The sequence below is a fragment of the Pseudoflavonifractor sp. MCC625 genome (assembly GCF_018784545.1).
Taxonomy (GTDB): Bacteria; Bacillota; Clostridia; order Oscillospirales; family Oscillospiraceae; genus Pseudoflavonifractor_A; species Pseudoflavonifractor_A gallinarum.
In genome coordinates, this window is the sequence record NZ_WQOJ01000032.1 from 1 (window position 1) to 57,671 (window position 57,671).

General features: G+C 64.1%; 48 protein-coding genes, 2 pseudogenes and 1 other annotated feature (1 of these 51 running past the window's edge). Of the genes and pseudogenes, 10 read left to right on the forward strand and 40 right to left on the reverse strand.

All coding sequences use genetic code 11. The features are described from left to right. Positions 1-46: 46 nt before the first annotated feature. The 5 genes and pseudogenes from GPK94_RS16280 to GPK94_RS10645 form a co-directional block, all read left to right on the forward strand. A pseudogene (locus GPK94_RS16280) lies at positions 47-871 on the forward strand (recombinase family protein); the annotation flags it as partial. Continuing rightward, the gene (locus GPK94_RS16285) at positions 872-1,576 is read left to right on the forward strand and encodes a zinc ribbon domain-containing protein (protein ID WP_256447366.1); all 705 of its coding nucleotides are present in this window, start codon (positions 872-874) and stop codon (positions 1,574-1,576) included. It begins immediately after the preceding pseudogene. Positions 1,577-1,581: 5 nt separating this feature from the next. Further along, positions 1,582-2,325 (forward strand): metallophosphoesterase family protein, encoded by a 744-nt coding sequence (locus tag GPK94_RS10630; RefSeq protein ID WP_215655761.1) that lies wholly within the window; start codon positions 1,582-1,584, stop codon positions 2,323-2,325. 570 nt (positions 2,326-2,895) lie between these two features. Then, complete coding sequence (locus GPK94_RS10640) at positions 2,896-3,351, forward strand: low molecular weight protein-tyrosine-phosphatase (protein WP_215655762.1); 456 nt, start codon at positions 2,896-2,898, stop codon at positions 3,349-3,351. 10 nt (positions 3,352-3,361) lie between these two features. Next, positions 3,362-4,252: a Bro-N domain-containing protein gene (locus tag GPK94_RS10645; RefSeq protein WP_215655763.1), complete on the forward strand. Its 891-nt coding sequence runs from the start codon at positions 3,362-3,364 to the stop codon at positions 4,250-4,252. A 546-nt stretch (positions 4,253-4,798) separates the two neighbouring features. Here GPK94_RS10645 and GPK94_RS16100 read toward each other — a convergent pair. The 19 genes and pseudogenes from GPK94_RS16100 to GPK94_RS10735 all read right to left on the reverse strand — a co-directional run bounded on the left by GPK94_RS16100 (position 4,799) and on the right by GPK94_RS10735 (position 29,812). Beyond that, positions 4,799-5,314 carry an N-acetylmuramoyl-L-alanine amidase gene (locus tag GPK94_RS16100; protein WP_346728029.1) on the reverse strand — a complete coding sequence of 172 codons (516 nt, stop codon included), beginning with the start codon at positions 5,312-5,314 and terminating at the stop codon, positions 4,799-4,801. Positions 5,315-5,363: 49 nt separating this feature from the next. Continuing rightward, positions 5,364-6,608, reverse strand: a pseudogene (locus GPK94_RS16105) (DnaB-like helicase C-terminal domain-containing protein); the annotation flags it as partial. After that, positions 6,598-7,131: a helix-turn-helix domain-containing protein gene (locus GPK94_RS10655; protein WP_215655765.1), complete on the reverse strand. Its 534-nt coding sequence runs from the start codon at positions 7,129-7,131 to the stop codon at positions 6,598-6,600. The pseudogene GPK94_RS16105 and the gene GPK94_RS10655, both read right to left, overlap by 11 nt. 178 nt (positions 7,132-7,309) lie before the next feature. Further along, the gene (locus tag GPK94_RS10660; protein ID WP_346728019.1) at positions 7,310-8,383 is read right to left on the reverse strand and encodes an S-layer homology domain-containing protein; all 1,074 of its coding nucleotides are present in this window, start codon (positions 8,381-8,383) and stop codon (positions 7,310-7,312) included. 102 nt (positions 8,384-8,485) lie between these two features. Continuing rightward, on the reverse strand, positions 8,486-11,734 hold the full coding sequence (locus GPK94_RS10665) for an MBG domain-containing protein (RefSeq protein WP_215655766.1): 3,249 nt from the start codon (positions 11,732-11,734) through the stop codon (positions 8,486-8,488). A gap of 259 nt (positions 11,735-11,993) precedes the next feature. Continuing rightward, positions 11,994-13,331, reverse strand: a complete 1,338-nt coding sequence (locus GPK94_RS10670; RefSeq protein ID WP_215655767.1) for an ABC transporter permease — start codon at positions 13,329-13,331, stop codon at positions 11,994-11,996. Further along, positions 13,328-15,790 carry a hypothetical protein gene (locus GPK94_RS10675; RefSeq protein ID WP_215655768.1) on the reverse strand — a complete coding sequence of 821 codons (2,463 nt, stop codon included), beginning with the start codon at positions 15,788-15,790 and terminating at the stop codon, positions 13,328-13,330. The genes GPK94_RS10670 and GPK94_RS10675 overlap by 4 nt, the downstream gene beginning before the upstream one ends. Next, positions 15,780-16,514 carry an ABC transporter ATP-binding protein gene (locus GPK94_RS10680; protein WP_328821014.1) on the reverse strand — a complete coding sequence of 245 codons (735 nt, stop codon included), beginning with the start codon at positions 16,512-16,514 and terminating at the stop codon, positions 15,780-15,782. The genes GPK94_RS10675 and GPK94_RS10680 overlap by 11 nt, the downstream gene beginning before the upstream one ends. Before the next feature lie 277 nt (positions 16,515-16,791). Continuing rightward, positions 16,792-17,334, reverse strand: coding sequence for a ribosome-associated translation inhibitor RaiA (raiA, locus tag GPK94_RS10685; protein WP_101693647.1), 543 nt, complete (start codon positions 17,332-17,334; stop codon positions 16,792-16,794). A gap of 146 nt (positions 17,335-17,480) precedes the next feature. Further along, positions 17,481-18,323 carry a fumarate hydratase gene (locus GPK94_RS10690; protein WP_101693648.1) on the reverse strand — a complete coding sequence of 281 codons (843 nt, stop codon included), beginning with the start codon at positions 18,321-18,323 and terminating at the stop codon, positions 17,481-17,483. 29 nt (positions 18,324-18,352) lie between these two features. Continuing rightward, complete coding sequence (locus GPK94_RS10695; RefSeq protein ID WP_193536316.1) at positions 18,353-19,507, reverse strand: amidohydrolase; 1,155 nt, start codon at positions 19,505-19,507, stop codon at positions 18,353-18,355. A 187-nt stretch (positions 19,508-19,694) separates the two neighbouring features. Continuing rightward, on the reverse strand, positions 19,695-21,002 hold the full coding sequence (locus tag GPK94_RS10700) for a S1C family serine protease (protein ID WP_186962877.1): 1,308 nt from the start codon (positions 21,000-21,002) through the stop codon (positions 19,695-19,697). A gap of 31 nt (positions 21,003-21,033) precedes the next feature. Further along, positions 21,034-22,467, reverse strand: a complete 1,434-nt coding sequence (locus tag GPK94_RS10705) for a HAMP domain-containing sensor histidine kinase (protein ID WP_215655769.1) — start codon at positions 22,465-22,467, stop codon at positions 21,034-21,036. Next, entirely contained in the window at positions 22,464-23,156 is a 693-nt protein-coding gene (locus tag GPK94_RS10710) for a response regulator transcription factor (protein ID WP_101693652.1), read from the reverse strand. Before GPK94_RS10710 ends, GPK94_RS10705 begins: the two co-directional genes overlap by 4 nt. Positions 23,157-23,507: 351 nt before the next feature. Next, positions 23,508-24,677, reverse strand: a complete 1,170-nt coding sequence (locus GPK94_RS10715) for a cation diffusion facilitator family transporter (RefSeq protein WP_186962878.1) — start codon at positions 24,675-24,677, stop codon at positions 23,508-23,510. Between the two features lie 393 nt (positions 24,678-25,070). After that, a complete protein-coding gene (locus GPK94_RS10720) occupies positions 25,071-26,978 on the reverse strand; it encodes an LTA synthase family protein (protein ID WP_346728020.1) in 1,908 nt (635 codons plus the stop codon). Between the two features lie 98 nt (positions 26,979-27,076). Further along, positions 27,077-27,658, reverse strand: coding sequence for an ATP-binding cassette domain-containing protein (locus GPK94_RS10725; RefSeq protein ID WP_215655770.1), 582 nt, complete (start codon positions 27,656-27,658; stop codon positions 27,077-27,079). Then, the gene (locus GPK94_RS10730; protein ID WP_101693655.1) at positions 27,642-28,427 is read right to left on the reverse strand and encodes an ABC transporter permease subunit; all 786 of its coding nucleotides are present in this window, start codon (positions 28,425-28,427) and stop codon (positions 27,642-27,644) included. The genes GPK94_RS10725 and GPK94_RS10730 overlap by 17 nt, the downstream gene beginning before the upstream one ends. Before the next feature lie 353 nt (positions 28,428-28,780). Further along, the gene (locus tag GPK94_RS10735; protein ID WP_215655771.1) at positions 28,781-29,812 is read right to left on the reverse strand and encodes an MqnA/MqnD/SBP family protein; all 1,032 of its coding nucleotides are present in this window, start codon (positions 29,810-29,812) and stop codon (positions 28,781-28,783) included. A 422-nt stretch (positions 29,813-30,234) separates the two neighbouring features. Here GPK94_RS10735 and GPK94_RS10740 point away from each other — a divergent pair, with 422 nt between their 5' ends. Next, positions 30,235-30,417: a hypothetical protein gene (locus GPK94_RS10740; RefSeq protein WP_186962880.1), complete on the forward strand. Its 183-nt coding sequence runs from the start codon at positions 30,235-30,237 to the stop codon at positions 30,415-30,417. Positions 30,418-30,548: 131 nt separating this feature from the next. Next, a complete protein-coding gene (locus GPK94_RS10745; protein ID WP_193536306.1) occupies positions 30,549-31,574 on the forward strand; it encodes an LCP family protein in 1,026 nt (341 codons plus the stop codon). A 346-nt stretch (positions 31,575-31,920) separates the two neighbouring features. Here the strand turns inward: GPK94_RS10745 and GPK94_RS10750 are convergent, their stop codons facing one another. The 8 genes from GPK94_RS10750 to GPK94_RS10785 all read right to left on the reverse strand — a co-directional run bounded on the left by GPK94_RS10750 (position 31,921) and on the right by GPK94_RS10785 (position 39,504). After that, positions 31,921-32,793 (reverse strand): prephenate dehydrogenase, encoded by an 873-nt coding sequence (locus tag GPK94_RS10750; RefSeq protein ID WP_101693658.1) that lies wholly within the window; start codon positions 32,791-32,793, stop codon positions 31,921-31,923. Between the two features lie 3 nt (positions 32,794-32,796). Further along, positions 32,797-33,816, reverse strand: coding sequence for a 3-deoxy-7-phosphoheptulonate synthase (gene aroF, locus GPK94_RS10755; protein WP_101693659.1), 1,020 nt, complete (start codon positions 33,814-33,816; stop codon positions 32,797-32,799). A 272-nt stretch (positions 33,817-34,088) separates the two neighbouring features. After that, the gene (cysK, locus tag GPK94_RS10760) at positions 34,089-35,015 is read right to left on the reverse strand and encodes a cysteine synthase A (RefSeq protein WP_215655772.1); all 927 of its coding nucleotides are present in this window, start codon (positions 35,013-35,015) and stop codon (positions 34,089-34,091) included. Positions 35,016-35,174: 159 nt separating this feature from the next. Next, positions 35,175-36,044, reverse strand: a complete 870-nt coding sequence (locus GPK94_RS10765; RefSeq protein WP_101693661.1) for a MetQ/NlpA family ABC transporter substrate-binding protein — start codon at positions 36,042-36,044, stop codon at positions 35,175-35,177. A gap of 77 nt (positions 36,045-36,121) precedes the next feature. Continuing rightward, positions 36,122-36,370 (reverse strand) — a binding site (T-box leader). Positions 36,371-36,501: 131 nt separating this feature from the next. Beyond that, complete coding sequence (locus GPK94_RS10770; protein WP_252192613.1) at positions 36,502-37,173, reverse strand: methionine ABC transporter permease; 672 nt, start codon at positions 37,171-37,173, stop codon at positions 36,502-36,504. Between the two features lie 76 nt (positions 37,174-37,249). Beyond that, positions 37,250-38,254, reverse strand: a complete 1,005-nt coding sequence (locus tag GPK94_RS10775) for an ATP-binding cassette domain-containing protein (protein ID WP_101693663.1) — start codon at positions 38,252-38,254, stop codon at positions 37,250-37,252. 111 nt (positions 38,255-38,365) lie between these two features. Continuing rightward, positions 38,366-38,890, reverse strand: coding sequence for a nucleoside recognition domain-containing protein (locus GPK94_RS10780; RefSeq protein WP_101693664.1), 525 nt, complete (start codon positions 38,888-38,890; stop codon positions 38,366-38,368). Then, a complete protein-coding gene (locus tag GPK94_RS10785; protein WP_215655773.1) occupies positions 38,875-39,504 on the reverse strand; it encodes a spore maturation protein A in 630 nt (209 codons plus the stop codon). The genes GPK94_RS10780 and GPK94_RS10785 overlap by 16 nt, the downstream gene beginning before the upstream one ends. Positions 39,505-39,779: 275 nt before the next feature. On the opposite strand from GPK94_RS10785, the gene GPK94_RS10790 reads away from it, so the two are divergent. Continuing rightward, positions 39,780-40,022 (forward strand): AbrB/MazE/SpoVT family DNA-binding domain-containing protein, encoded by a 243-nt coding sequence (locus tag GPK94_RS10790; RefSeq protein WP_101693666.1) that lies wholly within the window; start codon positions 39,780-39,782, stop codon positions 40,020-40,022. A gap of 174 nt (positions 40,023-40,196) precedes the next feature. Here the strand turns inward: GPK94_RS10790 and rsmI are convergent, their stop codons facing one another. From rsmI to murI, 10 genes are all read right to left on the reverse strand, one after another. Beyond that, positions 40,197-41,048, reverse strand: a complete 852-nt coding sequence (gene rsmI / locus GPK94_RS10795) for a 16S rRNA (cytidine(1402)-2'-O)-methyltransferase (RefSeq protein ID WP_215655774.1) — start codon at positions 41,046-41,048, stop codon at positions 40,197-40,199. Positions 41,049-41,071: 23 nt separating this feature from the next. Next, positions 41,072-41,728, reverse strand: coding sequence for a methyltransferase (locus GPK94_RS10800; protein ID WP_346728021.1), 657 nt, complete (start codon positions 41,726-41,728; stop codon positions 41,072-41,074). Next, positions 41,715-42,335, reverse strand: a complete 621-nt coding sequence (locus GPK94_RS10805) for a CoA pyrophosphatase (RefSeq protein ID WP_215655775.1) — start codon at positions 42,333-42,335, stop codon at positions 41,715-41,717. Before GPK94_RS10805 ends, GPK94_RS10800 begins: the two co-directional genes overlap by 14 nt. After that, the gene (locus tag GPK94_RS10810; RefSeq protein ID WP_101693669.1) at positions 42,332-42,973 is read right to left on the reverse strand and encodes a CatA-like O-acetyltransferase; all 642 of its coding nucleotides are present in this window, start codon (positions 42,971-42,973) and stop codon (positions 42,332-42,334) included. Before GPK94_RS10810 ends, GPK94_RS10805 begins: the two co-directional genes overlap by 4 nt. Next, on the reverse strand, positions 42,970-43,803 hold the full coding sequence (locus GPK94_RS10815; protein ID WP_215655776.1) for a formyltransferase family protein: 834 nt from the start codon (positions 43,801-43,803) through the stop codon (positions 42,970-42,972). Before GPK94_RS10815 ends, GPK94_RS10810 begins: the two co-directional genes overlap by 4 nt. 322 nt (positions 43,804-44,125) lie before the next feature. Continuing rightward, on the reverse strand, positions 44,126-45,370 hold the full coding sequence (locus GPK94_RS10820; RefSeq protein WP_101693671.1) for a homocysteine S-methyltransferase family protein: 1,245 nt from the start codon (positions 45,368-45,370) through the stop codon (positions 44,126-44,128). 397 nt (positions 45,371-45,767) lie between these two features. Next, positions 45,768-47,042, reverse strand: coding sequence for a glycosyltransferase family 2 protein (locus tag GPK94_RS10825; RefSeq protein WP_346728022.1), 1,275 nt, complete (start codon positions 47,040-47,042; stop codon positions 45,768-45,770). Positions 47,043-47,321: 279 nt separating this feature from the next. Next, positions 47,322-49,070, reverse strand: a complete 1,749-nt coding sequence (gene argS, locus GPK94_RS10830) for an arginine--tRNA ligase (protein WP_215655778.1) — start codon at positions 49,068-49,070, stop codon at positions 47,322-47,324. 62 nt (positions 49,071-49,132) lie between these two features. Further along, positions 49,133-49,567, reverse strand: a complete 435-nt coding sequence (locus GPK94_RS10835; protein WP_101693674.1) for a DUF1934 domain-containing protein — start codon at positions 49,565-49,567, stop codon at positions 49,133-49,135. A gap of 100 nt (positions 49,568-49,667) precedes the next feature. After that, on the reverse strand, positions 49,668-50,480 hold the full coding sequence (murI, locus tag GPK94_RS10840; protein WP_215655779.1) for a glutamate racemase: 813 nt from the start codon (positions 50,478-50,480) through the stop codon (positions 49,668-49,670). 243 nt (positions 50,481-50,723) lie between these two features. On the opposite strand from murI, the gene GPK94_RS10845 reads away from it, so the two are divergent. Continuing rightward, positions 50,724-51,143, forward strand: a complete 420-nt coding sequence (locus GPK94_RS10845) for a hypothetical protein (RefSeq protein ID WP_101693676.1) — start codon at positions 50,724-50,726, stop codon at positions 51,141-51,143. A 290-nt stretch (positions 51,144-51,433) separates the two neighbouring features. On the opposite strand, the gene GPK94_RS10850 is transcribed toward GPK94_RS10845, so the two are convergent. The 3 genes from GPK94_RS10850 to GPK94_RS10860 all read right to left on the reverse strand — a co-directional run bounded on the left by GPK94_RS10850 (position 51,434) and on the right by GPK94_RS10860 (position 56,075). After that, on the reverse strand, positions 51,434-53,134 hold the full coding sequence (locus GPK94_RS10850) for a C69 family dipeptidase (protein WP_101693677.1): 1,701 nt from the start codon (positions 53,132-53,134) through the stop codon (positions 51,434-51,436). A gap of 201 nt (positions 53,135-53,335) precedes the next feature. Further along, positions 53,336-55,084 carry a copper amine oxidase N-terminal domain-containing protein gene (locus GPK94_RS10855; RefSeq protein ID WP_215655780.1) on the reverse strand — a complete coding sequence of 583 codons (1,749 nt, stop codon included), beginning with the start codon at positions 55,082-55,084 and terminating at the stop codon, positions 53,336-53,338. A gap of 19 nt (positions 55,085-55,103) precedes the next feature. Next, positions 55,104-56,075 carry a hypothetical protein gene (locus GPK94_RS10860; RefSeq protein ID WP_215655781.1) on the reverse strand — a complete coding sequence of 324 codons (972 nt, stop codon included), beginning with the start codon at positions 56,073-56,075 and terminating at the stop codon, positions 55,104-55,106. Between the two features lie 149 nt (positions 56,076-56,224). Between GPK94_RS10860 and GPK94_RS10865 the strand changes: the two genes are divergently transcribed. Beyond that, positions 56,225-57,671: the 5' portion of a Tex family protein gene (locus GPK94_RS10865; protein ID WP_215655782.1), read on the forward strand. 713 nt of this gene lie beyond the right edge of the window; only the first 1,447 of its 2,160 coding nucleotides appear in the window; it begins with the start codon at positions 56,225-56,227; its stop codon lies off the right edge, out of view.

Sequence of the window (57,671 nt, forward strand, 5' to 3'; positions counted from 1 at the left end):
TGTTTGATCTCATTCTTGACTCAGTCGAAGATTTTCATACTGTCGAGGAACGTCGATTACACAGAATTTTCTGCGGTCTCATCAGGCCAACAGCTATGAGGTGCAGAGAGAATACTACACCGACAAGATCATGGCCAACCCTGATTGGACGATGGGCGGCATCTTCGCGGATAAAGGCATCACCGGCACCTCCGCAAAAAAGCGTGAAGATTTTATGCGGATGATCAAGCATTGCCGTCAGCACAAGATAGACATGATACTGACCAAGTCCGTCTCCCGCTTCGCACGAAACACGGTGGACTGCCTCTACTACACCCGCACTCTCAAAGCCTTGGGCATCGCCGTAGTCTTCGAAAAAGAGAACATCAACTCTCTGGAGGAGGATAGCGAGCTTCGCATCACCCTCTCCGGTGCCTTCGCACAATCTGAGAGCGAGTCAATCTCTGCCAATGTCACATGGGGCAAACGACGTGCCATGGAAGCTGGCAAAGCAAGTATCCAGTATAAAAAGCTCTATGGCTACCGCAAGGGTGAAGATGGCAAGCCGGAGATCATCCCGGAACAGGCCGCGATCATCCGAAGAATCTACGACCACTATCTGGGCGGCGCCAGTCTGCGAATGCTGAAAGAAGAACTGGAAGCAGAGCAGATCCCCTGCTTCGAGGACTCGCCGGAGTGGTCCATCACCCGTATCCGAAGCATCCTGCAAAACGAAAAATACTGCGGCGATGTTCTGATGCAAAAGACCTTCCGCCAGGACTTCATCAGCCGAAAGACCATCAAGAACACGGGACAGCTCCCCATGTACCTCATTGAAAACCACCACGAAGGCATCATCGACCGCGATAAGTTTAACAAGGTGCAAACTGAGATGGCGCGGCGAAGTGCGGCCAGAAGCCCCTCGCAGAAAGCTCCCACAGGTCTTACATCCTACGCCAGTAAATACGCCCTCTCTGAACGGCTCGTCTGTGGCGAGTGCGGAACGCTCTACCGCAGATGCACGTGGACACAGAAAGGTGAAAAACGCATCGTGTGGCGCTGTGTGAGCCGCCTGGACTACGGAAAGAAATACTGCCACAGTTCGCCTACGCTGGACGAAGCACCGCTCCAGCAGGCAATCCTCGCTGCAATCGCCACCATGATGGCATCAAAGGAAACTCTGATTCGGCAGATCACAGGGTCTCTGAAAGCCGAAGTCATCCCATTCCCCGGCGGGGGATTAAGTCTGGGCGATATCGACCGTAGACTGGCCGAGTTGGAAGTGCAGTTCCAAAAGCTTCTGGAGAAAGCCACCAACGATCCTGCCGCCTACAGTGGGCAGTTCAAGGAGATACTGGACGAGCAGACCTTCCTAAAAGAAAAGCGCACCGCGATCCTTACGGAGAACAAAAGTAACGCCGAGATCCACCAGAGGATCGCAGATGCCGTAGAGCTGTTGGATCGTGACACGCTCAACATTACCGAATGGGACGAAAGCATCATTCGACAGATGGTGGAAACGGTCAAGGTGGTGTCTAAAAACGAGATCATCGTGACCTTAAAAGGCGGTGCGGAAATCAATCAAAGAATGGAGTGAGAAACATGGTCTTTGCAACCGGCGATACCCACGGAAACTTCCTTCGCTTCCATGCGGAGAACTTTCCTGAACAGGAGAACATGACAAAGAGCGACTATGTCATCATCTGTGGTGACTTTGGCGGTGTGTGGGATGGCAGCAAGAAGGAACAGCAAACACTGGATTGGCTGGAGAGCCTGCCGTTTACTGTACTGTTTGTGTCCGGCAACCACGAAAACTTCGACCTCCTGAAAAGACTTCCTGTTGAGGAGTGGCACGGCGGCAAGGTACAGTTTATCCGGCCCCATGTAATTCATCTCCTCCGAGGTCAGGTGTTTGAAATCGAGGGGTACACCTTCTTCACCATGGGCGGTGCCTCTTCCCACGACATTGAGGATGGTATCTTAAATCCGCACGCCGAGGACTTCGAGGAACAATACTGGTTCATGCGGCGAATGCGCTGCCGATTCCGTGTTGACCACCGTACATGGTGGAAAGAGGAACTGCCTTCGGATGAGGAGTATGCGGAAGCACAGAATAATCTGGAGAGGATCGGTTGGGCGGTGGACTATATCATTACCCACTGTGCTCCCAACAGAGTGGTAAAAAAGCTGAATCCAGACTATACCTTCGACCGACTCACGACCTTCCTGGAAACAGTCAGGCGGAAAGCAAAGTTTCACTACTGGCTGTTCGCCCACTATCACGACAACAAAAACATCGAGGAACGGTATGTCCTCCTTTGGGAACAGATCGTTCAAATCATATAAGATTCAAAGCAGAGAAAAGCATGGCAGCTTGCCGTGTTTTTCTCTGCTTTGAACGATAACAAGGTGCCTCGCACCGGAAAGGAGAAGCCATGAATATTCGGAAAGAAATCGACTACAGCACCATGTTCGCCGCGTTGGATCTGGCGATCAGCATGAATATGCCGCAGATGGAGCTGTACTGTGAGATCGGCAAGGCCATTTGTACCCGTACCGAAAAGGGTGCGGCAGTGGCAGCGGCAAGTTATCTGAATGAGCAGTATCCCGATATGGCTGGCTTCTCCCCGCGCAACGTGCGCCGTATGCGGGACTTCTATCGTCTGTATGGTGATGCTCCTGAACTACTTACCAAGGCACTCCGTCTGAACTGGACGCAGAATATAATTATCATGGAAGCGGAGTTGAGCGCAGAGGTTAGAGCATGGTATGTTGATGAGGCACTCCGCTGCGATCCCACCAAAGCCGAACTGCTGGAATTTCTGGCTTCTGCGGCACATCTGCAAATTCCTCTCGACCAAACAGAGGAATGCTGTTATAATAAAAATAATAATGAAGCTTTGGAGTGCAATCAGCGTGAAAAAGTTGCTTTTTGTGTGTCACGGCAATATCTGCCGCAGCCCGATGGCCGAGTTCGTAATGAAGGACTTGGTGAAAAAGGCTGGCCTGGAATCCCAATTCCACATCGAATCCGCGGCTACCAGTCGGGAGGAGATCGGCAGCCCTGTTTACCCTCCCGCACGGCGCAAGCTGGCGGGGCATGGGATCTCCTGCGAGGGTCATGCGGCCCGGCAGCTCACCAATCAGGACTACGAAGAATACGACCTGCTCATCGGCATGGATCAGGCCAACCTGCGGAATATGTACCGCATCTGCGGCGGCGATTTCTCCGACAAGATGTCCCTCCTGATGGAGCATACAGACCGCCCCGGCGATGTGGCCGACCCGTGGTACACCGGAGACTTCGAGACCACCTGGCAGGATGTGCTGGCCGGGTGTCAGGGATTGTTGAAAGAACTTACAGAGAAATGAGGTGTGCATAATGGCGCATGATGATAAGATTCAACTGTTCGAGGACAAGCGTATTCGTACCGCATGGGACGAAGAAAAGGAAGAATGGTATTTTTCTATCGTTGATGTGGTGGCTGTGCTGACCGACCAGCCAGACCAGCGCCGCGCGGCAAAATATTGGAGCGTTATGAAAACGCGGCTGAAAAAAGAAGGAAGTGAGTTGCCTACAAATTGTAGTCAACTGAAAATGCTCTCCGCGGACGGCAAGCGTTACAAGACTGATGTTGCTGATACCGAACAGCTTCTTCGCATCATCCAGTCCATCCCGTCACCCAAGGCTGAACCTTTTAAGCTTTGGCTGGCACAGATAGGCCGTGAGCGTATTGAAGAAACCATCGATCCGGAATTGACCATTGAGCGGGCGTTGGAAACATACCTCAAGAAAGGCTATACCCGCGAATGGATCAATCAGCGGCTCCAGGCGATTCAGGTACGCAAAGAGTTGACGGACGAATGGGATGCCCGTGGAGTACAAAAGGGCGTTGAGTACGCCATCCTTACCGATGAGATTTCCCGCGCATGGTCTGGAATGTCCACGCGGCAGTATAAGAATCTCAAAGGCTTGAAAAAAGAGAATCTTCGTGATAATATGACTACACTGGAACTGGTGTTGAATATGCTGGCGGAGGCGACTACCACGGAAATCTCCAAGCAGAAAGCGCCTACCACTTTTTCTGAAAACATGGCAATAGCCCGCGAGGGTGGCGAAGTCGCCGGAATTGCCCGAAAAGCCGCCGAAGAACGCACCGGTGTGCCGGTGATTATATCCAAGAATGCTGCTCAACTCAATCAGGTTGTAACGAATTTACTGGAGGGCGTTGTCGCAGATAACGATGACGATTCCAGTGAAAGCCAGCAGTAAAACGTGATATATCAAAAACCTGAAATTTTAACTCGGGGGTTCGAAATATCTAAAGTGTTGGGTTATCACAGAAAAAAACATCTCCGTGTGGAGATGTTTTTTTCTGCTCTGAACGTCTGGATTCGAACAGGGCGGCGGCCCGCAGGCCGCAAAAAAGCTGCCGGCGGCAGGTTTTTTAGCCCGCGGGTAGAATCCCCGACGGGTCACCAAAAAGAAGGACACGCTTCGGCGTGTCCTTCTTTTTGGGTTTCGGCGGCTGAAAGCCGCCTCCACCCTTTTACTTAAAATGCTCGGGGCAAATGAATTGCCCCTGCGCCAAGGTTTTGGACCAAAGGCCCAAAACGCTTGTACGGCGCAAAAGCGCCGCCCCGCTGTGCGGGGCCCCGTGGTTGCGTGTCCTCAAAGCCGCTCATACTTTCTATTAAAAAGTCCTGGAGCTGCAACAGTCCAGGGAAAATATCGACTCAAAACAGCTGTCTCAATTGCTTTCAAAAGATACAAAAACAGTTACACGAAATCTTACCCCTGTTTCCTCTCCCCGCCGGGTCACTTCCCCCTCACATACGCCGCCATGGCGTGAATAAGGCACACCACGTTGGCGTCTGCGTAGCCGCCGCCGCTCTTCCAGTAGTCCGGGCTCTTCACGATCCCGGCCTGGGCCAGCGCCTCCACATCGGCGTCCAGATCGGCGGCCGGGGCCCCGCCCCCCTCGCACAGCCCCAGGAATTCCTCCCAGCCGCCGGAGGTGTGCCGGATGGTATGGGGGCAGTCCTTGCCGTTCCAGTGGTGGTGCTGCACCACCCGCTCCAGGGGGATGCCGTGCTCCGCCCTCAGGAGGCGCACCAGGGCAGCCGCGTTCTGTTTGGCCTTTTCCCAGTCCCCGCCCGCGTCCACACAGAGCTCCATGCCGATGCTCTGGGCATTGCCGGGGCCCTTGGCCCCGTCCCCGGCGTGGTAGGCCGTTTCCCCGTCCGGAAGATGCTGGACGATGGCGTGGTCGTCTATGCTCCTTCCTCCCCCCTCCCTCCGCCGCGCAGGCCCTCTGCCAGGCCCGCCGGGGATCGTTGCTCACCGGGTGGAGCTTGCTCAGGGCCAGGCAGGCCGCCATCTCGCACGTCCCCGTCCCGCCGTGGCGGTTCTTGGCCACGATGATCTCCAGCGGGGAGGGGGCAAAGCCGCCGGGCCTGTGCCGGTCGTAGTAGTCCGCCCGGTAGAGGAAGAGCACCCCGTCGGCGTCCTGCTCGATGGCCCCGGTGTCCCGCAGGTGGGAGAGCTGGGGCACCCGGTCCCGCTGGCCCTCGGTCTGGCGGTTGAGCTGGCAGAGCACCAGGGCCGGGATGCGCAGGGTCCGGGCCAGGGTCTTGAGGGCCCCCGAGATCTCGGTCATGTACTCGATGCGGTCCTTCCGCCGCCCCTCCCGGCCGGGGGAGATCTTTCCGATGTAGTCCACCACCAGGAGCCGGAGGTCCTTCACCTGCCGGGCCAGGAGGGCGATGTCGTCCACCGTGACCGAGGGGCTGCGGTTGATGTGCAGGGGCAGGCGGCTGAGCTTGGCGCTGGCCTGGGCCAGCTTCTGATACTCCTCCTCGGTGAGCTGGTCCATGAGCAGGCGGCTGCCCGGAATGCCGGCCAGGCGGCTCAGGCGCTTGGCCGTGAGCTGCTCCTCGTCCATCTCCAGGGACACGAAGAGGACCGGCCCGCTCCGCTCGGCCACCCGGTCGGCGATGTTGAGGGCCACCGTGGTCTTGCCCATGCCCGGCCGGGCCGCCAGGATGTACATGCCCCCCGCCAGCATCCCGCCCCCCAGCAGCAGGTCGATGTCCCGGAAGCCGGTGGGCACGAAGCGGCAGGCCGTCCCGGCGTCCACCTTCCCCCGGTGGTCGAAGAAGGCCAGGAGGGACTCCTCCGGGGCCAGCAGGTCCCCGCCCACGCCCTCGGTCTGGAGCTCCTCCACCCGCCGCCCGGCCTGGGCCAGGATGGCGGCGGTCTCATCGTGCCCGTCCACCCGCCGCTGGAGCTCCTCCCCCAGGCTCCGGATGGCCCGGCGGACCGACTGCTCCCGCACCTGCCTGGCGTAGAGCTCCACATTGGCGGCGGTGGGGGTGATCTCCATGAGCTGCATCAGGTATTCCCGGCTCACGTCGGCGTGCCGGGTCCGGGCCTCCTCCAGGATGGTCAGGGGGTCCACCGGCCGGTTGGCCCGGGCCAGGGCCACCGCCGTGCGGTAGATGGCCCGGTCGGCCTCCAGCACGAAGTCCTCCGGCCGGAGCAGCCCCTCCACCACCGGCAGGCACTGCCCGTCCAGCAGGATGGAGCCCACCACCGCCTGTTCGGCCTCCAGGCCGTCAGTCATCATAGACCACTACCTCCTCCCCGTCGATCAGCTCCAGGTGATACCTGCGCGCCCCCCGCGTCCTCCGCCTCCCGCTCCTGTGGAACACACCGTCCCCCTCCTGGGGGACTTTAGGGGGTATATTCTCTTTTCTTGACTTACTCTCTCCGCCATTTTTGTCGGGAGGGGTCCCGTCAATTTTGTCAGGAGGGGTCCCGTCATTTCTGTCGGGAGGGGGTACCCGCTCTTCCCCCGCCCGGCCGGGGAAGATCCGCCGCTCCAACACCTGCCGGTCCGGCCCCCGGCGCACCTCCAGGCGCAGGTATCCCTCCCGGGTCAGCTCGGCCAGCAGCCGGGTGACGGTCCGGTCGCTCATCCCCAGGCGGGCGCAGAAATAGCCGTTGTGGGCGTGGCAGTACCCCGTCCGGCAGGCGAGGGCCTCGATCTCCCCGTACAGCAGCTTGGCCTTGGCGGACAGCCGCCGGTCATACCGGAGGGCGGCCGGGATCCGGACCCAGTCCGATGCACTCTGTCTCCTCTGTTCCATGGCATATCCTCGTACTAATGTTCTATAATCTCCTTATAGGATATCATACACCCGTTCTAGTATCTTGTCAAGATATTTTTGAAAGACAAGTTTCCGTAAAAAAAGACCGACGGGCGCTCCGAAACAGAGCGCCCGTCGGCCTGCAAAGGGTAGAAAGGTGGAGAGAGGAACGTGCGGTTTATTTCGCCGTGTTCTCCGCGAAGTTCATGAGGATCTGGGCCACCTCCGCCCGGGTGGCGGTGCCGGTGGGATCCAGGATGGTGGCGGTCTTGCCGTTCAGGAGACCGTCGCCCACCGCCCAGGACATGGCGTGCTCAGCCCAGCCGGAGATCTTGTCCCGGTCGGCAAAGGCGCTCAGGTCGGCGGTGGCGGTGACGTCGTAGTCCTTGTACTGGGCGTAGCGGTAGAGGATGACGGCCATCTGCTCCCGGGTGACCGGGTCCTCGGGGCCGAACTTGCCGCTGCCGTAGCCGTCCACGATGCCGGCGGAGGCCGCCCAGTTGACCGCCTTGGCATACCAGGCGTCGGCGGGGACATCCACGAAGGAGGTGCCGGCCGCGGCGGGCTTCTCCTCCAGGTTGTAGAGGACCTGGGCGATCATGCCGCGGGTGAGGTTGGCGGCGGGGGCAAACTGGGTGTCGCTGGTGCCCGTCATCATGTGGTGCTCATAGGTGTAGCACACGGCCTCATAGTACCAGTCGCCCTCCTTCACGTCGGTGAAGGGCAGGGTCACCGCGCCCTCCTCCACAAAGGTGGCCTCCACGGTGACGGAGGTGTCGGGCATGGTGAAGGTGTACTTGTTCTCGCTCTTCTCGGTGAGCTTGCGCTCCTCCCCGTCCCGGTCGGTGACGGTGAGGGTGTCCAGCACATAGCCCTCGTCGGGCTGGACGGTCAGGGTCACCGTGGCGCCCTGGGAGGCCCAGGTGCTGCTGCTGGTCACCTTGCCGTGCTCGCTCTCCTCCACCTTGATGGCGTAGGTGCTGGAGGAGCCGCCCGAGCTGGGATTGCGGACCTCGATGGTCTTCTCCCCGGCGCCGATGACCTTGCCGGAGTCCAGATCCACCAGCTGGAAGGTGGCCTTGTAGGTGCCCTTCTGGTCAAAGACCAGCTTCAGGTCGGTCTTGGCGCTGTAATTGGCGCTCACCGGGAAGCCGCCGTCGGGGCCCCACTGGCCCACCTCGGCCAGGTTGTACTCCTTGCCGGTCTCGTCGGTGGCCAGGATCTGGGGCTTGGCCCCCTCGGGGGCCTCCACCGCGATCTGAATGAGGGCGTGGGCATAGGCGGGGGCGTTGGGATCGCCCTTCAGGGTGGCGCTGCCCTGGCCGCTCTGGTTGGGACGCAGGGTGTCGGGGGCCTAGATGTCAAAGGTGTAGGCGTGGCCCACCGTGATCTGGAAGGACCCGCCGCCCAGCACCGCGCGGTCCTGGTCCAGGTCCACCAGCTGGAAGGTGGCCTTGTAGGTGCCCGGCTGATCAAAGACCAGCTTCAGGGGGGTGTCGGCCCGGTAGCCGGCCTCCACATGGAAGCCGCCGTCGGGGCCCCACTGGCCCACCTCGGCCAGGTTGTGCTCCTGACCGGTGGTGTCGGTGGCCAGGATCTGGGGCTTGGCCCCCTCGGGACCCTCCACCGTGATCTGGATGAGGGCGTGGTCATAGGCAGGGGCGCTCTCCAGGCCCACCAGGGCGGCGGAGGCGGAGGCGTTCTGGCCCACCACCATGGTCTTGGGGGCGGTGATGGAGAAGTAGTAGTCGGACTCGGTGATGACGAAGTCCTTCTCCGCCGTGCCGGTGAAGTTGCCCTGACCGGTGACGGTCACGGTGCCCACGCCCACGGCGGTGTTGTTGGTGTAGCTTACGGTGTAATCGCCCTGGCTCAGGGTGAGGCCGTCCACGGTCACGGAGGTGACCTCAGGCTCCACGGGGCTGCCGGTGTAGACGAAGCCGTCCTGGGGCAGGGTCACGGCGGCGCCCGCGATGTCCTTGGGCTCGATCACAAAGTCCACGGTGATGGTGCCGGTGTAGTTGCCCATACCGGTGATCTCCACGGGGTAGGTGCCCGCGGCGGTGCGCTCGGTGAGGGCGGCGGTGTAGTCCCGATCCTGCACCAGGGTGCTGCCGCCGTCCTCCACGAGGAGGGCGGGGGTGTGGCCCTGGCCGTCATAGGTCACCCGGGAGACCGACGCCATCTCGGCGCTCAGGGCCTTGGGGGTGATGGTCAGGGCGGCGGTGGCGGTACCCAGGTAGTCGTCATTCTCGGCGGTGATGGTGACGGTGTAGGTACCCACGTCGGTGGGAGGCGTCATGCTGTCATAGCCCTGGCCCTGATACTGGTAGGTGAAGGTGAACTCCCCGCCGGTATACTCGCCGGTGACGCTGGCCGGGCCCACGCCCTGGCTCTCACCGTTGTAGGGGACGCTCACGTCGTCGCACAGGATGGCCCCCTCGGGGAGCACGTCCTTGTTGGCCGAGCGGATGGTCACCACGGCGTTGATCTCCTCGTAGGTGTCGGAGGCGATCTTCAGGTCGATGGAGGCCGTCTTGTCCACCTCATAGACCGGGTTGTAGGTCACGGTCATGGTGGAGCCGGAGATGACGGGCTCCCCGCTCAGGATGCCGTCGGTGTCGGTCATGCCCACATAGGTATAGCTGGGGTTGAGGGCGTCGGGCACCAGGCGGTTCAGGTTCACGTCCACCGAGCCGCCGGTCTCGCCCACCCGGATGTTCTGGGTCAGCTGGGCGGTGCCGGAGTAGATCCCCTTGCCCACGCTGGCGGTGGGGTCGGAGGTCACGGTGCCGGTGCAGTTGGAGGCCTGCACCGCCACGCGAATGGTGTGGCCCACGTCCTGGGCGGTGAGCTGGTAGGAGGCGCCCACCGCGCCGGAGATGGCCGATCCGGAGCGCATCCACTGGTAGGAGAGGGTGCCCATCTCGGCCTCGTCCGGGGTCACCGTGAGGCCGGTGGTCACGGCGGTGAGGGTGTCGCCCATCCGGGGCGCGGGGTTGTCGATGGTGACGGTGCCGCCCAGCTCGCCCCGCACGGCGCCGCCGGTGTAGCCCAGAGTCTCGTTCTGGAAGAAGAGCTGGGGATAGGGGCAATCGCTCACGGACTGCCAATAATCGCTGGTCCAGCCCTCGGCGGCGTAGGTGCTCCACTGGCTGGCCTGGGCGCGGGTGATCTTGCCGCCCTTGGCGTTGTCCTCGGCGTTGCCGCTGATGTCGTCCACGGCCAGGGCAGTGTTCTTGGTGACGATGTCCTTGGTGCCCTCCTGCCAGATGTTGCCGAAGCCGTTGTCCACCCACTTGCCGGGCTCGGCGTCGGTGGTGTAGACCAGGGCGGCCTTGCTCACGTCGGCGCGGCCGTAGACCGCCACCGAGTCGGACAGGACGAAGCTGTCGGTGAAGTAGGCGCCGCTGCGCAGGTTGTAGTCCTCCCGAATGGCGTGGATGAGGCCGGCCAGACCGCCCGCCCGGGCGGCGCCGTAGTTGCCCTCGGCGCTGACCTCACCGGCGTTGTAGCTCTGCTCCACGCCGGTCTGGTAGTTGCCCTGGCCCACCAGGCCGCCGGCGACCACGTCGCAGTCGTTGGTGGAGTCGGTATTCTCGGCCGTCACATCGCCGTAGTTGTAGGAGCCGTGGATGAGCACGGCATTGCCGTTGTCACCCACCAGGCCGCCGGCCAGGAAGGAGGAGCGGTACATGCCGCCCATCCCCTGTCCGCCGGTGGCGAAGATGTCGCCGGCGTTGTAGCAGACATGGATGGAGCTGCTGGAATAATTGCTGCCCACCAGGCCGCCGGCCGTGGTGTAGGCGGTGGAGGCATAGGCGGTCACGGCGCCGGTGTTGAAGCAGTACTGCATCCCCAGGCGGCCGTACTCGTCCTTGGAGTGGGCATAGCCCACCAGGCCGCCGGCGTCCACGGCGCAGCTGTATCCGCTGCCCGTCACCTTGGCCCGGTTGTAGGAGGCCGACACCATCACGCTGCTGCCGTAGGTGCTGCTGTAGCGGTTGGTCTCGGCCCGGCCCACCAGGCCGCCCACGTAGCCGGCCGACTCGCCGGAGGAATTGAAGGAGACCGTGCCGGTCACATAGCAGTTCATGAGGACCGTGGCCCCTCCGGCGGTGCTGGTGGCATAGCCCACCAGGCCACCCACGTTGGAGGCGGTGGTGCTGCCCTGGGAGTCGCTGTCCACCTTGATGTTCACGTTCTCCAGGCCCAGGTCAAAGATCTGGGCATTTCTGGCCGCGCCGAACAGACCGAAGTCGTTTCGTCCGTTCCGCCCGGTGATGGTCAGATTGCGGATCACATACCCGCAGCCGTCCAGCGTGCCGGTAAAGGGCTTGCTCTGGCTGCCGAGGGGGACCCACTCCTCCCCGGAGAGATCGATGTCCCCGGTCAGGTAGTAGGCGCCGCTCAGATCGCTGCTGATGTTCTTCAGGTCCTCCGCTGTGGACACGGCGGTCCAGCCGCTGTGGTCCATCTTCTGGAAGTCCGTGATAAAGTTGTCCCGGTTGGCCGTATTGGCCGCCAGCGCCGAGACCGGCAGAAGCATCAGCACCATGCAGCACGCCACCAGCGAGGACAGCAGGCGCTTGATTCTGGTCATGATCTTGTATCACTCCTTCTTCTGATTTTGGGTATCCGCGCAATGAAAAACAGGGTCAAATACCACTCCTCTCCTGTGTTTCCCGAACGAAAGTCAAATTAAGGAAACCTTTCTGGGATAACTCTATCCCATTTTGTCACAAGATACAATATCCTGGCTGCATAGTGTTTTGCGCTTTGTCATTTCGGTCAACCCCCCTGCTCCGCGCCAAAACGGGGCCCCCCGCCCTGTGTGCGGAGAGCCCCGTGAGAGGGAGATCCTATTCGCTTTTGATGGCCTCCAGCGCCGGGATCTGCACCGCCTTGTTGGCGGGATAGTACCCGGAGGCCAGGCCGATGAGCACCGAGAAGAAGATGCCGAACACCGGCAGCCACAGGGGGATCACCGACAGCCGCCGCACCCCCTCGCCCCCCAGCAGGGCGGGGAGCAGGTTCTCCACCGACGGCCCCAGGGAGACCAGGTTCACGATCAGGGAGATGATCCCGCTGCTCACGCAGCCCACCACCCCGCCGATCAGGCCGATGGCCCCCGCCTCGGCCAGGAACATCACCCGGATGTCGGTGACATAGCAGCCCAGGGACTTCATGATGCCGATCTCCCGGGTGCGCTCGGAGATGGACATGATCATGGTGTTGGTGATGCCCAGGGCGGCCACGAAGAGGGAGATGGCCCCCAGGCCGCCCAGCATCATCTGCTTCTGCCGGGCCTCCTGCTCCATTGGCTTGCGGATGCTCTCCATGGACTCGGTGTTGTAGCCCATGGCCTTGATCTCCTGCTCCACCGGCTCCACCTGGTCGATGCCCGTGACCTTCACCAGCACCGAGGTGTAGGGGAGGGCCTTCTTCTTCCCCCGCTGGATCTTGTCCCAGATGCCCCGCAGGTCGGACAGGCTCATCATCAGCCCGTCGGAGGTCTCGCTCCCCTTGGCGTAGTCCTCCTTGGTCACCCCGGCCACCGTGATGGGGAAGGTGTACTTGCCCCCGTCGTGCTCGATCTCCAGGGTCATCTTCCCCTTCATGGGGTCCAGGTAGGGGGGCGGAAACTCCGTGAGCTGTCCGTTCTCGTCCAGCTCCCCGCCCCAGCGGTCCACCATGTTCCGCCCCTCGGGGCGCAGGGTGTCCTTGAAGTTATAGGCCAGGTACTCCCCCGCCATGACCTCCCCGCTCCGGTGGGCGGTTGCCCCCTGGGTGAGGCGGAAGCCCAGGGGCTCCAGGGTGTCCATGTCCACCCCGGCCACGGTGGTCCACTCGGCGATGTACCGGTTGCCCGTGCCCGCCAGAAGGCGGATGCGGTCGGCCTCCAGGCTCTGCTTGGGGGTGACGGCCTCCACGCCCCCCAGACTGCGCAGGCGCTTGACCAGGGCCTCGTCCAGCTTGGTCTTGCCCTTGCCCCCCTGGGGGGCGTTGACCGTGATGATGGTCAGGTCCCCCATCTGGGCCAGCAGGCTCTCCTGGGCCTCCTTCATGCCGATGCCCAGGGAGACCATGATGACGATGGAGCAGCAGCCGATGAACACCCCCAGCACCGTCAGAAGGGTGCGGGATTTCCGCCGCAGCAGGTTTTGCAGGCACATGCGCATCAGGTCCTTGCGTCTCAAGGCTCACTCTCCTCCTCCCAGGAGGTCCAGTCCCCGCCCTCCTCGGTCTGGGGCTTGGCGCGGCCCTTCTTCCACCGGAGGAGGGCCAGGAGGAGCACCAGTCCGCCGCCGCTGCCGCCCAGGACCAGGGGCCAGGGGAAGGGCTGTCCCTCCTCCTCCCCCGCTCCGGGGGCCGGGTCCTCAGAGGGGACGAACTCCTCCACCTGGAGCTCCACGGGGAATTCCCGGGTCTGGAGCTGCTGGTCGGCGTTCTCATAGGTGACCCGGAGGACCAGGGAGAGGGGCCCGGCCTTCTCGGGGGTGACGGCAAAGCCGATGGCCCCGCTGCTCCCGGCGCTGAGGTTGCCCAGGTACTGGGTCCGGGCGGGGGTGGTCACCCCCTCGCCCACCACGGTGGCCTCCACGTTGGCGATGTCGTCCTTGCCCTTGTTCACATAGGCCAGAGTGAGCTCCAGCTCCTCCCCCTCGGTGGCGGTCTCGGGCAGGGTGGGGGCGTTGATCTGGAGGCGGTCGGGCTGGTAGAGGGGGATGGAGACCTTGATGTCCGAGGTGGCCTGGGCCCGCTTGGCCCCGTCCACATACTCGTACTTGAAGCCGATGGAGACGCTCTGGGCGCCGCTCTTGCCGGTGGGGACGGCCCGCATGGGGACCTCCCGGGTCTGGCTCTCCCCGGCGCCCAGGGCGGGGTAGTAGAAGGTGTTGGTGCTGCCGTTCATGGCGAAGCTCTCCCCGCCCTCCACGGTGACCACCAGGTTTTCGATCCCCAGCCGCCCGGTGTTCTCAAAGGTGAAGGAGAGGGGGAAGGAGCTCCCCGAGGCCACCGACCCCTCCCCGTAGGAGAAGGAGCGGATGACCACGTTGGGCTGGGGGCTGTCCCCCTTCCCGGTAGGGACGGCGGTGAGGTTGATGCGGTCGGAGGCGGTGGCCTGGGCCATGGTCTCCCCGTTGTGGTAGCTGTATTTCAGCTCGGTGCTCAGGGACTGGTTGGCCGAGCCGATCTCGGCCGCCCCCTGGATGCGCAGGGTGAGGGAGGCGCTCTTCCCCGGCTCCAGGTCGGGCAGGAGGAAGGAGGAGGCGTCGTTCAAAAGCAGGATGGCGTCCGAGGGGGTCACCGTCACCATGGGGGAGACCACCTTGGTGGTCCCCGCGTTGCGGAAGGAGAGCTCCACGCTGCGGCTCTCCCCGGCGGCCAGGGGCTTGGGGGCGGCCGAGCGGGTGAGGATCACCAGGGGCTGGGCCACGCTCTCCCGGGGCACGGCGGGGATGCCCACCTTGTCGGAGGCGGTGGCCTGGGTGAGCATGCCGCCGTTGTCGTAGCCGAACTTGAGCTCGGTGCTCAGGGACTGGTTGGCCGAGTTCATGTCCCGGGCGGCCTGGAAGCGGACGGTGATGCTCCCGGTCTTGCCCGGCGCGATGTCCCCCAGGAGGAAGGTGGTGGTGTCGTTGAGGAGCATCAGTGACTCGCTGGCGGTGACCGATGCCACCGCCCCCACCAGCTTGGTGGTGCCGCTGTTCTGGAAAGAGATGGTCACCTCCCTCGTCTCCCCGGGGGCCACGGGCTTTTCCAGGGGGGAGCGGGTGACCAGCACCGGTGGCTGGGGCACGCTCTCCCGGCCCAGGGCGGGGATGCTGATCTTGTCGGTGATGCTCCCCTGGACCAGGGAGATGTTGTTGTGGTAGTTGAAGCGCAGCTCCACCCCCAGGGACTGGGCGGGGCTCTGGATGACGCTGGCCGCCTTGATCCGGAGCTTGACGGTGGCGCTCTTCTTCCCGGCGATCTCGTCCAGTGGGAAGGAGTTGCTCCCCCCCAGGATCTCCAGGCCCTCGGTGGGGGTGAAGACGGCCACGGGGGATTTCAGCCGGGCGTTGCTCAGGTTGCGGAAGGTGATGGTGAGCTCCGCCTCCTGCCCGGCCTGGATGGGCTGCTTCAGCTCATTGCGGGAGACCGTCACCAGGGGGACGGGGGCGGCGTCCGGGGTGGAGGGGATCTCGGGCGCCCGCTCGGGGGCCTCGTAGACCACGGCCTCGGTGACGGTCACCTCCATGGTCTGGTAGGAGTCGGCCTGTCCGGCGGTGCCCACCTGGAGGCGCAGGCTCTGCCCCACGCCCTTGTAGGTGACGCCCGTCAGGAGGATCTCGTAGCGCAGGGGGGCTCCGTCCTCGGAGACCCGGCGGACGTTGACGCTCCCGCCGGTGAAGCTGTCCTCCAGCTTGGTGATGTCCAGGGCGGCGGGGTCGCCGGCGCCGGTGCCGTCCCCGGTGTCCTTGACGGTGACGGCGATGTTGACGGTGTCGCCCTTGGTGACCCGGGCGGCGGTGCGCCCGGCGGAGTCCTGGACGGTGTAGCCTGTCACATAGAGGGTGCCCCCCTCGGCGGCGGCCGCGGCGGGCAGCACGCCCAGCAGCAGCGCCAGGAGGAGCAGGAGGGCCCCGCCCCGGCGGAATGGATTACGCTTCATATTGACTCTTCTCCTTCTGGTTGACTTGGTTGCCCACGATCTCCCCGTCGATGAGGGTGACGATGCGGTCGGCGTAGGCGGCCATCTCCGGGTCGTGGGTGACCAGGATGATGGTCTGGTGGTAGCGGCGGGCAAAGGCGCAGATCATCTCCATGATCTCGGCGGTGGTCTTGGAGTCCAGGTTTCCGGTGGGCTCGTCGGCAAAGACCACGTCGGGCCGGGCGATGAAGGCCCGGGCGATGCCCGCCCGCTGCTGCTGGCCGCCCGACATCTGCCCCGGGAAGTGGTCCAGCCGGTGGGAGAGCCCCACCCGGCACAGCAGCTTCCGGGCCGCCGCCTCCCGCTCGGCCCGGGGGACTCCCCGGAACATGAGCGGCATGGCCACGTTCTCGGTGGCGGTCAGGTTGGGCAGCAGGTTGTAGGACTGGAACACGAAGCCCAGGTGCTGCTGCCGGAAGGAGGCCAGCTGCCGCTCGCTCAGGCGGGAGATGGGCACGCCGCCGATGCGCACCTCTCCCCGGGTAGGCTTCTCCATGCCGGCCAGCTGGTTGAGCAGGGTGCTCTTCCCCGAGCCGGAGGTGCCGAAGATGCAGCAGATCTCCCCCCGCATGACGTGCAGGTTGATGCGTTTCAGGGCCACTACCGTCTCATCGCCGATGGGATACTCCTTGCGGAGGTCCTTCACCTCGATGACGGGGCGGCCGCGCAGGTCAGGTCCGTTCACAGGACGCTCCCCCCTTTCCGAGGCTTATTTTACCGTCCCCGTCTTTACACACCCTTTGCCCAGGTTTAAGATTTGGAAAGATTCCGCGTGTCGAACTGCTTCGACACGCTTCTCAAAAATGCAAGCATTTTTTCGAGGGGGAAGCAGGCCGCTGCATGCGGGCGGCGGAACTCTGCGAGGCTTTTACCAGCAAACCCGCATCCGCACATGCAAAAAGGCCCCCCGGGAATTGCTCCCGGGGGGCCTTGTAATGGTTTGGCAAAGGGTCAAATTTCGGTTATTCGGCGTCTTCGATCAGGCCGTAGCCGCCGTCGTTGCGCTTATACACCACGGAGAAGGCGCCGTCGTTGTCCACGTCCTTGAAGGCGAAGAAGGTGTGGTCCACCAGGTTCATCTGGAGCACCGCCTCTTCCACCGTCATGGGCTTGATGGGGAACTTCTTGGTGCGGACGATGCGGAACTCATCCTCCTCCACCTCGGGCACGAAGGAGGAGATCTCCTCCTCCACCGAGCGGACAAAGGCGTCCTGGCGCAGGCGCTTTTCCAGGCGGGCCTTGTTCTTGCGCAGCTGCCGCTCCACCGAGGCCACCGCGGCGTCGATGGTGGCGAACATATCGGACGTACTCTCCGCCACGCGGATGATGGTGCCGCCGGAGCGGACCGTCAGTTCCACGTTGTTGCGGTCTTTTTCAACACTAAAGACAATGGAAGCCTCCGCGTCCGCCTTGAAATAGCGGTCCAGCTTGCCCACTTTCTTCTCGGCATAGGCATGCACCTTGTTGGGGAGGTTAACCTTCTTGTCAGTAAACACGAACTTCATAGTGTCAGCTCCTTCCGCCCTCTGGATGAGAGGGCTTTTGTCGTTGCCCACGGGTCATGGGACCCGTATGGAGAAACCGCCCAGCGATTTCCTTGTCACAATTATACCACATCCGCAAAAAATTTCCACCCTGTTTTCAGGGTTTTTTACAAGACGGCGCTGGCGTGACGGGTGACATGGCACCCGATGTTCACCGCGCAGGGCAGACCGGCGATGTGGGTTCCGTAGTGGAGGATGCACACCGACAGCGCGGTGGTGGTGCCGCCCAGACCCTGGGGACCGATGCCCAGGGCGTTGATGCGGGCCAGGGCCTTGGCCTCCAGATCGGCGTAGAAGGGGTCCTCATTGTGCTGGTCCACCGGGCGCAGGAGGGCCCGCTTGGCCAGCAGGGTGGCCATCTCGGAGGTGCCGCCCACGCCCACGCCCACCACGATGGGGGGACAGGGATTGCTCCCGGCGTTGGACACGGCCTCCACGATGAAGTCCACCACCGCCTCCGGGCCCACCGAGGGCTTGAGCATCCGCAGGGCGGTCATGTTCTCGCTGCCGAAGCCCTTGGGGGCCACGGTGATGGAGAGCCGGTCCCCCTCCACCAGCGTCAGGTGGATTATGGCGGGGGTATTGTTGTTGGTGTTCACCCGGCGCAGGGGGTCCCCCACCACCGAGCAGCGCAGGTGTCCCTCCACATAGCCCTGGGCCACCCCCGCGTTCACCGCGTCGGAGAGGAGGCCCCCGGTGATGTGGACCTCCTGCCCCAGCTCCACAAAGACCACGGCCATGCCGGTGTCCTGGCAGATGGGCAGCTCCCGGGCGTCGGCGAAGCGGAAGTTCTCCTCCAGGTCGCCCAGGATGGCCTTCCCTACCGGGGAGCGCTCGCTCCCCTCCGCCTTCACGATGGCCTCCTGCACGTCCACGGGCAGGTGGCAGTTGGCCTGGATGCACAGATCCCGCACGGTGCGGGTGATCTCCTCACAGCTGATGTCTCTCATAACGGCTCTCCCCTTTTTGTCTCTTGTTCTTATTTCACGGGCACGCCCTGGATGAACACGTGCTCCACCCGGCTCTTCCAGTCCAGCGGATGGGCGCTGGTGACCACCACGTCGGCGTCCTTGCCCGGGGTGAGGGTGCCCACCCGGTCCCCCACGCCCCCCAGCTCGGCGGCGTTGCGGGTGATGCAGGCCAGGGCCTCCTCCTCCGCCATGCCCGCCCGCACCGCCATGGCGGCGCACAGGGGCAGGTACTGCACCGGGGTCTCCGGGTGGTCGGTGCAGATGGCCACCTTGACCCCCGCCTTGGCCAGCAGCACCGGGTTCTCCAGGGTGTGGCCGGCCAGCTCCGGTTTGCAGCGGTCCCCCAGGCAGGGGCCGGTGATGACCCCCACCCCGGCCTCGGCCAGCAGATCGGCCACCTGATAGCCCTCGGTGCCGTGGACGATCACAAAGCGCAGGCCGAACTCCCGGGCGATGCGCACGGCGGTGGCGATGTCGTCGGCCCGGTGGGCGTGGAAGTGGGCGGGCAGGGTCCCGGTGACCACGGCCCCCAGGGCCTCCAGCTTCACGTCCAGGTCGGGCCCGTCCAGATCGGGGTCCAGGGCGGCCTTCTCCTGCTTGTCCCGGTACTCCAGGGCCTTGGAGAGGTTTTCCCGGATGATGGCGGCGGTGGCCATGCGGGTGACCGGGGTCTCCTTGCGCTCATTGTACACCGTCTTGGGGTTTTCGCCCAGAGCGAATTTCATGGCGGCCGGGGCCAGGACCACCGCCTCGTCCACCCAGCGTCCATTGGTCTTGATGGCGGCGAACTGCCCGGCGATGGGGTTGGCGCTGCCCGGGCCGGTGAGCACGGTGGTCACGCCCCCCGCACGGGCCTCCTCAAAGCAGCGGTCCAGCACATTGATGGCGTCGATGGCCCGCAGATGGGGGGTGCAGGGGTCGGTGGACTCGTTCCCGTCGTCGGCCTCAAAGCCCACGGCGTTGCCGAAGAGCCCCAGATGGCAGTGGGCGTCCACAAAGCCGGGGATAATGTGGCCCCCCGCGGCGTCCAGGTCTCCCTGCTCCACGGCGGGACAGACCTCCATGGGACCCACCTCCTGAAGGATACCCCCCTCCATGCGCACATAACCGTGGGGAATGACCGGTCCGTCCATGGGATGAACCACTCCGTTATAGATCAGCATTGGTGTTCGACCTCTTTCTACAAATGTTCCATTTGACATTTTCAGGAAATTGAGTTATCTTATACTTGCAGCTCGGCCAATTGGTCCGATCCCGCGTCTGGGCTTATCACGAGGGATAAGCTCACATTCCATTCTCTCTTATGTATGCTTTGGGCGCTCTCCGCAGGGAGAGCGCCCCCTTTTTTGCTCACGGCTGGAGGGTATACTGCTCCACCAGCGCCACGGTTATGGTACGGTACTCCCCGTCCCGGTAGAACTCCAGCTCCAGGGTGTCCCCCACGCCCAGCTCCTCCTTGACGGCGTTGAGGGCCTCGATGGTGGGGGTGGGCTGTCCGTTGGTCTTGAGGATGATGTCCCCCGCCCGCAGGCCCTTGGCCCAGGCGTCGGAGCGGGGCTCCACGCTCACCACATACAGGCCCTCCGGCCCGTCATATCCCTCCTCCACGTAGTAGTAGGAGGGGCCCGCCGTGATGCCGATGGTGGGGCGTCCCCCCACATGGCCCTGGGCGATGAGCTCGTCGGCAATGGCCTTGACGGTGGCCGAGGGGATGGCGAAGCCCAGGCCCTCGATGGTGTCGAAGTCGGACATCATCTTGAGGGTGGTCACCCCGATGACCTGTCCGTACCGGTTGACCAGGGCACCGCCGGAGTTGCCCGAGTTGAGGGCGGCGTCGGTCTGGATGAGCTCCATCTCATACCCGTCCACCGACATGGAGCGGTCCAGGAAGGAGATGATCCCCTCGGTCATGGTGCCCGGGAGCTGGGCCCCCAGGGGGTTGCCGATGGCATAGGCCCGCTCCCCCACCCGGAGGGTGTCGGAGACGCCGAACTCCGCGGGGGTGAAGTCGGTCGGACCCTCCACCTTGAGGACGGCCAGGTCGGTCTGGCTGTCGCTCCCCACCAGGAGGGCGTTGTAGTGGCTGGAGCCCTCCAGCGGGCTCACCGTCACCACGGAGGCACCGGCGATCACATGGTGGTTGGTGAGGATGTACCCGTCTTGGGAAAAGACGATCCCCGTCCCCTGGGAGACCCCGTCGGGGCGGGTGCTCTCAATGCTGACGATGGAGGGGGAATTTTTCGCATAGATCTCCTCGGCGCTCAGCTCGGCCCCGCCGGGGGCGGCGTGGAGGGTGAGGACGGTCCCGTCCCCCAGAGGGGCCCGCTCCACCGTGGTGGGGTACTCCGGCTCCTCCTCGGGCAGGGAGTAGACGTAATCGGGGGGATCGGCCGTGCCGCTCCAGGGGAGCAGGCCGTTCATCCCCAGGGCCAGGAGCGCCCCGCTCCCCCCCAGCAGCACCACCAGAAAGAGGCACAGCACCCATACGGCCCGCCGCCGGATCCGGTTGGGGCGCCGGGGGTATTTGGGTGGCCTGCGGGGCGGGAGGGGCGGCATCTCCCCATCCGCCGGGCGAAAACGGTAGCCCTCCTCCCCTCCGGCGGGGAGGGGAAGCTCCTCCCCGGCCAGGTCGGGCCGGTCAAAATAATAGTTGTGCATGCAACTCCTCCTGCACGGGGGTAAGAACCCCCTACGCCAGCGTCAGCGTGAAGGTGAACTCGGTCACGCCGTTCTCGCTGGTGACGGTGATATTTTCCTTGTGGTTGCCCAGAATGGTCTTGACGATGTACAGTCCCAGCCCCACGCCGTCCCGGTCCTCGCTGCGGGAGCGGTCGGTCTTGTGGAAGCGGTCGAAGAGCAGGGCCAGCTCCTCGGGGGGGATGGTCTCGCCGGTGTTGCGCACCGACACATAGGCCTTTCCGCCCTTGGCGGTCACGCTGATGCCCATGGTGGTGCCCTCGGTGGAAAACTTGATGGCGTTGTCCAGCAGGTTATAGCACACCTGGGTGATGGCGTCCGGGTCTCCCCAGACGGTGACCGGCCCGTCGGGGATGGCGGTGTCCACGTCCAGGTGGCGGGCGTTGATCTTGGTCTCCAGGCTCACCAGCACCCGCAGCATGACCTCGGAGACGTCGAACTGCTCCTGGGTGGTCACGTTCTCCTTGGACTGGAGGCGTGAGAGGTCCAGCATCCGCCGCACCAGCCGGGAGAGCCGCCGGGTCTCGGAGGAGATGGTCTTGAGGTACTCCTTCTCCCGCTCGGGGGGGATGGTGCCGTCCAGAATGCCGTCGGCGAACCCGGCGATGGTGGTCATGGGGGTCTTGAGCTCGTGGGAGACGTTGGCGATGAACTCGCTGCGCTTGGCCTCGGCCTTGGAGAGGGACTCGGCCATGGCGTTGAAGGCCTCGGCCAGCTCGCCCACCTCGTCCTTGCGGTTCTCATAGCCGGTGACCCGGGCGTCGAACTCGCCGTGGCCGAACTTCCGGGCCGCGTCGGCGATCTCCTTCATGGGCCGGGTCTGGTGGAGGGAGGTGACCGAGCTGCTGATGAAGGCGATGCACAGCACGCCCACCGAGGTGAAGAGGAAGATGGTGGCCACCGCCCGCCACAGCTCGGTGAGGCTGGAGGTGTTGGCCGCCACAAAGACCAGGTTGGTCTCATGGGTCTGCCCCAGGAAGTCGCTCTGGACCACCGCCCGGCCGGAGACATACCGCCGCTCGGGGAAGAGGCCGCCCATGGTGGTCATCCCCTGATAGCTGCCGTTCTGGGCGATCTCGCCGCACACGGAGGCGGGCACCGTGGGGGCGGCCAGGCCGCTGCGGATGGCCCCGTCGGAGTAGAGGAGCACCCGCCCGTCGGTGCGGCAGATGAGCACGTAGGCGTCCGAGATGCTGGCGATGGAGCCCACATAGGCCTTGTAGGACGCGTCGTACAGGCTGGCTCCGTTGGACTTCATGGCGCTGGTGAAGTCGGCGATGAAGTCCACGTTGCGCTCCAGGGCCTCCTGCTTCTCCCGCAGGGTATACTGGTACGTCAGGGTGATGAAGGCCGACCCCAGCAGGGTGAAGGAGATGAGGATGATGGCGGCCATCATGGAGAACTGGCGTCCGTAGATGCTCTTCATCCCGCGCTCACGACCTCAAACTTGTAGCCCACGCCCCACACGGTCTTGAGGCACCACTGGTCGCTGACCCCCTCCAGCTTTTCCCGCAGGCGCTTGATGTGCACGTCCACCGTGCGGGAGTCGCCGAAGTAGTCAAAGCCCCACACCTCGTCCAGCAGCTGGTTGCGGGTAAAGACACGGTTGGGGGCCGAGGCCAGGTGGTAGAGCAGCTCCAGCTCCTTGGGCGGGGTGTCCACCCGCTTGCCGTCCACCAGCAGCTCGTAGGAGTCCAGGTTGATGGTGAGCTTGTCGAAGGAGAGCTTCTTCTCCTCGCTGTTCTCCTCCGCGCCGAAGCGGCGCAGGACCGCGTGGATGCGGGCCAGGACCTCCTTCATCTCAAAGGGCTTGACGATGTAGTCGTCGGCCCCCATCTCCAGGCCGTTGACCTTGTCGTCGGTCTCGCCCTTGGCGGTGAGCATGATGACGGGGGTCTTGTCGCTCTCCCGGATCTTCTTGAGCACCGACCAGCCGTCCATGACGGGCAGCATGATGTCCAGCAGGACCAGCTCGGGATGGAAGGAGCGGAAGAGCTCCACCGCCTTCCCGCCGTCCCCCGCCACTGCGGTCTCAAACCCCTCTTTTTCCAGGTAGAGATGCAAAAGCTCGGCGATGTTGGTTTCGTCCTCTACGATCAGGACCTTTGTGGCCATATGGCATTCCTTCCTTTCCTGCGCGCCGGGAAATCTGTTTCATGGTCTCTATTGTACGCGCTTTTTCCACCGGATTGGGTGAATATTCTGTAAAACCTACTCCACGCAGGCCAATTTTGTCACTCCAGTGTGCGGTTGCGATCTTACCTGCAAGCGCCTCGCAGAGTTCCGCCGCCCGCAGGCGGCGGAATGAAGTGAGAGCGTGTTTTCCGGCGGCATGTACGTCGGAAAACACTCCCCTCAGGCCGCAAGCGTGCGCCCCAAAGGGGCGTGCGACGCAGCGGACTGCATTCCTCTCGAAAAAACGCGTTGCGTTTTTGAGAAGCGTGTCGAAGCATTTCGACACGCGCCCTACTCCACGTAGGCGTGGTCCACCTGGATGACGGCGTAGCAGTGGGGGTCGTGGGCCTGGATGCGCTGCTGAATGGCGGCGGCCAGGGCCTCGTCCTCCATAGAGAAATTGTGGGGGGCCACCACGTCGAAGATCAGGTTGGTGTGGTGGGGGCCCGCCGTCATGCGGAAGTCGTGGATGGTCAGGCGCTCGTCCAGCTCCTTCACCTGCTGGGCCACCCACAGCCTGGTGCGGTTGACCCCCTCGTCCTCGGTGGCGATGGGGTCCATGTGGGCCGAGGTCTCGATGCCGAACTTCTCCTTGAGCTCCCGCTCGATGTGGTCGATCACGTCGTGGGCCTCCATGATGTCGGCGTTCATGGGCACCTCCGCGTGGAAGGACATCATGGACCGCCCGGGGCCGTAGTCGTGGATGATGAGGTCGTGGATGCCCACCACCTCCGGGTGGGCCAGGATGGTCTGTTCGATCTCCCGCACCAGGTCCCGGTCGGGGGTCTGGCCCAGGAGGGGGTCGATGGTGTCCTTGGCGGCCTCCCACCCGGCCCGGAGGATGAAGAGGGCCACCAGCACGCCCACCCAGCCGTCGATGGACACGCCGGTCAGGGCGCCCACCACCGCGCCCAGCAGCACGGCGCTGGTGGCCACCACGTCGGAGAGGGAGTCCATGGCCGTGGCCGCCATGGCCGCCGAGCCGATGCGCCGGGAGAGGTTGCGGTTAAAGAAGCACATCCAGAGCTTCACGGCGATGGAGCACAGCAGGATGCCCGCCGACACGGCGGAGAAGACCACCGGCTCGGGGTGGAGGATCTTCTCGATGGAGGACTTGCCCAGCTCCACGCCCACCAGCAGAATGAGCATGGACACCAGCAGACCCGCCAGATACTCGATCCGCCCGTGGCCGAAGGGGTGGTCGTCGTCGGCCTTCTGCCCCGCCAGGCGGAAGCCCACCAGGGTCACCACCGAGGAGCCCGCGTCCGAGAGGTTGTTGAAGGCGTCGGCCGTGATGGAGATGGACCCGGTCAGCACCCCCGCGAAAAACTTTCCCGCCGAGAGCAGCAGGTTGAGAAAGATCCCAACGCCTCCTGAGAGCATCCCGTACCGCTCCCGCACCTGCGCATCCTGTACCTTCTCATAATCCCGGACAAACCGCCGGAGCAACTGTTCTGTCATGCCATTTCCACTCCAAGTCGTTCTTTATGTCAGCGTGTCGAAATGTTTCGACACGCTTCTCAAAAATGCAAGCATTTTTTCGAGGGGGAAGCAGGCCGCTGCATGCACTCGCTGACGCTCGCACACTTGCGGCCTGAGCAGAGTGTTTTCCGACGTACACGCCGCCGGAAAACACGATTTGATCCTCTTCCGCCGTCTACGGGACGGCGGAACTCTGCGAGGCTCTTGCAGCGCAAAGCACAGAAATACACGTTATCGTCAGCCTGTTTGTGTTTCTTTTGCTTGCTTAATGTATCATTATAGCACAGAGGATGTGTTCCCGTCCATGTTTTCCCATCCGGCCGGGCAGAAAAAGGCCGCGGACACCGTAGTGCCTGCGGCCTTCGTGGTAGGTTACTCGCCGGTATCCAGGGTATAGAAGTCCTCCGGACGGCTCCCCTTGTCAAAGATGTTGCAGTACTCCAGGATGCGGTACTCGGCCAGGCTCTCCCGGGCGTAGTCGGGCAGCTCCTCCCAGTGCTCCTCGGCCGTCCAGTCGCCGTCCCGGTCCAGGTAGCCCACCGGGTTGATGACGGGCAAGTCCTCCCACAGGGAGAGGAGGAAGTCCTGATACCCGGTGGTGGGCAGGCCCGCCGTCTCCATCAGCAGGGCCGAGAGGTAGTTGAGGGAGAGGGTCACGTCCTGCTGCTCCGGGATGTCGTAATTGGCCCAGATCACGAAGGGGACGATCTGCTTTTTCTCCGCCGTGTCGGTGTCCAGGGCCTCCACCTCGCCGCCCAGGGCCTCGGTGTAGAAGTTGGTGGCCACCTGGGGCTGGTGGTCGCCGAACATGCAGATCATGGTGGGCTCCTCCACCTGGGAGAAGTAGTCGATCAGGTACTCAAAGGCCTGGTCGCTCTGATAGACCAGGTTGAGGTACTGGTCCACCGTGCGGAAGCGGCCCTCATATGCTCCGGTGAGGTGGACCTCCTCCGGGAGGTTGGTCCACTCGCCGGTGTAGGCGCTGTGGTTCTGCATGGTCACGTTGAAGAGGAAGAGGGGCTGCCCCTCCTCCTTGGCCTCATAGCGGGCGATGAGGTTTTCGTAATTGGCCCGGTCGGAGAGGTATTCCCGGATGATGTCGCTCTCGTCGTAGTCGAAGTCCTCCAGGAAATACTGCTCGTCAAAGCCGTAGTCGTTGTAGACGGCCACCCGGTTCCAGCCGGAGGAGTAGTAGGGGTGCATGGCCACCGTGGCATACCCCAGGGACTCCATCTGCCCGGCCAGGGAGGGATCCCCCTGCCCCACGTACATGTGGTAGGGCACCGTGCCCGCGGGCAGGAAGGTGACGGTGTTGCCGGTGAGGAACTCATACTCCGAGTTGGCGGTGGTCCCGCCGAACACGGAGGAGAAGGCCCAGCCCTTCACCGTGTTCTCCTCCAGGCTGTGGAGGAAGGGCATGGGGTCCTGATTGGTCTCCACCCCCGGGATGACGCTCAGATCGGAGAGGGACTCGTTCATCACCACGATCAGGTTTACCGGGCGGGTAATCCCGTCGGTCGAGGCGCTCACGGCGGCTTCCTCCGAGGGGTGCTCCTCCGCCAGAGTGGTGAGGGCGTCCCTGCCGTACCCGTCGGGGGCCTTCACCCGGCTGTACCGGAGGCACAGGCTGAAATTCAGGGCCAGCCCATTGCCCCGGGTGGTCCACATGGAGGGGGAGATCCCCGCGTCCGAGACCGCGTTGGTGCAGAAAAAGAAGTAGAGGAAGGCCCCGGACCCGGCCAGCGTGGGCAGGAAGAGCTTCCAGGAGAACCGCTGCCGCTCCGCCGGGGCGGGCAGCAGGGAGAGCACGCCGATGAAGAGGGCCACGCACAGTCCGGTCAGCACCATCATGAGGTCCGGGGTGTAGTTGTAGTTGCCCGCCACATTCAGCGCCGTGCGGATGGTGACGATGTCCCCCGGGAAGAGGGTGCGCCCCCGGAAGGCAATGGCATAGCGGTTGACGATCCCGATGGCCCAGGCCACGAGCATGGCCACCTTGGTGGCCCGGTCCCGGCGGCCCAGGACAAAGTAGAAAAAGAAGGCCCCCAGATAGTACCACACCAGGTTGAGGGCCACCTGAAGGGGGGTAAAGCTCCCCCAGGGCTGATTATAGTTGAGAACCTCCACCAGGCTGTACGAGACAAGAGGTCCCACCGCAAAGGCCAGCCGGGAGAGCCAGGCCGCCCGGGACGGCTCCAGGGCCAGCTTCGGCCAGCGGGGACGCGCCTTCCGGCCGGTATGACGTTTCGGTTTTGTGGGCATGTTCATCCGTTCTTCCACTCGGCTCCTCTCGAATTTGATTTTTTCTGTATCATACTCCCTCAAAAGCGGGATGTGCAAGGGGATTTTGCACGGATCGGCCATCCTTCATAAAATCTTCACAATTCCCGGAGGCGCAGGGGCGGCCCCTCCAGATGGACCACGCGGTCGGCCAGGGCCAGAACCCCCTCCTCGTGGCTGGAGAGGAGCACCGGCTTCCCCAGCGCCCGGATGCGCTCCAGGATGCGCTCGGCGCGCTCCTTGTCCACGCCGGTGAAGGGCTCGTCCAGCAGGTACACCCCGCCCTCGCAGGCCAGGGCCCGGGCCAGGGCCAGCCGCCGCCGCATCCCGCCCGAGAGGACCTGGATGGGCCGGTCCTCCTCCCCCTCCAGCTCCACCAGGGAGAGGAACTTCCCCACCTCCTGCCGCCGCGCCCGGGGGAGCACGTCGGCGATCTGCTCGCCGGTCCTGCGCCAGGGAAAGAGCCGGTCCTCCTGGAAGAGGAGCACCGCCTCCCCCGGCAGGGTGAAGGTCCCCCCGGCGGGCCGCTCCAGCCCGGCCAGGGTGCGCAGCAAGGTGGTCTTGCCGCAGCCCGACGGCCCGGCCAGGGCGGTGATGCCCTCCCCGGGGAGGGTGAGGGAGAAGGAATCCAGCACCCGCTTCTCCCCAAAGGACACGGTGAGCTCATGAATCCGCAGCACGGCTCCCCCTCCTCTCCAGGCGGCCCAGGAGGGCCCCCAGCACGCCCTCCAGGGCGAAGCTCAGGGCCAGCACCACCGCCGTCCACGCAAAGAGGGCGGGGGTCTCCAGATAGATCTTGGAATAGTACACCTGGGTGCCGATGGCCAGCCGGGGCACGCACAGCACCTCGGCGGCCACCCCGGACTTCCAGGCCAGTCCCAGGGCGGTGTGGCAGCCGCTGGCAAAGTAGGGCAGCACCGAGGGAATGTAGACCAGGCGCACCCGCTTCCACCGGCCAAAGCGGTAGGCCCGGGCGGCCTCCAGCAGCAGGGGGTCGGTCTGGGCGATGCCCTGGCACACGTTCCCCCACACCACCGGCAGCACCATCAGGGCGGACACCACCACCGGCACCTGCCCGGTGGGGGCCCACAGGATGACCAGCAGGATAAAGGAGGCCACCGGCGTGGCCCGGATGACCCGCACCGCCGGGGCCAGGAGGAGCTCCGCCCAGCCCCAGGCGCTGGTGCACACGGCCAGGAGGGTCCCCAGGCACACCCCCGCCAGCAGTCCCCCAAAGATCCGCCCCAGACTGGCGAGGGCGGTCTGCCAGAAGACCTGCGTGCCCATCAGCTCCAGCAGGGTGCGCCCCACCAGGAGGGGGGATGGCAGGAAGAGGGCGGTGCTCTCCAGCTCCTCGGCCCACAGGAGATACCACACGGCCCCCTGCCAGAGCAGCAGCCAGAACAGCGCCGGCAGGAGCACCCGCCTGGCCAGACGGCGCAGCTTCATCCCTCTCCCTCCCTTCTTCACAGTACAAACAAGAGATAGTATACCGACCCCCCGGGGGAAAGGCAAGCATTTTATCCTCTTTCCCCCCTGGAACAAAACGGGCGCCCCGGGGACCGCCTGGTCCGCCGGGGCGCCTCAGAGTTTGGGTTTGCTGTCTGGTCTGTGCTCAGCCGCAAACGCCTCGCAGAGTTCCGCCGTCCGCAGACGGCGGAACAGGGTGTAATCGTTTTTTCAAGGACATGCGCCTTGAAAAAACACTTCTCAGACCGCAAGTGTGCGAGCGTATGCGAGTGCATGCGGCGGTCTGCATCCTTCTCTCAAAAACGCCTGCGTTTTTGAGAAGCCGAAGGCTGTCAGGGGATATAGAAGAATCCGTCGTCCGGGATACCGCCGCCGATGGAGGCGGGGTCGGCCTGGAAGAGCACCTCATAGTAGGAGTTGATGTCCAGCATGTCCGACCCGGTGATGCACACCAGGTTGGCCTGGGGAATGGCCGCCTTGGCAATGGGGAGCTTGGGCACGATGCCCGCGTCCACCACCATCTGGGCCGCCTCGTCGCTCCCTTCGGCAATGAAGGCGATGGACTCGGCGTACTCGGTCAGGAAATCCTCCACCGCCTGGGGATGCTCCTCGATGAAGTCCTTCCGGGCCACCACGCAGCCCATGGTGAAGGTGCCGCCTGCGCCGCTCTCCTCCCAGGCGTCATTGAAGTCCAGCGCCAGACGCACGTCGGGATTCTGCATGGTCACCGCCGTGGCCGCCGGGACGGGGAGCATGGCCAGCTCTGCCTCGCCGGAGGCCATCAGGGTCTGCACCTCCTCGGAGGTTTTCCACACGATGTTCACATCGCTCTCAGGGTCCAGGCCGTTCTGCTCCAGGAGATAGCGCAGCACGTACTCCGGGTTGGCCCCCTGTCCGGTGGCGTAGATGGTCTTCCCCGCCAGGTCGGCCATGGAGTGCACCGTATCCCCGTTCTCCAGGATGTAGAGCACGCCCAGGGTGTTGAGGGCCAGCATCTGGATGTTCCCCGTCTTCTGGTAGAGGTTGGCCGCCACGTTGGTGGGCAGGGCGGCGATGTCCACCTCGCCCTTCCCCAGCTTGGCGGTCAGGTCGGTAGGCTGGGAGGCCACCTCCACCTGGTAGTCATTGCGGGTCTCCCCCGCCAGATGATCCGAAATCAGCTTGGCCGCGCCCATGCCGGTGGGGCCGTTGAGCATGGCCAGTCTTACCTCCGTGCGCTCGCTCTCCTGGGTGGGCGCCGGGGTGGCGCTGTTCTCAGGCGCGGGCGTGGCGGTGGGAGCGGGCTCTCCCCCGCCGCATCCCGCCAGCAGGGTCATGCTCAGGGCCAGGCTCAGGGCCAGGGCCGTCCATCGCTTGCTCTTCATGGTATCATCACGTTCCTTTCCAGTTCCTCGCCCTTCCCGCAGAAGGGCTCAGCGTGTCGAACCCGTTCGACACGCTTCTCAAAAATGCAGGCATTTTTTCGAGGGGGATCCAGGCCGCTGCGCGCATGGCCCGAAGGGCCACACACTTGCGGCCTGAGCAGTGTGTTTTCCGACGTACATGCCGCCGGAAAACACGATTCCACGCTCTTCCGCCGTCTGCGGACGGCGGAACTCTGCGAGGCTCTCCCGGCTCAAATCCCAGAAATACCTCTTACAGATCCGCCTGCGCCCTTCCCTCCGAAGGGCTCTTTGCACTCTACTCCCTTTTTCTCCCGCTGTCAAGCCGCTTTGCCCCCGTTCCGGGACGGGAGGGGCATCCATGGCATACCATGGTATAGGCTCACAGAAAGGAGGCTATCCTAATGGTCAGACCCCCCGTTCCCGAAGTGGAAGCCGCCCCCTCCGGCGGCGCGCCCCCCGCGCCCGACCCGGTGGACCTGCGCATCCTGGAGACCCTGCTGGAGGAGAAGCTGCTCCTCCTGGAGCTCCTGGAGGCCGTCCAGGCCCTGACCACCGCCATTTTGTCCCGTTTGACCCGGACCTGATGCCCCGCCGGAGAGAAAACTTTCGCTTTTTCCCAACTTCCGCTTGCCGAATGTGCCGGGATTCGCTATACTATCCTCTGTCGATTGTTGACATAACGATTCACTCCGAGAGAAAGGGGCCGATCGCTCCCATGGGAAAGCGCGTCCAAAAATACCAGCCCTCCCGCCTGTTTCTGCTGGGCAGGCTCTTATACCGTCTCCTGGTGGTCCTCTCCGTCCTGGTGGTCCTGCTCTTCTGCGCCTATCAGCTCCTGCGGCAGAAGCCCGGCCAGGCCTCCGGTCCGGCTCCCAGCGCCGTTCTCCCCTCCGCCCAGCCCAGCGGGGAGCTCACCCCCACCGGCTTAGAGCGGAAAAAGGACACCTGGACCTTCCTGCTGGCCGCCAGCGACCAGGCCAGCGGCAACGCCGACACCATCATGGTGGGCATGTACGACACGGTGAACCAGAAGGCCGGTCTGGTCTCCATCCCCCGGGACACCATCTACCACGGCACCCGGCCCGACGGAGGACACTACTATAAAATCAACTCCACCTACGCCTACTACGGGGCCAAGGGGATGCAGGAGGCGGTCTCCGAGCTGCTGGGCATCCCGGTGGACCACTATGTGACCATCGACCTGGCCGGGTTTGAGGCCATCGTAAACGCCGTGGACGGGGTAGACTTTGAAATCCCGGTGCCCATGAGCTACGACGACCCCACCCAGGACCTGCACATCCACTTCCAGCCGGGCATGACCCATCTGGACGGGCAGGAGGCCATGGAGGTCTGCCGCTTCCGGCACAACAACTTCAACGAGGCCCAGGTGGCCTACACCGATGTGGACCGCACCCGCACCCAGCAGGAGATCCTCACCCTGATCGCGAAAAAGGTCCTCTCCCAGCCCCAGAAGGTGGGCGAGTATGTGGAGATCTTCTCCGAATACATCGACACCGACCTCTCCCTGGGGGAGATGCTCTGGTTTGTGGAGCCCGCCCTGGGCTTTGACCTGGCCAATCTCTCCACCGCCACCCTCCCCGGCGACGGCACCGTCACCTACAAGGGCTGGACCTACTGCTACCAGCTGGAGCAGGAGGAATCCCTCGCCATCATCAACGAGATGATCAACCCCTACACCACCCCCGTCACCCTGGACATGGTGAACATGCCGCAAACATAAGAAATCATACAGAAGGGCTGCCGCAGACCATGCGGCAGCCCCTTTTTTCTAAATAAGCTGCGTTTGACAAAAGCCTCGCAGAGTTCCGCCGCCCGCAGGCGGCGGAACGAATTGAGATCGTTTTTTCCGGCGGCGTGTACGTCGGAAAAAACTCTTCTCAGGCCGCAAGTGTGCGAGCCGGGAACCCAAACGAAGCCCAGCGAAGCGGGTTTGTTTGGGAGAGGAGGGGCAAGGGAGCGGAGTGAGCCCTGGCCGCCAGGCCGGGGTGAACGGTACGGACTTTGACCCGACGAAGTGCGCGCAGCGGCCTGTGTCCCTCTCGAAAAAATGCCTGCATTTTTGAGACTTACTGGAGCAGATCGGGGCCGGGCAGGTCCATCTCCCGCTTCCGGGCGGCGGAGTAGGCCAGCTTTTCGGCCAGCTTCCCGCTGTCCCCGGAGGCCAGGGCCTCCCGGTATGCCCCCAGGTTCTCCATCAGCCGGTCCAGCACCGTGAGGAGGGCGGGCCGGTTCAGGGAGAAGAGCTCGGTCCACAGCCCCACGTCCAGGGCGGCCACCCGGGTGCAGCCCCGGAAGGAGGAGCCCTCAAACCCCCGGCAGGCAAAGAGCATGGGGTCGTCGCACACGCTCACGGCGATGATGTGCATGACCTGGCTGGTGTAGGCGATCATGGCGTCGTGCTCCTCGGGAGTGGTCTTGTACACGTCCCGGCAGCCGATGTACGCCCCCAGGCGCTCCATGAGGGCCACGTGCTCGGGGGTGCTGCTCTCCCGGGGGGTGAGGATGAGGTGGCTCCCCTGGAACATCTCGGCAAAGGCGTGCTCGATGCCCGAGAACTCGGTGCCCGCCATGGGGTGGCAGCCGATGAAGTCCACTCCCTCGGGCAGCACCCCCGCCCCCTCCATGACGGCGCTCTTCACACCGCACACGTCGGTGACCAGGCACCCCTGCTTGAACCGCGCCCGGTGCTCCTCCAGAAAGCGGAGGATGCCCCGGGGGTGGAGGGCCAGCACCACCACGTCGGCCCCGGGGAGGACGGCGGCGGCGTCCTCGGTCACCCGGTCTCCCACGCCGTGCTCGGCGGCAAAGCGCAGGGTGGGCTGGGACACGTCCACGCCCACGATCTCATAGCCCTCAAAGCCCTTGAGGGCCAGGGCCAGGGAGCCTCCGATGAGGCCCAGGCCCACGACGACGATGCGTTTTCTCTCCCCTTCGGCCATGGCTCACACCTCCCGGCCCACGCAGGGGGCCACAGCGGCCAGCTTCCCCATCACATCGGTGAACTGGTCGGGGGTGAGGGACTGGGCCCCGTCGCACAGGGCGTTCTTGGGGTCGTTGTGGACCTCGATGATGAGTCCGTCGGCTCCGGCGGCCACCGCCGCCATGGCCATGCGCTCCACCATCCAGGCCTTGCCGCAGGCGTGGGAGGGGTCCACCACCACCGGCAGGTGGGATAGGCTCTTCACGGCCAGCACGGCGGAGAGGTCCAGGGTGTTGCGGGTAAAGGTCTCAAAGGTGCGGATGCCCCGCTCGCAGAGGATGACCTTCTGGTTGCCCCCGGCCATGATGTACTCGGCCGACATGAGCCACTCCTCGATGGTGGCCGAGAGGCCCCGCTTGAGGAGGATGGGCTTGGTGGTGCGCTTGCCCAGCTTTTTCAGCAGGTCGAAGTTCTGCATGTTCCGGGCGCCTACCTGGATCACGTCCACGCACTCCTCAAAGAGCTCCACGTACTCGGTGCCCATGATCTCGGTGACGATGGGCAGGCCGGTGGCCTCCTTGGCCTTCTGGAGGAGGTTCAGGCCCTCGCACTCCAGCCCCTGGAAGGAGTAGGGGGAGGTCCGGGGCTTGAAGGCCCCGCCCCGCAGGGCGCAGGCTCCGCTCTCCCGGACGGCCTGGGCCACGGCGGTGATCTGCGCCTCGCTCTCCACCGAGCAGGGCCCGGCGATGACGGCCAGCTTCTTCCCGCCGATCAGCGCCCCGCCGCCCAGGTCGATGACGCTGTCGTCCGGGTGGAACTTGCGGTTGGCCTTCTTGTAGGGCTCGGTGACCCGCATGACCTTCTCCACGCCGGGCAGCTGCTCCAGCAGCTCCTGGTCGATGCCCGCGGCGTTGCCCTCGGCCCCCAGCACGGTGGTCTCGGAGCCCTTGGAGATGTTGACCTGCACGCCCCCCGCCTTCATGGCCTGGATGGCCTCCTGGAGCTGCTCGGGGGTGAAGTTGGGTTTCATGATAACGACCATAAAAACGTCCTTCCTTTCTCTGGATAAAAAACCGCGGCCGCCCCACTGGGCTGCCGCGGTTTCAAGTTCCTTCTCTCCCCCGCGTTCCGGTGCGGGGGGACGGGACTTCCATGCTGACAGGCCGGTTATGGGCAGGCAAAGGGACCGCTCATAAAATAGCGGTAATAGCCGTATCCATAACCGTACATCCGGCGCATGGCAAGATCCCTCCTGGTTTGATTCTGCTCAAACTTTAGCACTTTTCGCCATTAAAGTCAAGCCCCAATTTTCGATTATTTCCGGGGCTCCTGGAACACGCCGGTGGAGAGGTAGCGCTCCCCGGTGTCGGGCAGGACGACGACGATCTTCTTGCCCTGGTACTCCGGCCGGCGGGAGAGCGCCTGCGCCGCGGCGGCCGCCGCGCCCGAGGAGATGCCCACCAAAAGGCCCTCCTTCCGGGCCAGGGCGCGCACCATGGCCATGGCGTCCTCCCCCTTGACGGTGAGGACCTCGTCCACCACGCCGGTGTCCAGCACGCCGGGGACAAAACCCGCGCCGATGCCCTGGATCTTGTGGGGACCGGCCTTTCCGCCCGACAGGACGGGGGACTCGGCGGGCTCCACCGCCACCACCTTCACGGCGGGATTCTTCTCCTTCAGGTAGCGGCCCGCGCCGGTGATGGTGCCGCCGGAGCCCACCCCGGCCACCAGGACCTCCACGGTGCCGTCGGTGTCGGCCCAGATCTCGGGACCGGTGGTCTCATAGTGGGCCCGGGCATTGGCCGGGTTGTTGAACTGGTCGGGCATCCAGGCGCCGGGGATCTCCTCCAGCAGCTCCTTGGCCCGGGCGATGGCGCCCCCCATTCCCTTGGCCCCCTCGGTGAGGACCAGCTCGGCTCCCAGGGCGGAGAGCAGGCTGCGCCGCTCCTGGCTCATGGTCTCGGGCATGGTGAGGATCACCCGGTAGCCACGCACCGCGGCCACGTAGCTCAGGCCCACGCCGGTGTTGCCGCTGGTGGGCTCCACAATGACGCCCCCCGGCTGGAGCAGGCCCTTCTCCTCCGCGTCCCGGATCATATACCAGGCCGCCCGGTCCTTGGCGGACGAGAGCGGATTGAAGCACTCCAGCTTGGCCAGGATACCGCAGCCGGGGGCCACGCGCTCCAGGCGCAGCAGCGGGGTTGCGCCGATCAGATCGGTCAGCTGTTGGGCGATGTTCATAAGAAGGACCTCCTCGGTTGAAAGTTGGGTCCAGTATACCATCATTTCCCTAGTATTTCAATAGGTATTTCAAGTAATTTTTTCCCAATACAAAAACCCCGGCAGCAGAGCAAATGCTCCGCTGCCGGGGTGAAGGGTCAATGCCTGTATGTCTGAGCTTTAAAACACGGGGACCACCGCGCCGCCGTAGGTCTCCTCCATGAAGGTCTTGACCTCGTCGCTGCACAGGGCCTGGGCCAGCGCCTGGATGGCGGGAGAGTTCTCGTTGCCCTCCTTGACGGCCAGCACGTTCACATAGGCGGTGGCGGCCTCGCCGTCGGCGGCCTCCACGGCCAGGGCGTCGGCCACCTTCAGGCCCGCGTCAATGGCGTAGTTGCCGTTGATGACGGCCAGGTCCACGTCGGCCAGACGGCTGGGCAGCTGGCTGGCCTCCAGCTCCACGATCTCCAGGTTCTTGGGGTTCTCGGCGATGTCGGCCTTGGTGGCGGTGAGGCCGGCGTCCTCCTTCAGGGTGATGAGCCCCTCCTGCTCCAGCAGCAGCAGGGCGCGGCCCTCGTTGGTGGCGTCGTTGGGCACGGCGATCTGGGCTCCGTCGGCCAGGGCGTCCAGAGAGTCGGTCTTGCCGGCGTACAGGCCGAAGGGCTCATAGTGGACCTCGGCCGCGCTCACCAGATGGGTGCCGTCGCTCTCGTTGAAGTCGTTCATGTAGGTGATGTGCTGGAAGTAGTTGGCGTCCAGCTCCCCGCTCTCCACGGCGGTGTTGGGGACGATGTAGTCGTTGAACTCCACGATCTCCAGGGTGACGCCCTGCTCGGCCAGGATGTCCTTCACCACCTCCAGGATCTCAGCGTGGGGGGCGGGAGAGGCGCCCACCTTGATGGTGGTGCCCTCCAGGGAGGAGGAGGCAGCGGGGGCGGGATCTCCGGAGGGGGCGGCAGAGCCGGCGGGCTGGGAGGAAGTGCCGGAGCAGCCGGCGAGCAGGCCCAGGGTGAGGGCACCGGCCAGGAACACAGAGGCAGTCTTTTTCATGGTTTCATTCTCCTTTTCTGATATGGAATGTGAGCTGCAACCCAAATCAGGGCACAAAAAAACGCCCTTGAATTCAATTCAAGGACGAGAGCTTTCCGCTTCGTGGTACCACCTTGCTTCACCTCTGCCTCACGGCAGAAGCCTTATGGAGTACAGTCATACTCCTGCGCGCTGACGGGCGCACCCGTCGCAGCCTGTGCACCGTCCGGTACAGTCAGCTACGCCGCTCCGAGACCATCTTCACCAAAGCCTTCCGTACCCGTTCCCACCATGCCGGGCTCTCTGTGCCGTATCTCTCTGGCTACTCTTCTCTTCCTCGCGTTTGAGGGGCGTTATTCAGTTCCGCTTGGGTTGCACTTAGTATAGACCCTTGCCCCCATTCCGTCAAGTGGACAGATCAGACAAAAGGTCAGGGTGTGCTCCCGTCTTCTTTGCACACCCTGACCATATGGTTCTCTTATTGGAGACCGGCCTTCTCGGTCTTCTGTGTCTTTCTCTGCTTCTTCCGGTCCTGGCCGCGCACCCGCTTGTCCATGCGCACGGCGGCCCGGGTACCCACCGACTGGAAGATCTGCACCAGGATGACCAGCACCACCACGGAGACCCACAGGATGATGGTCATGCGGCGCTGATAGCCCAGGTTGAGGGCCATGGCGCCCAGTCCGCCGCCGCCGATGGCGCCCGCCATGGCGCCGTAGCTGAGGATGGTGATGAAGGCGGTGGTAAAGCCGGAGATGAGGGAGGGCCGGCTCTCGGGCAGGATCACCTTGGTGATGATCTGGAAGGGCGAGCAGCCCATGGACTCGGCCGCCTCAATGACGCCGCCGTCCACCTCCCGCAGGGAGGACTCCACCAGCCGGGCCACAAAGGGGAAGGCGGCCACGACCAGGGGCACGATGGTGGCCACGGTGCCGATGGAGGTGCCCAGGATGAGCCGGGACAGGGGGATGACCACCACCATCAGGATGAGGAAGGGCACCGAGCGCAGGATGTTGATGACAAAGTTGAGCACCGTCATCACGGGTCTGGGCAGGGGACGCACGCCCCCCGGCTCTCCCACCACGGCGATGACGCCCAGGGGCAGGCCGATGAGGTAGGCGAAGAAGGTGGAGATCACGGTCAGATACATGGTCTCCCAGATGGCGAAGAGGAGCCCGTCCTTGCTCAGCTCCAGCAGGCGGACCACCTCGGGATTTTGCAGCAGATCAGCCATGGTAATCACGCACCTCCTCCATGGTCACATAGGGCTGGCCCTTGATGTAGGCGATGGCCTTGGCGGCCTCGGCCTCGTTCTCGGGCAGGCCGATGAGCATGGTGCCGAAGGCCTGTCCGTTGATGTTCTTGGTGTCGGCGCCCAGGATGTTGACCTTCACGCCGCAGTCGATGGCCAGGGAGGCGATGAGGGGCTCGTAGGAGGAGCCGCCGTTGAAGGCGATGCGCACCACCCGGGCGGTCTTGACCGGGTCCAGAATGACCCCGTCGGGGTAGACCAGCTTCCGGCCGGCCTCGGTCTTGGGGTTGGAGAAGACCTCCTCCACCGTGCCGGTCTCCATGACCTTTCCGTGGTCCAGAATGGCCACGTGGGAGCAGATCTCCTCCACCACCGCCATCTCATGGGTGATGACGATGACCGTGATGCCCAGGCGCTTGTTGATGTCCTGGATCAGGCGCAGGATGCTCCGGGTGGTGGTGGGGTCCAGGGCGGAGGTGGCCTCGTCGCACAGGAGCACCTTGGGGTCGCTGGCCAGAGCACGGGCGATGGCGATGCGCTGCTTCTGTCCGCCGGAGAGCTGCACCGGGTAGGCGTCGGCCTTGTCAGGCAGGCCCACCAGCTCCAGAAGCTCCATGGCCCGCTTCTTGGCCTGGGCGGCGGGCACCCCCGCGATCTCCATGGGGAAGCAGATGTTGCTCAGGCAGGTGCGCTGCATGAGCAGGTTGAACTGCTGAAAAATCATGCTGATGCTCCGCCGCTTCTGCCGCAGGGCCTTGGGGGAAAGGGCGGTCATGTCCTCCCCGTCGATGAGCACATTGCCCTCGGTGGGGCGCTCCAGCAGGTTGATGCACCGCACCAGGGTGGACTTGCCCGCGCCGCTCATGCCGATGATGCCGTAGATGGCCCCGTCGCGGATGGTGATATCCACGTGGTCCAGCGCGGTGAAGGTCCCCTCCTCGGTGGGAAAGATCTTGGTCAGTCCTTTTAATTCGATCACGCTGTGATTCTCCTTTGTAAACCGTCTCAAAGGGATCGCTGGACCGGTCCAACGACCGGTCATACGGAGTTTATTGTATGACAGATCCCCCTCCCTGTCAAGGCGCGGGGGCTATCCCCCAAAACACACCCGCACCGCCCAGGCCGCGGCGGTAAATCCGGCCAGGTCGGCACACAGGGCGGCCGGGACGGCGTACCGGGTCTTGACGATCCCCGCCGCGCCGAAATACACCGCGATGGTATAGAAGGTGGTCTCGGTGGACCCCAGCATGACGGCGGCGGTGCGCCCGATGGTGGAGTCCGGCCCATAGGTGGAGATGAGCTCCGCCCCCACTCCCAGGGCGGCCGAGCCGCTCACCGGGCGGATGAGGAGCAGTCCCACCGTCTCGGGCGGGATGCCCAACCAGCCCAGCACCGGGGCCAGGGCCTGGGCGGCCAGTTCCAGCGCACCCGAGGCCCGCAGCATGTAGACCGCCGTCAGAAGGGCCACCAGCGCCGGGACGATCTTGATGAGCACGCCCAGTCCCTCGGCCGCGCCGGTGATCAGAGCGTCGTAGACGTCCACCTTCCGCACCAGGCCCCACAGGGCCACCCCCAGCAGGAGGAAGGGCACCAGCATGGTCAGCGCCAGTTCCATCCGACTCGCCCCCTTTGGAGCCGTCCGGCCCCCTCCTCCGCCGGCCAGAGCCGCCCCATCACCTTGGCCGCCAGGATGCCCACCGTCACCGAGAGGGCCGAAGCCAGCCACACGGCGGGCAGGATGTCAAAGGGGGCGGCGCACCCGGCCGCAGCGCGCACGCTGGCCACCGTGGTAGGGATGAGCTGGATGGAGGCCGTGTTGCACACCACCAGCATGCACAGGGAGTCGGAGGCCACTCCCGGGGTGCGCCGGCTCATCCGGCGGGCGGCCTGGATGCCCAGGGGGGTGGCCGCGTTGCCCAGTCCCAGCAGATTGGCCGAGACATTGGCCGAGATGCTGTCCATCACCTCCCGGTCCCGGGCAAAGTCCGGATAGAGCCGCTTGAGGAGCGGACGCAGCAGCCGGGAGAGCCCCTGCGACAGCCCCGAACGGCGCATGACCTCCATCACGCCCATCCACAGGCAGAGTACGCCCGCCATGGATAGACATAATTCGACCGCCGCCGCCGCGCCCTCCATGGCGGCCGCCGCCACCTGGGGCCCCCGCCCGGTGAGAAGCCCGCAAAAAACCGCGCATCCGACCATCCCCGACCAGATAACCGACATTCCCATATATTTCTCTTCTTTCCATTTAAAAATATTTGTACTACTATATGCGGGGAAAGCCGGAAAATATGCCTTATTTTTTAAACGTTTGGTTCAAAATATGGACTTTTTTATACTACATTTTTTAAAATACAATTTATTCCAATTTTGCGACATTAGTCGAAACTTTACGATTGAAATTTCCAAAATGGAATTGACATAGCAATACAAAGTGTTATAATAATGTCAGTTTCTAGATAAAGATAGGAAAACATGGAAGCCGCAAGAAAGGACGTATCGCTATGAAATCTACCGGCATTGTCAGAAAGGTCGATGAACTCGGCCGAATCGTACTTCCCATCGAGCTCCGTCGTACTCTGGATATCGCCGAAAAGGACTCTTTGGAGATCTATGTAGATGGAGCCTCCATCGTCCTGAAAAAGTACCAGCCCGCCTGTATTTTCTGCGATGATGCCAAGGATGTCATCAACTTCCGCGGCAAGAACATCTGCCCCAATTGCCTCAAGGAACTCCAGAATAAATAAAGAACCCAACGAAAAACCCCGGCCGTTCCCATGGAACCGCCGGGGCTTTTTGCGCCTCTCCGCCCCGGAGCCGTCCGGTGCGGAGAGGCGTTTATACGTTCTGTATAAATTTGTATGCAATTGGCAGGGTACCTTCACACCCTGTTTTCCCAGAAAATTACTTTCACAGTTTACTCAGTCAGAAAGAGATTTTCCAGTTTTTCCGACCGCCCGGTCGTAGAGCTCATTGCGGGAAAGGCCCAGCTCCTTGGCCGCCTGCCGCACCGCGTCCCGCAGGGAATGCCCCGCATCCCGCAGGTGTGCCACCCGCTCCAGGCCCTGTTCCAGGGTGGGGATGTCCTCTTCCTGTGCACAGGCCCCCTCCAAAACCAGCACGAACTCCCCCTTGGGCGGGTTGTCCCGGTACCACTCCAGGGCCTCCCCCACGGTGGTGCGCCGGACCTCCTCATGGAGCTTGGTCAGCTCCCGGCACAGGCTCAGCCGCCGCTCCCCGCCGAAGTAGGTCTGGAAGTCCTCCAGGGTGGAGAGGAGCTTGTGGGGGGCCTCATAGAAGATCATGGTGCGCATTTCCCCCCGCAGGGACTCCAAATGAGCCCGCCGGTTCTTCTTGTTCATGGCCAAAAAGCCCTCGAAGGTAAAGCGTCCCGTGGGCAGGCCGGACACCGACAGGGCGGTCACCAGGGCGCAGGGACCGGGGATGGCCACCACCTCCACCCCGTTGGCGGCGCACAGGGCCACCAGCTCCTCGCCCGGGTCGCTCACCGCCGGGGTGCCCGCGTCGGTGACCAGGGCGCAGCTCTCCCCGGCCAGCAGCCGCTGGAGCACCGCCTGGCCCCCGGCCTCGGTGTTGTGGCGGTAATAGCTCACCATGGGCTTGCGGATGCCCAGATGGTTGAGGAGCTTGATGGATACCCGGGTATCCTCGGCGGCGATGAAGTCCACCTCTTCCAGCGTGTCCGCCATGCGCCGGGAGATATCCCCCAGGTTGCCGATGGGGGTGGGGACTAAGTATAAAATTCCAGCCATATGCACTTCTCCATTCCCATGTATCATTCGCCTCCCCGGTGCAGCAGGCGCGCCGGGAGGATCTCCAGCCCTGTTTTCGCCCCCTTGACCCCCTCGGCCAGTACCGCGGAGGGCGGGTGGGCGGCGTCGTGCTGGATGAGGCGCAGGCGCTTGGGCTCCAGCCCCGCCCGGCGCAGCTCGGTTAGCACCTCCACCAGGCGCTCGGGCCGGTGGACCAGGGCGAACCGGCCCCGGGGGCGCAGGAGCGCCGCCGCCGCGCGGCACAGCTCCGGGAGGGTGCAGTGCTCCTCCATCCGCTCCCCTCCCCCGCTCTTCCCGCTTCCCAGGGCAAAGTAGGGGGGATTGGAGATCACCAGGTCCCAGCTCCCCGTGGGGAAGCCGCTCTCCCGCAGGTCCCCGGCGCGGATCTCCCCCGCCAGGCCGTTGCGCGCCAGATTGGCCCGGGCGGCCCGGGCGGCCGCCTCCTCCAACTCCACCCCGGCCAGGGTCAGCCCATCGGCCCGGGCGGAGAGCAGCAGCAGGAGCACCCCGCCCCCGCAGCCCAGATCGCACACCCGCCACCCGGGCTTCACTGTGGCAAACTCCCCCAGCTCCAGGCTGTCCCGGCCCAGGGGAAAACACGCGGGGTCCCGGTCATAGCGGTAGGGCCCCAGCTGCTCCATGCGCTCACGCTCTTCCACGCAGCACCTCCGCGAGATGCTTCATCACCCGGCCGGTGATGCCCCAGATGGCCCGGCCCTCCCAGGTGTAGATGGGCACCTCCACCCGGGCCCCCTTCCAGTCATAGCCCTGGGGAAAGCCGATCTGTGCATAGGGGAAGTCCTCCCCCACCTGGGGCACCAGGGGGTAGGAGGGGCACAGGGGCTCCTCCTCCAGAAAATAGGAGAGCGGCACCAGAAAGGTCTCGGCCACCTCGGTCGCCTGGGGCCGCAGGCGGGCCAGCCAGGCGGGGTCGATCCGGCCCAGAATCGGGTGCATCAGAAAACCGCTCTGGTGGAGGACCTTGTCCAGGGGAACCAGGACCTCGATCCCCTCCACGGGGATGCCCAGCTCCTCCCAGGTCTCCCGCAGGGCGCAGGTCTCGGGCTCCTCCCCCGGCTCCATCCGCCCGCCCGGGAAGCAGACCTCCCCCGGCTGGCGGCGCAGGGTGGCCGCCCGTACCTCAAAGAGGACCTGGAGTCCCTCCGGAGTCTCCACCAGCGGGACCAGCACCGCATACTCCCCGGTCACGTCCTGAAACCCGGCGCGCCGGGGGGCCATCCGGGATCGGATCTCTTCCAGGGTCATGGCTCCTCCGCCAGGGCGGCGATGCGCCGGTTGAGGGCCTCGTAGAACCGTCCCACGTGGATGCCGTCCACCATCCGGTGGTTCAGGTCCAGAGCCAGGGAGAGGCGCAGCCGTCCGTCGTGCTGCTTCTCATACCGGCCCCAGGCCACCCGGGGGATGCAGTCGCTGGGGTCGAACCGGCGGTCGTGGGTGACCGAGGTCATGGGGAGCCAGGGCTCACTGCTGAACTCGATGCGCTGGTCGCTGTCCCAGGGTCCCTCATGGTCCACAAAGGAGGTCTGGGCGTAGCTTTTCTCCCGGGCGGCCTGGCAGAAGGCGGCCATGTCATCTCCGGCCTCCAGGTCGGTGATGTGGAAGAGCTCCTCCCCCGGACGCATGTCGGTGAAGCTGGGGACCTGGTGGTCGTGGAGGATGATGGTGCCGTTGCGATCCCGGTAGCGGAAGTTCTCCACCTCATCCATGGACTTGGTCACCAGGAAGATGAGGGAGTAGTAAAAGGACAGGCCGTGCCGCTTGGTGTAGGCCTTCAGCTCGGTGACGTCCACCGGGAAGCTCATGGCGTAGAAGGGCCACTCCTCGCCCTGATAGTGCTCATAAATCTCCCGCCGGGGCCAGTGTTCCAGATCAATGATCTTCATGCTTGGTTTCCTCCTTCGTGGGTCTGACTCTCGTAGAGGCGCAGCCAGCCGCCCTTCAGGGCGTACTGGGGGATGCCCTGTTCCAGGCGCAGGGTGCCGGGGGGCGCTTCCGCCCCGCCGGGGATGACCTCGCCCCGCACCACGGTCAGGGTCTCCTCCCCCAGGCGCAGGAAGCTCCCGTACCCGGCGAAGGCCCGGACGATGCGGTCCACCCGCTCCAGGCTGTCCCAGGGGGTGAAGGTCATCTCCTCCTCCGTGGGCTCCTTCCAGTACTCTCCCTCTCCCTGGGGCACGGCCTTCTCCCACAGCTGGTCAAAGGACTGTACCACCTGGGCGGCCAGCCGGGGGGCCAGGGCGCGGATGGTCTCGGTCATGGTCTCCAGGGTGTCCTGCCCGGTGACGGGAAAGGGTTCCTGGAGCAGGATGTCCCCGGTGTCCAGCCCGGCGGCCACCTTGTGGATGGTCACGCCGCTCTCGTGCAGCCCCCGCAGGATGGTGCAGGGCATGGGCCAGGGGCCCCGCCCCAGGGGGAGCAGGGCCGGGTGGACATTGGCGCAGCGCAGAGGCGTGTCCACCGGGATGCGGTAGATATACCCGGCGGAGAAGAGGGCCTCACAGCCCGCCTCCCAGAGGGCGTTCAGGTCGGCGGAGGTCACCCGGGCGTCGGTCCAGGGGATGCCCCGGGCCTCGGCAAAGCCGGTGACCTGGCGGTTGAATTCGTAGACGTTGTCGGTGGGGTAGGTGAACACCCGCATGACCTCACACCCGGCCGCCTCCAGGGCTTCCAGGCAGGGATAGAGCAGGTCAAACCCCGCATAGGCAATTTTCATGGGTTCCTCCCGTTTCGGATACAAGAAACCGCGTCCATTCGGACGCGGCCAGCGTGTCGAACACGTTCGACACGCTTCTCAAAAATACAGGCATTTTTTCGAGGGGATGCAGGCCGCTGCGCGCACTCGCTAACGCTCGCACACTTGCAGCCTGAGAGGTGTGTTTTCCGACGTACACGCCGCCGGAAAACACTCTTTGACTTGATTCTGCCGTCTGCGGACGGCAGAACTCTGCGAGGCTCTTACCGCATAAGCCGCAGGAATACACGTTATCAACAGACTGACCGCGCCCAAATGGACGCGGTCTCTCTGTGAATGGTCTTTACAGGATCACCAGACCGTATTTTTTCCGCATCTGCTCCAAAAATGCATCCTCCAGCTCCTCGGTGCCGTCCCAGAAGGCCCGGCCCTGGAAGGCACGCAGGGCCCCCTCCAGCAGCTCCGGCACGTCGGTGGTGATGCACAGGGCGTCCTTGACCACATACTGGTTCTCGGCAAAGAGGGCCACGTCGTCCTCCTCCAGGATCTCGATCTTCAGAGCGCCCTGGGGGCAGTTCTCCTCGGCCTCCACGATGTCCTCCATCAGGTCGCTGGTGCACTCGATGGTCTCCCCCACGTCCACGTCGGGGGTGATGAAGCGGGCCTCGGTCTCGCTGGCGCAGGGGATCACGTCGGGGTCGTGCTCCACCGCGGGCAGGGCGGCAAAGTCCACCGCCGCCACGGCCGCCTTCAGCGCGGCGATGTGCTCCGGCGTGGTGCCGCAGCAGCCGCCGAAGATGCGCACCCCCGCCTCGGCCATGGCCTTGGCGTAGGAGGCAAACTCCTCCGGCGGGCAGTCGTAGACCGTGCGGCCATCCTCCATATGGGGCAGGCCCGCGTTGGGCTTGGCGATGAGGGGCACCTGGGCGTAGGGGGTGAGGCGGCGCAGCTGCTCCAGCATCCCGTCCGGGCCGGAGGAGCAGTTCAGGCCGAAGGCGCTCACGCCCATGCCCTGCATCACGATGAGGGCGGCCAGCACGTCGGTGCCCGACAGGGTGCGCCCATTCTCGTCACAGGTGAAGGTGACGAACACCGGCTTATCCGACACGCTCCGGATGGCCAGGACGGCCGCCCGGGCCTCGGGCATGGTCATGGTGGTCTCCACCACGAAGAGGTCCACCCCGGCCAGCTCCAGGGCCAGGGCCTGCTCGGTGTAGACGGCCACCAGCATCTCAAAGGTGTAGTCCCCAAAGGGCTCGATGAATTTTCCGGTGGGGGCCATGTCGCCGCCCACCAGGGCCTTTCCGCCGGCGGCCTGCCGGGAGAGGGCCACCAGGCGGCGGTTGTACTCGTCCACCTTGCCGCTCAGTCCGTGCTCCTCCAGCTTGACGGCGTTTGCCCCGAAGGTGGGCGCCAGGATCACGTTGGACCCCGCCGCCACATACTCCCGCTGGAGCTCCACCAGTACCTCGGGGTGCTCCAGTACCCACTGCTCCGTACAGGCGCCGGCGGGCATCCCGCGCTTCAACAGCTCGCTGCCCGTTGCGCCGTCCAACAAAAGGGGCAGGGATAAGGGAATGTTGTCCATGAAATAAATTCCTCCTCACAGATAGGCGTCTTCCCGCGCCGGGGCGGGAAGGCGATAGGCTGCTTTGATTCGCAGATAAGTATATACAAATCCCCGCTCAAAATCAAGCGCAACCTCTTGGGGGAAGGGTGTCGAAGTGTTTCGACACTCTTCTCAAAAATGCAAGCATTTTTTCGAGGGGGATGCAGGCCGCTGCGTCGCACGCCCCTTTGGGGCGCACGCTTGCGGCCTGAGCAGAGTGTTTTCCGACGTACATGCCGCCGGAAAACACGATTTGACCCTCTTCCGCCGTCTGCGGACGGCGGAACTCTGCGAGGCTCTTGCAGCAAACACCGCAGAAATACACTTTATGGACAGACTAAGGCCGGAGTCCACAGAGGACTCCGGCCGATGAGCGTTATTCCTGGGCGCGCAGGCTGCCCTTGGCGCCGTGATAGATGGGTTTCCACTCCACCCGGCGGACCAGCGCGGCCACCGAGATGGGCACATAAGTAAACATGAAGATGGGGAAGGTGAACAGATAGAGCACCTTCTGGGCGGGCGCCACCTGGATCTTCTTCCACTCCGTGGCCGTGGTCACCACGCCGAAGAGGAACAGGCCCAGGTAGAAGTTGACCACCGCCATACCCAGGAAGCCCATCGTCTCGTCGATGACCAGCTTCGCCATATAGGTGGTCTCATTCAGGCAGGCCACCAGAACGATGGCGTTGAAGACGATGCCCAGCAGGGTCAGCAGCATGCCGGGGGCCACCGTCATGAGCATGTCATAGCAGGAGAAGCCCCGGCGTCTGCCCTTGAAGCAGTTCTTCAGCAGGCCCAGGCCGTACTTGAAGTCCACCTGGTAAAATCCCTTGGACCAGCGCAGACGCTGATCCCAGGACTGCTTGAAGGTGACGGGCTGCTCGTCATAGATGACGGCGTCCTCACAGTAGCCGATGCGCTTGCCCTGGATGGCGCAGTTGACCGAGAACTCGATGTCCTCCGTCAGCAGGTGGAAGGGCCAGCCGCCGTTCTCCTCCACCAGCCGGGCGGAGACCAGGAAGCCGGTGCCCGACACGTGGCAGTTGGTGCCCAGCGCCATACGGGGACCGCTGAGGAAGCGGGCCTCCCGCAGGAACCACAGGCCGTAGCCCGCGGAGATCCAGTTGTCTCCGAAATTCTTGGAGTTGCGGTAGCTGGTCAGGGCGTCGTACTTGCCCGAGTCAAAGGTCCGGTTCATGGCGGGGACGAAATTGGGGTCCACGTGGTTGTCGGCGTCAAAGACGAAGAAGCCCTCGTACCCGGTGCGCCCCTCCGCCTTCAGGCGGTGGAACAGGTAGTCCATGGCGTAGCCCTTGCCCACCTGGACCTTGTTGAAGCGCTCGTAGACGATGGCGCCCGCCTTCCGGGAGACGGCGGCGGTGTCGTCGGTGCAGTTGTCGGCCACCACGTACACGTCCAGCAGCTCGGCCGGGTAGTTCTGTCTCTTGAGATCTTGAATCAGATCTGCTATGACATTGGACTCGTTGCGGGCACAGATGACTGCCGCGTACCGGTGCTGCCGCACCTCCTGCTCCAGTGCGCGCCGCTTGCGGCGGGTCAGGCCGATCACCAGGTACACCAGCTGATAGAAATAGGCCAGCGTCAGAATCACCGCCAGCAGCAAATTGAAATCTCTGACAAATGAAAGCATATCCATTCCTCATATCCGTGGGATCGGAGATCCCGTTTCCTACAATCACTTCTTCGGGGTGTTATAATAGCACCTTCTGAAAATATTACAAGTGTTTTACCCACTAATTAATAAATTGTTAAGAAACTTTTTTTATTTCATTCATACAAAAGGCCCGAATTGCATTTTAATTTCTTCGGTTTTCGTTACTTTCTACCCAGTTTTCCCGCCGAAAAAATGCACCCTCTTTTGTAAAAAAGAGGGTGCATTTCACACTTTTGTAACATTTCCCCGGGGGGATTACATCTTCTCGGGGGCGCTGACGCCGATCAGGTTCAGGCAGTTGGCGATGACCAGGCGCACCGTGTCGGCCAGCTTGAGCCGGGCGGAGAGCACCTCGGGGGCCTCGCCGCGGATGTAGCAGGCGTTGTAGAACCGGTGGAAGTCGCCGGCCAGGGAGAGCAGATAGCGGTTGATGCGGCTGGGATCGTAGTCCCGCACCGCCAGGTGAATCTCCTCGGGCAGCTGGGCCAGGTTCTTGATGAGGGCCTTCTCCTCGGCAGTGGCGAAGACGGCGGCGTCCACCGCGGCGGCGGCGGGCACGCAGGAGCCCTCCTCGGCCAGACGGGCCACCAGGGAGCAGATGCGGGCGTGGGCGTACTGGACATAGTACACCGGGTTCTCGCTGTCCTCCCGGACGGCCAGGTCCAGGTCGAAGTCCACCGGGCTGGTGGAGGAGCGGGAGTTGAAGAAGTAGCGGGCGGCATCCACGCTCACCTCGTCCAGCAGGTCGTGCAGGGCGATGGCCTTGCCCGAGCGCTTGGACATCCGGACGGGCTTGCCGTCCTGGAGGAGGTTGACCAGCTGCATGAGCACCACCACCAGGCGGTGGGAGCCGTCCAGGCCCAGGCCGTCCAGGGCGGCCTGGAGGCGGGCCACATGGCCGTGGTGGTCGGCGCCCCAGATGTTCACCGCCACGTCGAACTTGCGCTCCTCCAGCTTGTTGCGGTGGTAGGCGATGTCAGCGGCGAAGTAGGTGTAGAAGCCGTTGGCCCGGCGGAGCACGTCGTCCTTCAGGTCCAGCTTGTCCACCTGCTCCTGGGTCTTGCCCTCGGCCAGGAACTTCTTCTTGAGCAGTTCCGTGGTGTTGAGCCAGAGGGCCCCGTCCTTCTCATAGGTCCAGCCGTTGTCGGCCAGCATCTGCACGGTCTGGGCCACATAGCCGCTGTTGTGGAGAGTGGACTCAAAGAACCACTCGTCGTACTCGATCTGATAGCGGGACAGGTCGCTCTTCATCTTGGGGATGTTGACCGACAGGCCGTACTGGCTCATGGGCTCCAGCCACTGGGCCTCGTCGGCGTCCTTGAAGGCGTCCCCGTGCTGCTCATAGAAGCCCTGGGCCAGCTCCTTGATGTCGTCCCCGTGATAGCCGTTCTCGGGGAAGGGGAAGCCCTCCTCCCCCAGGAGGATCTGCATGTAGCGGGCGTGGATGGACTCGGCGAACTTGTGGATCTGGTTGCCCGCGTCGTTCACATAGAACTCCTTCCAGGTGTCAAAGCCCGCGCGCTTGAGGACGTTGGCCAGGGAGTCACCCAGCACGCCGCCCCGGGCGTTGCCCATGTGCATGGGACCGGTGGGGTTGGCGGAGACGAACTCCACCATGACCTTCTTGCCCCGGCCCTCGTCGCTCTTGCCGTACTCCATGCCCTCGGCCTCGATGTCGGAGAGCACGTCGCCGTACCACTTGGAGCCCATGAAGAAGTTCAGGAAGCCGGGGCCGGCGATCTCGGCCCGCTCAAAATAGCTCCCCTCCAGGTCCAGATGGTCCACGATGGCCTGGGCGATGGCCCGGGGGGCCATGTGCATGGCCTTGGCTCCCGCCATGGCAAAGGAGGAGGCGTAGTCGCCGTTCTTCACATCCTTGGGGATCTCCACGGTGGCCTTTACTTCCACCCCGGCGGGCAGGATGCCCTGGGCGGCGGCCTTCTCATAGGCCGCCTGGGTCAGTGCGGACACCTGTTCCCGGGCCGCTTGAATCATATTGGACATAGCTTATTCCCTCTCATCTGTATCAAATTCAATGGATCGACGGTGATCCCCACCGCCCGGCCTCACCGCCGGGCCTGGCGGATCTGGATATCAAAGGTATTGCGCCCGGCCAGGGCGTGGTCCAGCTCAATGTCATAGACGATGCGGATCTGGCCCCCCTGCTCATCCAGGGCGGCGGAGAGCTCCCGGGTGTTGACCCCCATGGCCAGCGCGCCGTACGGGGTGTCATACATGGACAGATGCCGCCGTCCCAGCTCAAAGACCATCTCGGAGTTCACGCCCCCCAGGCGCATCAGGGTGATGCGCTCGGGCTCGATCTGGAAGGTGGTCAGGGTCCCCTCCAGCCCGGTGACCTCGCTCTCCTGGTAGCTGAGGGTAAAATGTCCCTCGTCCTCCCGCTCCAGCCGGCCCTCGGTCACCAGCTCGATGACGTCGTCCTCCTGCTGCTCGTAGGACTGGGTTCCCTTGATGGAAATGATCACGTTGTTCTCGCTCATGGTCGGCCCTTCTCTTCTCAAAATGATCCGGGGCGGCTGCCCACGGCATGTCGCACTATTATACTATGGATAAAACCGACCTGTAAAGCCCCGAACCGGGTCAAAACTGCCCAATATCCACCTGTGCTACCTCTCCGGTCACATCCTGACGGAGAAAAATGGAGGCCAGCCGGGCGAAGTCCTCCACGCTGTCGCTGACAAAATAGCGGCTGCTCCCCTGCTCCCGCTGGGCCAGGGCGTCCTGGGCCTCCAGCTTGCGGGCCACCTCCCGGGCCCCCTCGGCTCCGGCGTTGATGAGCCTCACGTCCGGCCCCATATAGGCGGAGATGACCTCCTCCAGCAGGGGGTAGTGGGTGCAGCCCAGCACCAGGGTATCCACCCCGGCCTCCTTCATGGGGGACAGGTACTCCTCCACCACGGTCTCGATGACGATATCCCCCCGGTGGAAGCGCCCGTTTTCCACCAGCGGCACAAAGAGGGGGCATGCCTTGGACAGGATGCGCGCCCCCGGGTGGAGGGCGGAGATGTACCGCTCATAGGCCCCGCTGCGAATGGTGGCCTGGGTGCCGATGAGTCCGATGGCATCGCTCCGGGTGGCCCGGGCGGCGGCCCGGGCGGCGGGCTCCACCACACCCATGACGGGGATGGGATTCTCGGCGGCCAGCAGGTCCAGCGCGGTGGTGGACACGGTGCCGCAGGCGATGACGATGGCCTTGAGGTCAAAGGTGCGCAGGAAGGCCACATCCTGCCGCGCGTATTTGCGAATGGTCTCCTTGGAGCGGCTGCCGTAGGGCACCCGCCCGGTGTCTCCGAAATAGACGATATCCTCCCCGGGCAGCAGGCGCATCAGCTCCCGCACCGTGGTCAGGCCGCCCAGGCCCGAATCGAATACCCCAATGGGCTTCTGGTCCAAAACAGATCCCTCCCGGCCGCACACGGCCAACGGTATTTCGCCGGCCCGCCAGATGCGGCGGACCGGCGAGGTCATACTTTTTCTCTAATATCATATGCGAAAGGACCGGCCCTGACAAGTCTTTTTTTCATTTGTGTGAATTCCTGTCCCACCCGTTTGACAACCATCGCAAAAGCACTATAATATAATGACAAGAGCGGGTGCTCTCCCGCTCCACCACCGCACAGCGAGGAGGTTACTGACATGAAGCTGGAACTGACGACCAAGCAATTCCGCCGTCTGTTGGATATGGCCTATATCGGCAACTGGATCCTCAACTCTACCCGGGGCGACGACCGCTTCAAAGACTATGACGACGTGGAGAGCCTGCTCTTTGCCAAAGCCCGGGAAGAGGGAATGGGCATCCTGGCCGAGGACTGGAAGGGCGAAGTGGTCCCCTCCCGCGCCTTTGCCGAGGGCGGCATTCACGAGGCCATCATGGAATATGAAAACAACGTCTTTTTCGACATCCTGGCCGAGGATCTGGCCCGCCGGGATATGGACGACGTACCCATTGACGAGTCCAACTATGAGGAGCTCAACCGCCGGATTGACGCCTATATCGCCGAATTCGACCAGCACGGCACCGACAACATCCTGGTGGACAGCGACACGCTGCCCTGAGCGTGTCGAACTGGTTCGACACGCTTCTCAAAAACGCAGCGCGTTTTTGAGAAGGGATGCAGGCCGCCGCGCGCATGGCCAGAGGGCCACACACTTGCGGCCTGAGAAGTGTGTTTTCCGACGTACATGCCGCCGGAAAACACGCTCTCACTTCATTCCGCCGTCTGCGGACGGCGGAACTCTGCGAGGCTCTTACGACCAAACGCCGCAGAAATTTACGCCATCAACAAACTGAGCGGACGGAATCTTTCGATTCCGTCCGCTCTCTTTTCTTATCTGGATTGTTTCCATTACAGTCCCTGCACGAAGCTCATGGGCACATAGGTCACGCCGTTCTGGGTGTAGGGGGCGGCGGAGAGCTCCACCTCCTGGCCATTCTTGACGGCCGTAGCGCTGCCCGCCTTGAGGGAGATCTTGTCGCTGCCCTTGGTCAGGGTGATGGCGCCGTCGGCGGCATTCCAGCCCACGGTATAGCCCTTGAACTGGGCGGCCTCCCGCAGGGCGGTGGTGGCCTCAAAGGTGACCGGGGTCTTGCCGCTGCTCAGGCCGTTGTTGTGGGTCACCACGGTGAGGAGCTCGGCATACAGGTGCTCGGCGTTGGCCATCTGCTCCTCCACCATCTCCTCGGCCAGCGCGGTCACATAGGCGTCGCCCTTGGCCTCGTCCTGGGCGTAGAGGGTCTTGGCCTGCTCGCCCGCCTGCTCCATCTCGGCCTGCATCATGGCCTCCTGGAGCGTCCAGTAGTCCTCCACGCCCTGGGTGTAGAGGGTCCGGTCGGTATCCGCCAGGCCGCAGATCTGCTTGAAGGTCCAGTAGACGGAGTTGTCGGTGTAGATGGCGCTGTCGGTCTTCCAGGCGTCGGCGGTATCGGTGATGCCGCTCAGCTCAGGCAGGAACACGGAGTGCTCCGCGCCGCCGGGGGCCACCCAGGTCACCGCCGCACTCTGGGTGGGATAGTCGTCGTGGATCTGCACGATGTGGGTCTCGGGAGTGGTGGAGACGGCGATGGCCCGCATGCCCTCGTTGCCGGGCAGGTCGGCGTCATACTCGGTGCCCTCGTACCGGTTCCGGTAGATGCCCATGACGTCGTCCAGCGTCACCTTCTCGTCGGGGGTGTAGAAGAGATCATAGAAGGTATCGCTGTCGTACGCTCCCACGCTGGAGGGGGCCAGGACCTTGTGGCCGATCCAGGTCCGCATGTTGTTGCCGTCGCTCCGGGTCTCGTCGGTGATGGACTTGGCCAGATGATACTTGCCGTCCTCCTTCACCGCCAGGCCCAGCTCGTCGATGGTGGAGAAGAGCTCATCCGAGAAGATGTAGCCCTCAGTGGCCGCCGGGTCCACCAGGCCGATCATGAACTGGTTGCCGTAGACCGCCACCGCATCGGCGGGCATCTTCATAGCGGCATACTGGTGGCCGCCGTAGATCTCCACGATCCAGGCCTCGTTCTGGTCGGCGATCATGACGATGTTGCCCTCAGCGGAGCCGTACTCGTCCACGATCTTCAGCAGGTTCTCCACGCCCTCCTTGGCGGTGGCGGAGCAGCAGGCCACCGCCGCGGGGAGGACGGCCTCCCGCAGGCCATTCTCCACATAGGGATCGGCCTCTTTCCACGCCGCGCAGGGGGAGGCGGAAACCGTACCGGTGACCGACACGCCCATCTCATTGCTGCACACCGCGGGATACACGCCGTCCCCGGCGGTGGAATAGTCGCTCATCATGGTGTACTGATAGGTGGTGGCGGGCAGAGGCATCTGGAAGCCGTTGATATCCTCCAGCACCCGGCCGGGCTGGTTCTCCACATGGGGGACCACCTTGTGGACCTTCTGATAATCCGAGGGGCTGATGTCCTCGCTGCGGGCAATGATGGTGGTGCCGTCGGCGCTGGCCTCTTTGCCGACATACAGGCCCGTGCAGGCCAGGGCGCTCACATTGCTCAGAGCTACGGTAGCCGCCAGGGCGGCGCTGAATACTTTTGCAGTCTTTTTCATGATCAGTTCCCTCTCTCAAATTCGCTTTGATGAATAAATTCTGAATGAGCTTGGATTTATTTTTGAATTTATTCACTTTATTCTTGATTTCGTGAATATTATTTCATATCTATCCCGATTTGTCAAGCCCCAACGTAAATATTTTTGCATAAAAAACCGCCACCCATTTTGGTGGCGGTTGTCTGCTTTTTGAAACCGGGCTTAGATCAGGTCCAGCTCCTCCAGCCAGGTCCACAGGGGGATGACCTCATCCTTCTCTCCGGGGGCGGTGGGGATGGCGGCCTGGGTGGGAACGGAATCCACCTTCCAGGCGCCATCCACCCGGCCCAGATAGCGCCCCGCCAGGGCCAGCGTGCCCTCGGCGTTCTGTCCGTCCCGCCGGGCGGTCAAGGTGAACTCCACCGGATTGGTCCCCTCCGCCCGGATGCGCAGGTCCAGCGCGGCGGAGGTCAGCTTTTCCCCGCTGCACTCGGCCCGCAGGGAGAAGGACACATCGGGCGCGCTTCCCAGCGCGGAGAGGGTATCCAGCAGGGAGCCCTCCTCCAGCAGGCCCAGCTCTCCGGCCCGCTTCCCAATCGTAAGGGTGGTCTGCTCCAGGGTGTAGACGGTGCGCTCCCCGCTGCGGGTGACCCGGAAGTTCTCATCCCCCAGGAGGGCCTGGAGCCACAGGCTGCTCTCCTGCAAGGCGGCCGCACCATAGCCGTAGCTGTACAGTCCGTCGCTCTGGTAGAACGTGGTCAGCAGCGTTCCGATCGTGAGGGGCTCCCCCGCAACATCGGGCAGGGGGTCCCCCTCCAGGGCCACCCAGGTATCCTGATAGGCCTCGGGCAGGCTGCTGCGGAAGTAGAGGTTCCCCTCATCGGCGTCCATGCGCACCTCCAGCCGGGCGCCGTTCAGCTGCTGGAGCAGATCGGCCGCCTGGTCCGGCAGCTGGGAAAAGAGGGTCTCCTCCATGCCGCCGGCGTCCAGATCCAGGGTGATGGAGGCGTCCATGGCCCGTCCGTCTCCCCGGTAGAGCCCCTCTCCCGTCAGGGCAAGGGAGGCGGTGTCGTGCTTCTTCTCCCCGTAGAGGGTCCCCGAGAGCTGGAAGGAGGTTTCGCTCTCATACACCGTGTCCGCCTCATAGGCGGAGGCGGCCGCCAGCAGGGCGTTGAGGTGGGTGAAGTGGCTGTCCACCTCTTCCCGCAGGCTCTCCCAGTCGGTCAGATAGACCAGGCTCAGGTAGTCGTCCCACTCCACCTCCAGGCCCAGGGTCCGGGCGGCGGCGCGCACGGGAAGGTAGACCCGCCCGTCCTCTATGTAGGGCTCCCCTACCTCTTCCTCCAGCAGCTTCTCCCCCTGGTTCCAGCGCAGGACGGTATCCCCGGCGGCCAGGGTGACGGTGGTCCCGTCCTCCCACGCGGCGGTGAGGGTCCCCTTTTCATAGGAGACCTCTGCCCCCGCCGCCTCATAGAATCCCCGGAAGGGGACCAGCGTGCGTCCGCTCACTGCCCGGGGCGCGCAGGAGCCAAAGTCCATCCAGGTCCCGTTCCAGTTGACGTTGATCCCGTCCGGGTAGGGCAGCCCCAGCTCTTCCCGCAGCTCATCCAAATAGGAATCCTCGTCCCCCCACAGGGACTCCCCGTAATAGTCGGTGTACCAGCCGTTCAGGTCGGTGTCATACTGGTCCACCAGCGCCCAGGCGTGGCTCTCATAGGCGCCCCAGTAGCTCCACCACGCATCCTCGCTCCAGCCGGCGGCCTCCCGGCGCTGCTCCTCCGTCCAGGTGTTCCAGGGGCCGTACGCATCAAAAAGCGCCTGACCATCCGCGCCCCCCTGGGCCTCGATCACCACCACGCCGGTCCCGCCCAGGGCATCCGTTACATCGGGCACGGCCACGGCGGCCGCCTGGGCGGGGACCATCCCCAGCAGCACAGCGGCGCTCAGACAAAGACTCAGCCTTCGTTTCATGGTACTTCCCTTCCTTTCTCTATTCCGTCTGTGTTCCGGGGAGGGGCTCCTCCAAAAAGAGCCGCCGTGCTCCCTCCGCGCTGCGCAGCCGCCCGGCTGCCTTCCGCTGTTGGTTCCCCAGGGCCGAGATGAGGCCCCCCAGATTGGAGAGGGCCTGCGTGGTCCCCGCCTGGGCCTCCTTGATGCGGCTCTGCACATACCAGTCGGCGAACAGGCCGTCCATCCAGTAGTCGGCAAAGACCGCAAAGGAGCTCAGCTCCACCTGGGGCACATGGACCGCCTTCTGGAGCGCGGTCATCTGGCTGCGCAGCCGCTCCAGGGCATATCGGGCCGACTGGGCGGCGTGCTGGGCGTCATCCAGGTGGTCGTGCTTGGCCATGGTGCTCAGCAGTCCGCCCCCCAGCAGGTCCACCGTGCCCCAATTGCGGGCGTGGTCCAGGCTGCCGCTCATCCGGCGGATGGATGCCCGGGCCGACTGGGCGGCCGAGAGGGCCCGGCTCAGCTCCCGCTCCAGGTTGTACAGGGCGTTGCGCTCCCGCTCCAGGGTGCGCAGCCGCTCCCCCAATTCCCCCGGGTCCTCCCGCAGAAGGTCGGCCTTTTCCCTCAAAAGTTCCTCATAGCGCCGCTCCAGCCGCGTCCGCTCTTCCGCGGGACCGGCCAGGCGCTCCATCTCTTCCCGGGCCTCCTCCTGGACCCGCCGCTTCTCCTCGTAGTTCGCCCGCTCCCGCTCCAGGAGGGTACGGCACTCCGCCCGGGCCTCCCGCCCCTGCCGGGTCAGGCGGGCGTGCAGGCCGGAGGGCCCCCAGCCCTCCAGCTCCTCCAGCTGACCGGAGAGCAGCAGGACATAGTCCCAGGCCCGTCTGCTCTCCTGCTCCAGGGCCTCATGGCGGCTTCGGGCCTCCTTCCAGGCGTCCTCCGCCCCCTGGGCCGCAGCGATCCCGGCCCGGGTGTCCGCCAGCTGCTGTTCCAGCTCCTGCCAGGTCTTTCCCATGGTCCCCCCTCCTTCCGTCCGGCGGGCCGCGCCCTCCTCTGTTCTCTTTCAGTATACGCCAGTCGACAACATCTGTCCATATCCACCCACTGGACGGACCGCTCTTTTTGGAGTAAAATGGGAGGTATCTCTTGACAAAGGAGTCTCTTATGGATACCATCACCTCTCTTTTGGCCCGGGAGCTGGGCCGGGATGAGGGCCACGTGGCCAACGTGGTCCAGCTCATCGACGAGGGAAACACCATCCCCTTCATCGCCCGCTACCGCAAGGAGCTCCACGGGGCCATGGACGATACCACCCTGCGCACCCTGGCCGACCGGCTCCAGTACCTGCGCAATCTGGACAAGCGCCGGGAGGAGGTCCGCGCCGCCATCGACGGCCAGGGCAAGCTGACCGAGGAGCTCTCGGCCGCCATTGACGCCGCCGCCACCCTGGCCGAGGTGGAGGACCTCTACCGCCCCTATAAGCAGAAGCGGCGCACCCGGGCCACCGCGGCCAAGGAGAAGGGACTGGAGCCTCTGGCCCAGGCCCTGTTCGCCCTGGGCGGGGCCGTGGACCCCCGGGCTCTGGCGGAAGGGTATGTCAACCCGGAGAAGGGCGTGGAGACGGTGGACGACGCCCTCCAGGGGGCCAGCGACATCCTCGCCGAGGTCATCTCGGACGACGCCGCCCTGCGCAAGAGCCTGCGGGACCTGTACCTCCGCCGGGGGACGCTGGTCTCCCGCGCAGCGGAGAAGGAGCCGGAGGACAGCGTCTACCGGCTGTACTACGACTTCCGCGCCCCCGTGGGCAAGGTCCTGGGCCACCAGGTGCTGGCCATCAACCGGGGCGAGCGGGAGGACATCCTGAAGGCCGGGGTGGAGCTGGACGGCGAGACCGCCCGCATCGCGGTGCGCCGGGCGGTGGTGCCCGGCCGGGCGGCCATGGACTTTGTCCGCGCCGCGGCGGACGACGCCTGGGACCGGCTCCTCAAGCCCTCTCTGGAGCGGGAGGTGCGCAATCTCCTCACCGAGCAGGCCAACGAGGGGGCCATCCACAACTTCGGCCTCAACCTCAAGCCCCTGCTCATGCAGCCCCCGGTGAAGGGCAAGGTCACCATGGGTCTGGACCCGGGCTACCGCAACGGCTGCAAGGTGGCCGTGGTGGACGGCACCGGCAAGGTGCTGGACACCGCTGTGGTCTATCCCACCTTCAGCGAGCGGAAGAAGCGGGAGGCCATGGACACCCTCAAAACCCTCATCCGACGGCACGGGGTGGTCCACATCGCCATCGGCAACGGCACCGCCAGCCGGGAGACCGAGCTCATGACCGCCCAGATGCTCCAGGAGCTCCCCGCCGGGCAGGTGCGCTACATGGTGGTCAGCGAGGCGGGGGCCAGCGTCTACTCGGCCTCCCAGCTGGCCGCGGAGGAGTTCCCCGACTATGACGTGAACCTGCGCAGCGCCGTCTCCATCGCCCGGCGGCTCCAGGACCCCCTGGCCGAGCTGGTGAAGATCGACCCCAAGGCCATTGGCGTGGGCCAGTACCAGCACGATATGCCCCAGGCCCGGCTGGACGAGACCCTCCGGGGCGTGGTGGAGGACTGCGTCAACGCCG

Excerpts from the sequence above, each read along its gene's own strand:
- GPK94_RS16285 (WP_256447366.1), top strand. The coding sequence starts at position 872 with ATGGCGCGGCGAAGTGCGGCCAGAAGCCCCTCGCAGAAAGCTCCCACA.
- GPK94_RS10630 (WP_215655761.1), top strand. The coding sequence starts at position 1,582 with ATGGTCTTTGCAACCGGCGATACCCACGGAAACTTCCTTCGCTTCCAT.
- GPK94_RS10645 (WP_215655763.1), top strand. The coding sequence starts at position 3,362 with ATGGCGCATGATGATAAGATTCAACTGTTCGAGGACAAGCGTATTCGT.
- GPK94_RS10655 (WP_215655765.1), bottom strand. The coding sequence starts at position 7,131 with ATGGAACAGAGGAGACAGAGTGCATCGGACTGGGTCCGGATCCCGGCC.
- GPK94_RS10665 (WP_215655766.1), bottom strand. The coding sequence starts at position 11,734 with ATGACCAGAATCAAGCGCCTGCTGTCCTCGCTGGTGGCGTGCTGCATG.
- GPK94_RS10675 (WP_215655768.1), bottom strand. The coding sequence starts at position 15,790 with ATGAAGCGTAATCCATTCCGCCGGGGCGGGGCCCTCCTGCTCCTCCTG.
- raiA (WP_101693647.1), bottom strand. The coding sequence starts at position 17,334 with ATGAAGTTCGTGTTTACTGACAAGAAGGTTAACCTCCCCAACAAGGTG.
- GPK94_RS10690 (WP_101693648.1), bottom strand. The coding sequence starts at position 18,323 with ATGAGAGACATCAGCTGTGAGGAGATCACCCGCACCGTGCGGGATCTG.
- GPK94_RS10695 (WP_193536316.1), bottom strand. The coding sequence starts at position 19,507 with ATGCTGATCTATAACGGAGTGGTTCATCCCATGGACGGACCGGTCATT.
- GPK94_RS10700 (WP_186962877.1), bottom strand. The coding sequence starts at position 21,002 with ATGCACAACTATTATTTTGACCGGCCCGACCTGGCCGGGGAGGAGCTT.
- GPK94_RS10705 (WP_215655769.1), bottom strand. The coding sequence starts at position 22,467 with ATGAAGAGCATCTACGGACGCCAGTTCTCCATGATGGCCGCCATCATC.
- GPK94_RS10710 (WP_101693652.1), bottom strand. The coding sequence starts at position 23,156 with ATGGCCACAAAGGTCCTGATCGTAGAGGACGAAACCAACATCGCCGAG.
- GPK94_RS10715 (WP_186962878.1), bottom strand. The coding sequence starts at position 24,677 with ATGACAGAACAGTTGCTCCGGCGGTTTGTCCGGGATTATGAGAAGGTA.
- GPK94_RS10730 (WP_101693655.1), bottom strand. The coding sequence starts at position 28,427 with ATGAAGCTGCGCCGTCTGGCCAGGCGGGTGCTCCTGCCGGCGCTGTTC.
- GPK94_RS10735 (WP_215655771.1), bottom strand. The coding sequence starts at position 29,812 with ATGAAGAGCAAGCGATGGACGGCCCTGGCCCTGAGCCTGGCCCTGAGC.
- GPK94_RS10740 (WP_186962880.1), top strand. The coding sequence starts at position 30,235 with ATGGTCAGACCCCCCGTTCCCGAAGTGGAAGCCGCCCCCTCCGGCGGC.
- GPK94_RS10745 (WP_193536306.1), top strand. The coding sequence starts at position 30,549 with ATGGGAAAGCGCGTCCAAAAATACCAGCCCTCCCGCCTGTTTCTGCTG.
- GPK94_RS10750 (WP_101693658.1), bottom strand. The coding sequence starts at position 32,793 with ATGGCCGAAGGGGAGAGAAAACGCATCGTCGTCGTGGGCCTGGGCCTC.
- aroF (WP_101693659.1), bottom strand. The coding sequence starts at position 33,816 with ATGGTCGTTATCATGAAACCCAACTTCACCCCCGAGCAGCTCCAGGAG.
- cysK (WP_215655772.1), bottom strand. The coding sequence starts at position 35,015 with ATGAACATCGCCCAACAGCTGACCGATCTGATCGGCGCAACCCCGCTG.
- GPK94_RS10765 (WP_101693661.1), bottom strand. The coding sequence starts at position 36,044 with ATGAAAAAGACTGCCTCTGTGTTCCTGGCCGGTGCCCTCACCCTGGGC.
- GPK94_RS10770 (WP_252192613.1), bottom strand. The coding sequence starts at position 37,173 with ATGTATCTGACCGTGATCTCCACCTTCTTCGCCTACCTCATCGGCCTG.
- GPK94_RS10780 (WP_101693664.1), bottom strand. The coding sequence starts at position 38,890 with ATGGAACTGGCGCTGACCATGCTGGTGCCCTTCCTCCTGCTGGGGGTG.
- GPK94_RS10785 (WP_215655773.1), bottom strand. The coding sequence starts at position 39,504 with ATGGGAATGTCGGTTATCTGGTCGGGGATGGTCGGATGCGCGGTTTTT.
- GPK94_RS10790 (WP_101693666.1), top strand. The coding sequence starts at position 39,780 with ATGAAATCTACCGGCATTGTCAGAAAGGTCGATGAACTCGGCCGAATC.
- rsmI (WP_215655774.1), bottom strand. The coding sequence starts at position 41,048 with ATGGCTGGAATTTTATACTTAGTCCCCACCCCCATCGGCAACCTGGGG.
- GPK94_RS10805 (WP_215655775.1), bottom strand. The coding sequence starts at position 42,335 with ATGACCCTGGAAGAGATCCGATCCCGGATGGCCCCCCGGCGCGCCGGG.
- GPK94_RS10810 (WP_101693669.1), bottom strand. The coding sequence starts at position 42,973 with ATGAAGATCATTGATCTGGAACACTGGCCCCGGCGGGAGATTTATGAG.
- GPK94_RS10815 (WP_215655776.1), bottom strand. The coding sequence starts at position 43,803 with ATGAAAATTGCCTATGCGGGGTTTGACCTGCTCTATCCCTGCCTGGAA.
- GPK94_RS10820 (WP_101693671.1), bottom strand. The coding sequence starts at position 45,370 with ATGGACAACATTCCCTTATCCCTGCCCCTTTTGTTGGACGGCGCAACG.
- GPK94_RS10825 (WP_346728022.1), bottom strand. The coding sequence starts at position 47,042 with ATGCTTTCATTTGTCAGAGATTTCAATTTGCTGCTGGCGGTGATTCTG.
- argS (WP_215655778.1), bottom strand. The coding sequence starts at position 49,070 with ATGTCCAATATGATTCAAGCGGCCCGGGAACAGGTGTCCGCACTGACC.
- GPK94_RS10835 (WP_101693674.1), bottom strand. The coding sequence starts at position 49,567 with ATGAGCGAGAACAACGTGATCATTTCCATCAAGGGAACCCAGTCCTAC.
- GPK94_RS10845 (WP_101693676.1), top strand. The coding sequence starts at position 50,724 with ATGAAGCTGGAACTGACGACCAAGCAATTCCGCCGTCTGTTGGATATG.
- GPK94_RS10850 (WP_101693677.1), bottom strand. The coding sequence starts at position 53,134 with ATGAAAAAGACTGCAAAAGTATTCAGCGCCGCCCTGGCGGCTACCGTA.
- GPK94_RS10855 (WP_215655780.1), bottom strand. The coding sequence starts at position 55,084 with ATGAAACGAAGGCTGAGTCTTTGTCTGAGCGCCGCTGTGCTGCTGGGG.
- GPK94_RS10860 (WP_215655781.1), bottom strand. The coding sequence starts at position 56,075 with ATGGGAAAGACCTGGCAGGAGCTGGAACAGCAGCTGGCGGACACCCGG.